Origin of the sequence: Aeromonas enteropelogenes, assembly GCF_000819845.1 — a bacterium.
Taxonomy (GTDB): Bacteria; Pseudomonadota; Gammaproteobacteria; order Enterobacterales; family Aeromonadaceae; genus Aeromonas; species Aeromonas enteropelogenes.
This window is the reverse complement of record NZ_CDCG01000037.1, coordinates 621,544-677,312: the sequence shown is the minus strand read 5'-3', so window position 1 is coordinate 677,312 and position 55,769 is coordinate 621,544. Positions and strand designations below refer to the sequence as shown.

The window sequence follows — 55,769 nt, the reverse complement described above, 5'->3', positions numbered from 1 at the left end:
CGCCATGCGAGAGTAGGACATTGCCAGGCACCCAACATGAAAACCCCGCTCACTGAGCGGGGTTTTTTATTGCCTGAAATTCAACGTTTTGTTTGTATTTTGGCCAGTTCTAACCTCTGTTACTCCCTTCTTCCCCCCCTCTCCACCTGAACCTTGCCATTTTGTTCATACAGCCCTATCTGGAGCGTACAATAGGGTTTTATCCAAATGGAGACGTTCCATGTTTTGCCCCCAATGCGGTAAAGAGAGCCTGCTTGCCAAGAGCAACAAGGAGTTCCGTTGTGACTGTGGCTTCCACTTCTTTCAGAATGTGGCTGCGGCCGTGATGGTCGCCCTGTGTTGGCAAGATGAAGTGCTGGTTGCAGTGAGGGCTCGCAACCCTGGCAAGGGGCTGCTGGATCTGCCGGGCGGATTTGTCGATCCCGGCGAGTCGCTGGAAGCTGCCCTCGTTCGCGAGTTGCAGGAGGAGCTGGGCCTGGATGTTTCAGCTTGCCCCGTTCGTTATCTGGGCTCGTTTGCCAATACCTATCCCTATGACGGCATCACCTATCACACCTGCGATACCGCATTTGCCATCAATCTGACCGAGAAGCCCGATCTTAGTGCTGCGGACGACGTGGCCGATTGTCAGTGGGTGAAACTCGGCGCGCTTACCCCTTCCTGTTTTGCATTCGCGTCAACTCGCATCGCCATTACCCTGCTGACACAGCAATTATCTTCATAATTCAGAATTGCTTGTGTCGGGTGCGACTATCCCTGTCCCCTGATTTGGCTGTTTTGGGAGACTGTCCCCATCTGCGGGGTTTCGGGTGATATAGTCTCACTCAAGATCCGTATTCAAGGAGTTTGTCGTGAAGAAGATCATCTACATCCTGTTGGGGTTGGTGCTGGCCGCAGTGATCGCGATTACTGCGCTGATCAGCCTGATCGATCCCAACCAGTTCAAACCCCAGCTGACGGAGCAGGTAAGAAAGGTCACTGGTCGTGAGTTGGTGATGGCGGGGAATATCGACTGGCGCTTCTGGCCGAGTCTTGGCCTGTCACTCGAAAAAGTGGCTCTGCGCAATCCGGCAGGCTTTGCCGAGCCTGATCTGATCCGCTTCGAGCAGGGGAGTGCATCAGTTGCCCTGTTGCCGCTGCTTTCCCATCGGTTGGAGATAGGCGAGGTGACGCTGGCTGGTGCCCATCTGTTTATCCAGACGAAAGCGGATGGCAGTTCCAACCTGAGCGGCCTGCTCTCGGACAAGTCATCTGCCGAGCCTGCAACGGCGGAAGATGCCAAGGCGCCGGCCCGTGAACCTCAGGGGGCGCCAGCAGAGAGCAAGCCTTGGCAGATCAAGCTGAAAGGGGTGGTACTTGAACAGGCCAGTGCCCTGGTGCAGGACGATCGCAACGGTATTGTTTCTCGCCTCGACAGGCTCGATCTCGATCTCGGCCAGCTGGCCATGGGTCAGTGGGTGCCGGTCACCTTCGCCGCCAAAGGGGCTCAAGGCCAGCTGGCCTTTGATCTGAAGGGACAGGGGGAGGTCAAGCTGGCACAAAATGCGTTGGCCAGCGAATTGAAAGGGGTGGTTGTGGGCGGATCGCTCAAACAGCCCTCCCGGCAGCTGGATAATTTCACCCTGAAGGCCGATCGCCTGGCGCTGGGGGAGTGGAGCAGCCTTGCTCTGAGCCTGCAAGGTGCCCAGGGTGAAGGCGAGCAACCGGCGCTGACCGGTTCGCTCGAGGGAACGCTCAAGGCCAGGGTTGACCAGGATCTTAAACTGGCTGAGCTCTCCGATGTGGTGCTCAGTGTCACATTGAATGGCGATACGCTGCCGCACCCACAGATGAACCTCAAGTTGGCCGGGTTTGCCCGTGCTGAACTGGAGGCTAAGAAAGTCACCCTGAGCAAGCTGGTGATGAGTGCCGATGATACCCTGCTGACTGGCGAAGGTGCGGTGCAGCTTGGGGCTGTGCCCAAAGTGGAATTCGATCTCAAGGGGGAGAAGCTGGATCTCGACAGCTGGCTTGGCACATCGGCAAGCGCTGCGGCGCCGGCTCCTACCACACCGGCGAGTGCCGGCAACAAGGCGGCAGAACCAACCAAGGTGACTCGCGCTCTTTCGGCAGTTGAACCTAATCTGGATGTCCTCAAGGCAATCGATGCCATTGGACGGTTGCAGCTGGGCAGCTTGCGGGTGAGAGGGCTGGATCTGAGCCAGCTCGATATGCAGTTGGCGCTGGCGAACGGTCAGCTTACCCTCAAGCAGTTCAGCGCCGGCGTAGCTGGCGGCAAGGTGACGGCGAGTGGCGTGCTCGATGCGCGTCAGCAGCCAGCCCGTTACCAGGTGAGCAAACGGGTGCAGGGAGTAAATGTGCACTCGCTATTGCAGACCCTGGCGCAGAATGACTTGCTGGAAGGGCGGGGCGATCTCGATGTGCAGGTGCAGGGACAAGGCCTGTCAGAGCAGGCACTACGCAGTCGGATGCAGGGCAAGATAACCCTGGCGTTGCACGATGGGGCCCTGCATGGCATCAACCTGGCAGAGATGATCCGCGAGGCGCGGGCTACCTTGACCGGCAAGGGGACGGATCAGGTCAAAGAGGTACGCAAGACCGACTTCAGTGCCCTGACAGCCAGCTTCCAACTGGCAAACGGGGTGGCGCGCAGCGACGATATCCAGCTATTTGCCCCCGCACTACGGGTTCATGGCCAGGGGCAAACGGCACTGGTGCCCGAGACACTCGACTTCCTGTTCCTGACCTCCATCGTCGAGAGCAGCAAGGGGCAGGGCGGCAAGGGAGTCGATGAGCTGAAGGACATCACCATACCGGTGCGCATCGGTGGCCAGTGGCAGGCACCGACCTATCGGCTGGACGTGAAGGCGCTGCTCAGCAACAACAAGATCCTCGAGGAGAAGGCACGCAAGGAAGCCGAGCGCGGCCTCAAGAAGCTGCTGGGTGACAAGGCCGACAACGAAGGGGTTAAGGGAGTGGCCGATCAACTGCTCAAAGGGTTGTTCAAATAACCCGTCGCTTCTCGTCCCTCTAATACAAAGAGCCCGCATTGTGCGGGCTCTTTTACTATATGCAAGTTGGGAAGAGTCGTGGGCTAGCCTCGAGACCGATGATCCTTTCTTATTCTTTTTCACTGAGCAGCTGTTGCCAGACCGCCAGCACATGGCTGCGTTCGGGTAGCAGTTGGTCGTCGCTTACCTTGCGGGAGACCTCCGAGAGGTTGAGGCGATGGCCGAGGTTGCGGATCTCCAGATAGGCCTGTTTCAGTTCCTCGGCTTGCTCCAGGGGCAGAACTCCCACCATCACGCACTCGTCGAAGATGCGCACGTTATCGGACCAGCGGGTGAGCGCCTCGGGCTCGCCACAGGCGTGGGCCAGCACCAGATACTGGGCGATGAACTCGATGTCCACCATGCCGCCGGGGGACTGCTTGAGGTCGAACTCGCCGGCGCCCGCCTTGAGCAGGTGGTCCCGCATCTTCTGGCGCATCTCGCGCACCTCGCGGGCCAGGGTCGGCAGCTCCCGCTCTTTGGCCAGCACGGCGCGGCGGATACGGGCAAACTCGGCGATCACCGCCTCGTCGCCATAGATGGGACGGGCGCGCACCAGCGCCTGATGCTCCCAGGTCCAAGCTTCGTTTTGTTGGTATTGCTCATAGGCGGAGAGTGACGAAACCAGCAGCCCGGAGTCGCCGGAAGGGCGCAGCCGCATGTCGATCTCATACAGGATGCCGGAAGGGGTGCGGGTGCTGAACAGGTGCAGAATTCGCTGAGCCAGACGCAGGTAGAACTGGCGGCTGTCGATGGGCTTGCGTCCATCTGTATAGCTGTTGGGGTCGCCGCCGTGCAGGAACACCAGATCGAGATCCGAACCGTAGCCGAGCTCGATGCCGCCTAGCTTGCCGTAGGCCACCACGGCAAAGCCGCGCTGGCCGCTAGTGGCTACCTCGGGCGGCACGCCGTAGCGCTCGCTCATCTGGGCCCAGGCCTGATTGACCACTTCTTCGGTGATCGCCTCTGCCAGCCAAGTGAGGTGGTCGCTCACCTTCATCAGCGGCAGGGCGCCGGCGATGTCGGCCGCCACGATACGCAGCAGCTGCACCTGCTTGAACTGGCGCAGCGCCTCCATCTGCTGCTCCACGTCCTCTTCGGGGATGCGCAGCAGGAACTGGCGCAGCTGGGGCTTGTACTGATCGAGCGGGGTGGGGTGGTAGAGGTGCTGGGGGTCGAGCAGCTCGTCCAGCAAAATCGGGTAGCGGGCCAGCTGCTCGCTCACCAGATGGCTGGCGTCGCACAGTCGTACCAGCTGGCGCAGGGCGCCCGGGTTTTCCGCCAGCAGCTGCAGATAGGCGCTACGGGTGAAGATGCGGGTCAGCAGCTCGCACACCCGCTCGAACAGACGGGCGGGTTGCTCGCTGGCCACCACCAGTCGCAGCAGCTCCGGCATCAGCCAGTCCAGCGCGATACGCCCCTGCGGGCCGACCTGACGGCGCTTGTACTCCTCCTTGAAGCGCAGCAGGGCGGCGCAGAGCGGGGCGGGCTCGGCCACCCCCTGGGCGGTCAGCAGTTGCTCCAGCTCGGCGGCGTCGAGCTCGGTGCGCCACAGATCGAGCCAGAGCTGCTCCAGATGGGCGGGGGCCTCTTTTTCTTCCCCCACCACGGCGGCGAACTGCTGATGGACGGCTGCCATCTCCTCATCGAGATGAGCCATGAAGGCGCCCCAGTCAGCAAAGCCGAGGGCGGCGACGAGCCGCTGGCGATCCCGCTCCTCGGTGGGCAGGGTCTGGGTCTGCTGATCGCCGATCTCCTGCAGGATATTTTCGACCCGGCGCAGGAAGCGGTAAGCGACCAGCAAGCGATCGCAATGGGCCGCTTCGAGGGCGCCGCATTGGGCGATGGCGGCGAGCGCCTCGGGCAGGTGGCGTACCCGCAGGGCGGGCTCGCGGCCGCCGCGAATGAGCTGCAACGCCTGGGCGATAAACTCCACTTCGCGAATGCCGCCGGCCCCCAGCTTGATGTTGCCCTCCAGCCCCTTGCGGCGCACCTCGGCGGCGATCATCGCCTTCATCTGACGCAGGCCGTCGATGACGCCAAAGTCGATATAGCGGCGAAACACGAAGGGGCGCAGCATCTCGGCCAGCTCGATTGCGTGCTCACACTGGGGCCCCAGTACCCGCGCCTTGACCATGGCGTAGCGTTCCCAGTTGCGGCCGTGGTGCTGGTAGTAATCCTCCATGGCGGCAAAGGAGATGGCGAGCGGCCCGGCGTCGCCAAAGGGACGCAGCCGCATGTCGACCCGGAACACCTGGCCATCCTGGGTCGGTTGATGCAGGGCGTTGATGATGCGCTGGCCCAGCTTGATAAAGAACTGCTGGTTGGCGAGCTCCCGCCGCCCGCCGACCGTGTAGCCGTTCTCGGGGAAGGTGAAGATAAGGTCGATATCCGAGGAAAAATTGAGCTCGCCGCCCCCCAGCTTGCCCATGCCGAGGATCAGCAGCGGCTGCGGGTTGCCATCCCCATCCGTCGGGGTGCCCAGTTCGCTGCACTGCTTGGCGTAGAGCCAGTCGCGGGCTGCGCAGATCAGGGCATCGGCCAGTTTGGTCAGGTGGACGAAGCTCTCTTCGACCTCGGCATGACCCAGCAGTTCGCGCCAGGCGATGACCAGCATGCGACTGCGCCGGAACTGACGCAGGGTGCGCTTGAGCGCCTCCTCGTCAACGACTTCAGCCAGCAGAGCAGTCAGATCGCGCTGATAGGCCGGCCAGCGCTCGGTCTGCTCCAGCTCCCCCGAGGCGAGGATCTGCGCCAGCAGCTCGGGTTGTTTGATCAGTGAGTCGGCGACAAAATCGGAGAGACCGAGCAGGGTGAGCAGGACCTGCCGGGTTGCCTCGGGCAGGTCGCCGTAGTCTGGCGCCAGTTCGAGCAGTCGCTGCCATTGGCGCTGGGCCTGCGCTTGTAGCAAGGGGGAAAGAGCGGAGAAAGAGGGAGAGTGCTGGGCCACGGTTGCCATCCTTGTGGTTGACGAAGCTGCTGGGTGAAAACGCTGGCTGCCAATCTAGCACTGTCGCGCCCCCACGTCACAGCGCAGGGGCGAGAAGCATGATCCGGCGAAAATAATCGGCCGCCAGCAGAGGGAGCCCGAGATTCAGGTACGCAGGTAGATCTCGGGGTCGTAGATCTCCATCAGGCTGGCTGGTGCACTGGCGGGCACGAAGCCAAAGCTGCCATAGAGGCCGTGGGCATCCAGGGTCGACAGGCTCAGACGCCGTAGCCCCTGCAGCTCGGGGTGGGCGAGGATGGCCGCCACCAGCGTCTTGCTGTAGCCCTGACCGCGATGCTCGGGCAGCACGAACACATCGGAGAGATAGCCGAAGGTGGCCTTGTCGGTGATGACCCGGGCGAAGGCCACCTGCTGGCCGCCGAGGTAGCCACCAAAACAGAGGGAGTGATTGATGGCGCGCAGCACAGTGGTCAGCGGAATGCCGGGGCTCCAGTAGGCCTCTTCTGACAAAAAACGGTGGATCAGCGGCACGTCAAGGCGTCCCTTGTCGTCGCTGACTTCGAAGGTGGATCGGGGGGATGAGTGATGCATCCTGGCTCCTTGCTGGATGGTGAACATGTTCCGTATGGAGCAACCATGTTAACAACTTTGCGCCGACGGCACAGCGTCTCCATGAGTGGCTGTGCGGTGGTAATAAAAATGGGCTCCCTGTCGGGAGCCCATTTGGTTAACCGGTTCGGTCGTTATCAGTGGCTGTCGACCCAGACGAACTTGAGCACAAACAGCAGGGCGACCACCAGCACGCAGGGGTTGATCTCGCGCCAGCGGCCGGTGCCCGCCTTCATCACGCAGTAGGAGATAAAGCCCACGGCGATCCCTTCGGTGATGGAGAAACTGAACGGCATCATGACGGCGGTCATGAAGGCCGGGACCGCCTCTGTCAAGTCTTCCCACTTTACCCGGGTCAACTCGGAGCACATCAGCACGCCCACATAGATAAGGGCCCCCGCAGCAGCGTACGCTGGCACCATGGCGGCGATGGGTGAGAAGAAGATAGCCAGCAGGAACAGGATGCCGACCACGATGGCGGTCAGGCCGGTACGGCCACCGACGGCAACGCCGGAGCTGCTCTCGATATACGCCGTCACGGAAGAGGTGCCCATAAAAGCGCCGCCGACCGAGCTCACGCTGTCGACCATCAGGGCCTGCTTCATGCGCGGGAAGTGACCCTTGTCATCGGCCAGCTTGGCGCGGTTGGTGACGCCAATCAGGGTACCGGAGGAGTCGAACAGGTTGACCAGCATAAAGGAGAAGATGACGCCGGCCAGACCGATATCCAGCGAGCCCATCAGATCGAGCTGGCCGAACACGGGATCAATGCTGGGGGGCATGGCGATGAAGCCCTTGAAGGTCACGTCGCCAAACAGCCAACCCAGGGTGGTGGTGACCACGATGGCGATCAGCACGGCGGAGTGCACGCCGCGGGCGGAGAAGATGCAGATGAGGAAGAAACCCAGCAGCCCCAGCAGGCAGGGCAGGGAGGTGAGGTTACCCACAGTCACCATGGTGGCGGGGCTGGCGACCACAATACCTGCGTTGTGCAGGCCGAGCAGAGCGATCAAGAGGCCAATACCGGCGGTGATACCGACCCGCAGAGTGAGCGGAATGTTGGCGATAAGCCAGTAGCGCACCCGCAGCAGGGTGAGGATCAACAGCCCCATGGCGCCCCAGAAGATGGTGCCCATGCCGACCTGCCAGGAGTAACCCATACCTGCCACCACCACGAAGGCGAAGAAGGCGTTGAGGCCCATGGCCGGTGCCAGGGCGATGGGCAGGTTGGCCAGCAGGCCCATCAGGATGCTGCCGATACCGGCGATAAGGCAGGTGGTAACGAACACCGCTTGGGTGTCCATGCCGGCCGCGGAGAGGATCTGCGGGTTGACGAACACGATATAGACCATGGTCAGGAAGGTGGTGATCCCGGCGATGACCTCGGTGCGGGCTGTGGTGCCATGGCCTTGCAGGGCAAACAGGCGCTCAAGCAATCCTTGCCCGGCGACCTGATTGGTAGCCTGCCCTGTGGCGTTGTGTGGTTGGTTCATGTGAATTCCAATAGGTGACGTGAAATAAGCAGCAAGAGAGCCGGTGGACCCATTCATGCGAGGTAAATGGCCCCAGCAGATGGTGGCTAAATGACCAGACTCGACTTGATACCGTGACAGCGCGCACATTTTTACACAGGAGGTGGCGTTTACAAACCCCGGATCTGCGAGGCGGATCAATGAATAGAGTAAAAATTCAAACGTTTGCTATTTGAGCAATAAAAAAGGTCCTCGATAGAGAACCTTTCTTTGTCAAAACCGAGGTTCAGAGAGTCTTGAAGTAGCGTTCCACCAGTTGGGCCAGCACGGAGTCGAGCCGCTCCTGCACTTCCCCCAGCTCCCGATCGAAACGGCGCAGAAACAGGCTGGCCTGCTCCTCGCTCAGCTTGCGACCGGCGATGAAGAACTCCTGTTCCGGCAACTGCTTGTCATAACGGGGAAGCAGTACCCAGCTCACCAGTTCGGGCTCTACGGCCTCGAAGATCTTGGCGGCGGCGGCACAGAAGGTTTCGATGTGCGCCTTGCCATCCGGCCCGAGGCAGCCGGGTTCGACCCGGATCTGAATGGTGAGCTTCTTCTCTGTGGTGGGCTGGGTCGTCATTTCGCAAAATCCATGCAAGGTCGTTCGTTCTGGATTGTAAGCCATAAGGCACAAGAAAGGGGAGCCGAGGCTCCCCTTGTCGCATTTGCCGGTTTACTTGGCGATACGCTTGTATTTCGCACGGTGCGGCTGGATGGCCTCGGCGCCGTAGGTCTTCTTCTTCCACTCTTCGTATTCGGTGAAGTTGCCCTCGAAGAATTCGATCTTGCCCTCGTCCTGGTAGTCCAGGATGTGGGTGGCGATCCGGTCGAGGAACCAGCGGTCGTGGGAGATGACCATGGCACAACCCGGGAACTCCAGCAGGGCGTTCTCGAGGGCGCGCAGGGTTTCGATGTCCAGATCGTTGGTCGGTTCATCGAGCAGCAGCACGTTGCCGCCGGTCTGCAGCAGCTTGGCCAGGTGCAGACGACCGCGTTCACCACCGGAGAGCTCGCCGACGCGCTTCTGCTGATCGGAGCCCTTGAAGTTGAAGCGGCCGATGTAGGCGCGGCTCGGAAACTCGTAGCTACCGATGCGCAGGATGTCCTGACCGTCGGCGACCTCTTCGAACACCGTCTTCTTGTCATCCATGCTGTCACGGAACTGATCGACCGAGGCCAGCACCACGGTATCGCCCAGGGTGATGGAGCCGGAATCCGGCTGCTCCTGGCCTGACATCATGCGGAACAGGGTCGACTTACCGGCACCGTTGGGGCCGATGATGCCGACGATGGCGCCCTTGGGAATGGCAAACGACAGATCGTCGATCAGTACGCGATCCCCGTAGGATTTGCGCAGGTTGGCCACTTCCACCACCTTGTCGCCGAGGCGCGGTCCGGGCGGAATGAACAGCTCGTTGGTCTCGTTGCGCTTCTGGTAGTCGTTGGTGTTGAGCTCCTCGAAGCGAGCCATACGGGCCTTGGATTTGGCCTGACGACCTTTCGGGTTCTGGCGAACCCACTCCAGTTCCTTCTCGATGGACTTGCGACGAGCGGCTTCGGCACTCGCTTCCTGGGCCAGACGGGCATCTTTCTGCTCCAGCCAGGAGGAGTAGTTGCCTTCCCACGGGATACCCTCGCCACGGTCCAGCTCCAGGATCCAGCCAGCTACATTGTCGAGGAAGTAACGGTCGTGAGTGATGGCGACGACGGTGCCCTCGTAGTCGTGCAGGAAGCGCTCCAGCCAGGCCACGGATTCGGCGTCCAGGTGGTTGGTCGGTTCGTCCAGCAGCAGCATGTCCGGCTTTTCCAGCAGCAGGCGGCACAGGGCCACACGGCGACGCTCACCACCGGAGAGGTGCTTGATCTGGGCATCCCATGCCGGCAGACGCAGGGCATCGGCCGCGCGCTCCAGCTGGTTTTCCAGGTTGTGGCCACCCTGGGCCTGGATGATGGCTTCCAGTTCGCCCTGCTCGCGGGCCAGCTTGTCAAAGTCGGCGTCCGGATCGGCGTAGGCCGCATAGACCTCGTCGAGGCGGGCCATGGCGCGTTTCACTTCGCCGACGGCCTCTTCTACCGCTTCGCGCACGGTTTGCTCCGGCTCCAGCTTCGGTTCCTGGGGCAGGTAGCCGATCTTGATGCCGGGTTGCGGGCGGGCTTCCCCTTCGATCTCGGTATCCAGCCCGGCCATGATGCGCAGCAGGGTGGATTTACCGGCGCCGTTCAGACCCAAGACGCCGATCTTGGCGCCCGGGAAGAAGCTCAAGGAGATGTTCTTGAGGATATGACGCTTGGGCGGCACTACCTTGCCGACCCGGTTCATGGTGTAAATAAATTGAGCCATTGGCTAATTCTCTTCTTTTTCAGCGAGTTAATGTTTTTCATCAACAGACTGAGGTCGTGGTGGGGCCAGGTCGGCACAGGCCAACCGGGTTCCAAAAAACCCGTCGATTGTAAACCAACGAACAAGGGGGGGCAAAGCGGGCGGCCGGTTGCTCATCCTCCGTCAAGAAGAGGTGGGCGAGGTGAGATAGAGGGGAGGGCAGAATGGGGCTGTGACCGGCAAAATCCCCGGAAAATTCGTCTTAATTTTTCCTTAAGTTAGTGACGATAGGGTGGGACCGGGCTGGTTTTTTGATGTGTTGCCGACCCCTTGTCAGCGTAGGGATGGCTTGGTTTCAGCCGTTTGCTTGTGCCCTGAATAGTAGAGCACCCGCTGCACGTAATCCTGGGTCTCCTGATAGGGGGGGATGCCGCCGTAGCGGGCCACCGCCTTCTCGCCGGCATTGTAGGCCGCACTGATCCTGATCCAGTCCGGGCCGAACTGTTTCTCCAGCCATTTCAGGTACACCATGGCGCCACGGATGTTTTGTTCCGCATCGAACGGGCGGGTGACACCGAAACGCTGCTGGGTGGCGGGGATGAGTTGCATGACCCCTTGCGCCTGTTTGGGCGAGACGGCAAAGCGGTCGAGGTTGGATTCGGCGATGGCGATGGCCAGGGCCAGCTTGGGATCGACCTGATGGCGCTCGGCGGCCTGCCGGACCATATTGGCCAGTTTCTGCTTGCTCGCAGATTGTCGGGCCAGATATTTGTCCTGATCGAAGGGGGTGGCGGGCTGTACCCAGGGAACACCGGCAGGGCCGCTGCCCACACCGCAGTTGCCCAGGGGGGCATTGCCTACACGAGTGTTGTAATAACGAGCGGCTTGCTGGTTGCCAAGGCGCATGGCCATGGCGAGATAGGCGTTGGCTTGCCGGGCACTGCGGATACCTTGTGGCCCGCGGGCCAGCAGGCGGCCGATGCGAAAATAGGCCTCCGGATTGCCCAGTCTGGCGGCATTGCAATAGTAGGCAATGGCTTGTCTCGGGTTGCTGCGCTCGATGGCTGCGCCCTGGCGGATGGCACTCATCGCCTTGGGCGCCTGGCGAAATGATTCGGCCTGGGCCGATGCCGTGATCAGCAAGAGCAGGAGACTCCACCCCCAGGTGCCGAATCTCTGCATGACGAGTTCCTCATATTCTTCGTATTCGGAAGATATAGGTTCTACACAGGAAGGTTGCCAGCCAGATGATGGAACATGTGGTTATGTGTTCGCCCGTTAGAGATGAAAACGGTATGGAACTTTATGTCAGGAAGCCAACCCCCTTCCTGCCGACATGAGCAGACACAGAGAGTTTATCCTCGGGGTATGACGGATGGTTTTGTCTACGTTAGTTGATGCATAAATCAATTCCAGGATGATAGACTGGCTTCACATTAACGTAACATCCTGTATTTATTTAGGATAATTACCATCCCCATTTTTTCATGATGCGATCAAGCGGACTGATTGCGTCTCTCTATAGTCGGGAAGCTCATATGGGTTATTCAATCGATGTATCAGTCGTCGTGCCAGCCAAAGATGAACGGGACAATCTGGCTCCCCTTATCGGCGAAATCGATGCCGCGCTTGGCGGGAAGTACGATTACGAATTGGTCTACGTGGATGACGGGAGCGAAGACGACAGCTACGCCATCCTGTGCGAGCTGAAGACGCGTTTTCCCCGGTTGCGGGTGGTGCGTCACGAGCGGGCCGTCGGCCAGAGCATGGCGGTGCTCAGTGGCGTGCGTCATGGCCGTGGCGAGTGGCTGGTGGTGCTCGATGGGGATGGCCAGAATGATCCCGCCGACATTCCCGCCATGCTGGAAGAGGCCAAGCGCCGTTTTGCCGCAGACCGGAAGGAGGTGGGGCTCATCGGCCATCGCGTCAATCGCCGCGATGACTGGGTGAAGCGGATCTCTTCCAAACTGGCCAACGGCTTTCGCGACCTCTTGCTGCGCGACGGTATCCCGGATACCGGCTGTGGACTCAAGGTGGTGCGGCGCGACTGGTATCTGCGTCTGCCCGGCTTCAACCATATGCACCGCTATATTCCGGCCCTGATCCAGGCGCAGGGCGGTCGCATGTCCCCCTGGCCGGTCAATCACAGGCCCAGACAGGCGGGGGTCTCCAAATACGGGGTCTGGAATCGCCTCTGGGTCGGGCTGGTGGACGTGGTCGGTGTCTGGTGGCTGCAGCGGCGATCCAAGGTCGTCGAGGTAAGGGAGATGCTCGATTGATGGACGCCTTGCTCTCGCTCCCCCTGCACTGGCTCGATTGGACCGGCCTGCATGTGACCGGCTGGAAGCTCATCGGCTACACGGGGGCACTCATGTTCGGGGGGCGCTGGCTGGTGCAATTCATTGCCTCCAGGCGGGCCGGTCGGCCTGTGATCCCCCGCCTGTTCTGGTACATGAGTGTGCTCGGCAGCCTGATGACGCTGAGCTACTTCCTCTTCTCCCCCAAGCAGGACTCCGTCGGCGTACTGCAAAATCTCTTCCCCACCTTTACTGCCCTCTACAGCCTCTATCTGGATATTCAGCATCGCGGCTGGAAGCGGGACAAACTCATCCATGACAGCGAGATCCGCCATGGTAAATGATCGAACCCTGCTCAATCAGAGCTCCCTTGGCTGGCTGCTGCTGATAGCCCTGGTCGTGCTTGGCACCGGACTTGGGCTGCGCGATCCCTGGCCGGCCGACGAACCCCGCTTCGCCCTGGTGGCCAAGGAGATGGTGGAGAGCGGCCAGTGGCTGTTCCCGATGCGCGGCGGCGAGATTTATCCGGACAAGCCTCCCATGTTCATGTGGGGGATCGCCATCGCCTATCTGCTGACCGGCTCCATCAAGGTGGCCTTTCTGCTGCCCTCATTGCTGGCGGGTCTGCTGACCCTGGTGCTGGTATGGGATCTGGGCCGCCGGCTGTGGACGCCCCAGGTCGGTTTTCTGGCCGGCTTGCTGCTGCTCTTTACCGTCCAGTTCACCCTGCAGGCCAAGACGGCCCAGATCGATGCGCTGGTCACCTTCTTCATCACCCTGGGCCTCTACAGCTTCATTCGTTTCCTGTTGTGTAACGGGGGCTGGCGATGGTACTGGCTCGGCTGGTTTGCCGCCGGCCTTGGCATCATCACCAAGGGGGTGGGTCTGTTGGCACTGCTGGTGCTGATCCCGGCGATCTGGACCCATTGGGATAAAATTCGCACGGCATCCCGCAGTGACTGGCTCAAGGGACTGGCGGGGCCGCTGTGCATGCTGCTGGCCATCGGCCTGTGGCTGGTGCCCATGCTGATTGCCGTGGCCCAGAGCGGCGACCCCATACTGCAGGCGTATCGGGACAACATCATGCTGCGCCAGACGGTGACCCGCTATGCCAACTCCTGGCATCACGTCAAACCCTTCTGGTACTACCTCACCTCGGTGATCCCGCCGTTCTGGCTGCCGCTCACCCTGCTGCTGCCCTGGCTGGTGGTGGAGTGGCGCAGAGCCATCCAGGGGGGGGACAAACGCATCATATTGCTGCTCGGTTACCTGGTGCTGGTGGTGATCTTCTTCTCGGTTTCGCCCGGCAAGCGCGGCGTCTATGTGACGCCTGGCACGCCGGCTTTGGCACTGTTGAGCGCGCCCTTCATCGCCGCCCTGCTGGCCAGGCGCTGGCCAGGCCGCCTGCTGTCAGGGCTTGGCTGGTTGCTGGGCATCGTCTGCCTCGGTGGGGCGGTTGCGCTGGAGTTCAGTGCCAAGCTGGCCAGCCGGGTGAGCGAATTGGGGCCAGCCCCCTGGCTCCCCCTGCTGGTGATGGGGGGCGTGTTGTTGCTCGTCAACGCCTTGCTGCGCCGGGCACCGCTTACCGCCATTCTGGCCACCCTTGCCTGTGGCTGGCTCATCTACTCCACCTGGATCTGTACGCGCCTCAACGACATGCGCACGCCGCAAACCGTGATGGCGCTGGCAGCGGAGCGGGTACCGGCGGGCAACGAGTTGCTGCTGACCGGTTTCAAGGAGCAGCACCTGCTGTTTACCCGCCAGCCGCTGCGACACTACAGCTACCAGATGCCGGATGATGCGCAGGCCCGCGAGGCGGCGGCCTGGGTGGCTGCCGCGCCAGGACGCTGGGTGCTGGGGGCGGCCGATCTGCTGGAGCGCTGTTTTGACCCCGCGCGCATGGAGAATCTCGGCAATCGTCACCGCACTGACTGGCTGCTGACCAATGCCGAGGCCATCAAGCCCGCCTGTCAGGGGCTCAGGCCAGAGATAGAACCATTTAGCTATGTACCAGGCCCCAAGGAGGGGAACCTGAACTAAACAAAAGGGGCTGCCATTGGCAGCCCCTTTTTCGTTGTCAGGCCAGATCGCGGCTTGCTCAGACCCCGTAGTACTCTTTGTACCACTCGACGAAACGGGTGACCCCTTGCGTCAGCTCCACTTTCGGCCGGTAGCCGGTCGCTTCGAACAGCGCCTCGGTATCGGCCCAGGTGGCGAGCACATCCCCGGGCTGCATGGGGCAGAGGTTGCGGATGGCCTGCTTGCCGAGGGCTGTTTCGATGGCCTCCACGAAGTCGGCCAGACGTACCGGGCTGCCGTTGCCGATGTTGAACAGCCGATAGGGGGCCGAGCTCGACTCGGTCTGCCCGTGCCAGGCGGGGTTCGCCACCGGGGGACGATCCGCGATGCGTATTACCCCCTCGACGATGTCGTCGATATAGGTGAAGTCCCGGCTGAGCTGGCCCTGGTTGTAGATGTCGATGGGTTCATCGTTCAGGATTGCGCGCACGAACTTGAACAGGGCCATGTCGGGGCGTCCCCAGGGGCCGTAGACGGTGAAGAAACGTAGCCCTGTGGTCGGTAAACCGTAGAGGTGGGAGTAGGAGTGGGCCATCAGCTCATTGGCTTTCTTGCTCGCCGCATAGAGGGAGACGGGGTGATCCACCCCATCCGAGGTTTTGAACGGCATCTGTTCGTTGAGGCCGTAAACCGAGCTGGAGGAGGCATAGATCAGGTGCCCGACACCATGATGGCGGCACCCCTCGAGGATGGTGAGGGTTCCGTTGAGATTGCTGTCGGCATAGGCGAAGGGGTTGTCCAGGGAGTAGCGTACTCCGGCCTGGGCGCCAAGATGGATCACCCGATCGAACTGCTCCCGGACGAACAGGGCCGCGATGGCTTGCCTGTCCGCCAGATCGCCGCGCTCGAAGCGAAAACTGGACAGCGGCAGGAGCTGCGCCAGCCGCGCCTCTTTCAGGCTCACCTCGTAGTAGTCATTGAGATTGTCGAGGCCGACGACCTGATGCCCTTCGTGACAGAGCCTTTGCGCCACATGAAAACCGATAAAGCCGGCGGCGCCGGTGACCAGGTACTTCATTGTGCTTTCTCCAGCGCGTGCGTTTTTTCCAGGCTGTCGCCGCGGCCGATGGCGTAATAGATGAAGCCACGCTGGTGCAGGCGGGCCGGATCATAGAGGTTGCGGCCATCGAGGATGACGGGTTGTTTCAGTGTGCGCTTGATAAGCTCGAAGTCGGGGGCACGGAACTGTTGCCACTCGGTGCAGATGAGCAGGGCATCGGCGCCCTTGAGAGCCGCCTCCTGGGTGCCGCACAGGGTCAGATCGTCGCGCAGGCCGTAGAGGTGCTGGGCCTCTTTCATCGCCTCGGGGTCAAACGCCTGCACCTTGCCGCCGGCGGCCCAGATGGCCTCCATCAACACCCGGCTCGGCGCTTCGCGCATGTCATCGGTATTGGGTTTAAAGGCCAGCCCCCAGAGGGCGAAGGTGTGCCCCGTCAGGTCGTTGCCAAAGTGCTTAAGCAGGCGCTCGATGAGCTTGTGTTTCTGCCTGTCATTGACCTTCTCCACCGAGCGCAGCAGGGGCACGTCGCAGCCACTTTCGCTGGCGGTATGGATCAGCGCTTTCACATCCTTGGGGAAGCAGGATCCGCCGTAGCCGCAGCCCGGGTAGATGAAGTGGTAGCCGATGCGCGGGTCGGCGCCGATCCCCTTGCGCACCTCCTCGATGTCGGCACCGAGGCGCTCTGCCAGCCCGGCCATCTCGTTCATGAAGGAGATCTTGGTGGCCAGCATGGCGTTGGCGGCGTACTTGGTGAGCTCGGCGCTGCGGGCATCCATCTGGATGATGCGATCATGGTTGCGGTTGAAGGGGGCGTAGAGCTCCTCCAGCAGGGACATGGCGTGATCCGAGTCGGTGCCGATGATGATGCGATCCGGGCGCAGGCAGTCGGCCACCGCCGCCCCCTCCTTGAGAAACTCGGGGTTGGAAACCACCTCGATGGGCAGAACAACGCCCCGCTCCTTGAGGATGCCGTCGATATGCTGACGTACCCTGGCGGCCGTGCCGACCGGCACCGTGCTCTTGTTGATCACCACCTTGCCCGCCTGCATCAGACGGCCTATGGTGCCGGCCACCGCCAGCACGTGCTGAAGATCGGCAGAGCCGTCTTCGTCCGGCGGGGTGCCGACCGCGATGAAGATGAGCTCGGCAAAGGCCACCCCTTCGGCCACATCCGTGGTGAAATGCAGGCGGCCAGCCTGATGGTTGGCCTGCACCATGGGCGCCAGCGCGGGTTCGAAGATGGGGATGATCCCCTCCTTGAGGCGTGCGACCTTGCTGTCGTCCACATCCACACAGGTGACCTGATGGCCCATCTCGGCGAGCACGGCGGCCTGAACCAGTCCCACATAACCAATCCCGAATACGACGACTCTCATCTGCGCTTTGCTCCTCGATGCAGGCAGTGACAAGCCATCCATTCTAAAGGGATCCGTTTTTTTGGGCAGTGAGTTTAGTCGGTTTTTTCAGGCTCGATTCAGTTTGGACTTACCACTGCTTTGTCTTGTTTTGGTGCAAAGATTGTAACGCTGTGCTGACGAACACCATTTTGGTGCGTTCAGGCCGCGTCTTGTGATCCGGGTCACTGAAGCCGGACACTGTCGCCCATAACGAAGCCTTGCCAACAAGGCTCGCAGCCGGTCAGCCGGCGACAGACTCTCTTTACATTACTTCGCTTGGATACACAGGTTATGGACAACACCTCGATTCGCAACGCGCATCCCGTCTATGAGGATGTGCTGGCCCTGCTGACTGCGGTGGGCTTCGTCTCCCTCGGCATCTTTCTGTTCCATCAGGTTGGTCTGCTCACCGGCGGCACCGCCGGGCTGGCGCTGCTGCTGCAACAGGTGACTGGCGTCAGCTTCGGTCTGCTGTTCTTCTGCATCAACCTCCCTTTCTACGTCCTGGCCTGGCTGCGCATGGGGCCGCGCTTTACCCTCAACACCTTCGCCTCGGTGGCGGCGGTCTCCTTCATGACCGATCACCTCAACGGCGTGCTGCAGATCGGCAAGATAGAGCCCCTCTATGCGGCGCTCATCGGTGGCACCCTGATCGGCATGGGGCTGCTCATCATGTTTCGCCACAAGTCGAGCCTGGGCGGCTTCAACATACTGGCGTTGTTTGTTCAGGATCGCTTCGGCATCCGAGCTGGCAAGTTACAGATGGGGCTGGATTGCGCCATCGTCGTGACCTCCTTCTTCGTGGTGCAGCCCTGGATCCTGGCGCTCTCCATCGTCGCAGCCGTTATCTGTAATCTTGTGTTGACACTCAACCACAAGCCGGGGCGCTACCAGATCGCCTGATTGGGGATGGCATCAGCAATGAAATGAGGCGGCCACAGGGCCGCCTCGTTCATTTCTGCCTTGCCTGCGTCAGCTGGCCTGCTCCAGAGAAGGATCGCCGCCGGCGCAGAGCGGTGTATGGCACGCCACCTGGTGGGCGCCATCACCGCACAGTGCCAGTTTCGGTGCCGTGCTCCTGCACAGCTCGCTGGCATAAGGGCAGCGCTGGTGGAAGTGGCAGCCGCTCGGGGGCGAGATGGGCGAGGGGACGTCGCCGGTCAGCAGGATGCGCTGGTTGCGCCGACGGGGATCCGGTACCGGAATGGCCGAGATGAGCGCCCGGGTATAGGGGTGGCGCGGCGCCAGATAGAGCGACTGCGCCTCTGCCAGCTCGACGATCCTGCCCAAATACATGACGGCGACCCGATCCGAGATGTGTTTCACTACCGACAGGTCGTGGGCGATGAAGATGATGGTGAGGTTCATCTCCCGCTGCAGGGTGAGCAGCAGGTTGACGATCTGCGACTGCACCGAGACATCGAGGGCCGACACTGCCTCGTCACACACCAGCAGCTTGGGCTTGAGGGCGATGGCCCGAGCAATCCCGATGCGCTGGCGCTGGCCGCCGGAAAATTCGTGGGGGTAGCGATCCATTGCGCTGCCTGGCAAACCGACTTTCTCCAGCAGCTCCAGCACCCACTCGCGGCGCTGGGTAGTGTTGCCCTTGCCGTGGATGATGAAGGGCTCTTCCAGGATCTGGCCTACCGTGTGGCGGCTGTTGAGGGATTCTGCAGGATCCTGAAACACCATCTGCATCTCCTGGCGCAGGGATCGCATCTCCCTGGGGGAGAGGTGAGTGATATCCCGCCCTTCGAAGGTGATGGTTCCGGCGGTCGGCTCGAACAACTTGAGCAGGGTGCGTCCCAGGGTGGACTTGCCACAGCCGGATTCACCCACCAGCCCCAGCGTCTCCCCCTGTTTCAGGTCGAAGCTGATGCCATCCACCGCGTGGACCGTATATTGCTTGCGCAAAAATCCGCCCCCCAGCCGGAAGTGCTGTTTCAGATCCCGCACCGATAAAAGCGTGCTCATACGGTCAACTCCTTCCAGTAATGGCAGGCCACCCTGTGGTGGGGATTGAGCTGCTCGACCGCCGGAATGGCGCGGATGCAAAGATCGGTGGCGTGGGGGCAGCGATTGGAGAAACGACAGCCGGCCGGCATCTCGTCAAGGGCGGGCACCTGACCCCTGATGGTTTTGAGCAGGCTCTTGGGGGCATCTTCGAGACGGGGGATCGAGGCCATCAGGCCATGAGTATAGGGGTGGCGTGGCTGGTCAAACAGCTCGAACACGTTTGCCTGTTCCACCGCGCGGCCGGCGTACATCACCACCACTTCGTCGCACAGCTCCGCCACCACCCCGAGATCGTGGGTGATGAAGATGATGGCCATGCCGGTCTGGGCCTGCAACTCCTTCATCAGCTCCAGGATCTGGGCCTGGATGGTGACATCGAGCGCCGTAGTCGGCTCATCGCAGATAAGCAGGGAAGGCTCGCAGGCCAGCGCCATGGCGATCATCACCCGCTGGCGCATGCCGCCGGAGAGGTTGTGGGGATAGACGGCAAAACGCTGGGCCGGTTCCGGGATCCCCACCTTCTGCAGCATGGCGATGGCGGCCTCCCGGCGCTCGGCCTTGCTGTAGTCAGGGCGATGGAGGTGAAACACCTCCATCAGCTGATCCCCGACCGTCTGCACCGGGTTGAGCGCCGTCATCGGCTCTTGGAAGATCATCGAGATGCGGTTGCCGCGCACCTTGTACATCTGATCCGGCGCCAGCGTGAGCAGCTCCTCCCCCTGAAAGCGGATGGAGCCCGCCACCACCTGGCCGTGGGGTTTGGGCAGCAACCCCATGATGGCGAGCGAGGTGACGCTCTTGCCGCAGCCGGACTCGCCGACGATCCCCAGGGTCTGGCCCGGAGCGACCTGGAAGCTGACCCCGTCGAGCACCTTTATCTTGCCGTCGTCGACGGCGAACTCCACCTCGAGGTCACGCACCTCAAGAATCGGGGTCTTGTTCTGGCCGTTCTCAACGGCACCCTCTACCCCGTTATCCCGGACGTCAAGAATGGAGGCCTGTGTGTTGGGCATGACTGCTGCTCCCTTCTCTGCGGCATCAATGACGTGCATAGGTCTTGTCGGTCTGCGTGATAGGGGTCAGCGCCTCCCCTGCCTCCCTGGCTTTCTGGGTCTCTTCCTTCACCTTGGGATCGAGCCAGAGCAGGCCGCCACTGCTGTGGGGATAGCCATCCATGGGCCAGTAGAGCAGATCAGGTGTGTTCCGAGTGGCCGGCACCTCGGGCAGCATCACGTAGCGCCAGCTACTGGCCCGCACATAGTTGAGCTGTACCCCGGGCACGAAGATGGCCAAGTCATAGATGCGCTGCTGGATCTGTTGTGAGAGCTTGGCCCGTTTGGCCATGTCGAATTCGACGTTATAGGCGTCGATAAGGTTATCCAGCTCCTTGTCGGCCACGTTGAACAGGTTGTTGGTCTGCGGCTTGTTGGCGTTGGCCGAGTGGAACGACTCCCAGTATTGCGGATAGAGCCCCCCGCCAGCCCAACCCATCCAGGCCGCCTCGTGTTTCTTCTCCAGCATCACCTTGAAGCCGGTGGCACCATCCACCAGGTTGAGCTCCAGATCCAGGCCCGCCTTCTTGGCCTCTTCCTTCAGCACGGTCAGCCGCTTGGAGTGCTCCTGACTGGTGTAGGTGACGGCCAGGGTCAGCCGCTCCCCCTTGTCGTTTTGCAGGATACCGTCCGGCCCCGGCTTGCTATAGCCCCCCTTGGCGAAGTAGTCGCGTGCCTTGGCGATGTCATAGGCCCGCTCCGGCAGCTGCATGTCGGTAAACTCGCCAAAGCCCGAGCCGAAGGTGGTGGCCCGGTCGTAGTCGCCCCGCAGCACGGTTTCGATCATCTTGTCGATGTTGAAGGCGTGCTGGATGCCGAGCCGCACATTGATATCGGCCAGCTTGGGATGGGCGACATTGAGGTGAACCCCCTGTCCGCCCTGCTTGGTGTCGGTCATGGCCATCACCTTCTGCACATAGCCCTTCTTGTACTCGGGGGTGACGGCCTTCTCATGCCACCAGTTCGGCAGGATCATCTCGAAGGTGTCTATCTCCCCTTTCAGGAAGTGGCGAAAGGCGATATTGCGATCCCGGATCACCTGCACCTTGATTGTGTCGAGGTTGAACCTGTGCTGGTTGTAGCGATCGTCCTTTGCCCACCACTCCTTCTGCTTGCTGAAGGTGATGGATTTACCTTTCTTCACGTCGGTAATCACATAGGGGCCCGTGGTGGGCACCACGGCCCAGTTGTACAGCTTCACCCAATTGGGGCCGAGCTTGTAGTAGTGCTTGGGCTGGGGCCACAGCTCTGTGGTGTTGAGCAGATCCAGCCTGGCCTTGCGGCTGCCCGCCTTCACCAGGATGGTGTGGTCGTCGATCTTCTCCACCGCCACCACCTCGGTGGTGTAGTAGTTGTTGAACCAGGGGCCCTTGATGTCCTTGGATCGCATCATCTCGTAGCCGAAGGTGTAGTCATCGGCGGTGACGGGCTTGCCGTCCGACCATTTGGCGCGCGGGTCGAGCTTGAAGTAGACGGTTTGGCTGTCCGGCGCGATGGCCCAGGCGCTTGCGAGGGACGGGATGGGGTTGCCGGTATTGGGGTGGAAGCTGATGAGCCTCAGCTGGTTGTCCAAGATGAAGGAGCGAAACGCGCCGTTGGAGTCGGGCCCCACGGTGCGAAACGTCAGCGGAAAGCTGTCCACGAACATGGTGATGCTGCCTCCGGGCAGCGCTTTGGGGGAGGCGAACACGGGGTCCGTGTCGTTGGTTTCCCACTTGAGATCCGCAGGCAGGCTGGCCGTCCAACCCCAGGATCCGTTCACCAGCAGAAAAAGTGCACCTATCCATTTGATTTTATTGTTCATGTTTGACTTCCTGGTCATTCCCCACTGCGGGGGCTTGATTGATAACGGGTTAATCCATGTGACCCGTAGCCGCCCGTCGTGGCGGCTCGTCCTGTCACTGATAACGGGTAAATTTGCGCGGATCGAACGCCTCGCGAATGGCCTCGCCGATAAAGGAGACCATGATGAGCACCAGGCTCACCGCCGCTACCACCGAGCTCACGATCCAGATGGCGTCCAGGTTGTTGATGCCCTGAGAGAGCAGCTCCCCCCAGCTCGGGGTCGGTGGTGCCAGGCCAAAGCCCAGATAGTCCAGCGCTGTCAGGGTGGAGATGTTGCCCACTACGGCAAAGGGCGCCAGGGTCACCACCATCACCAGAGTGTTCGGCAGGATGTGGTGGAAGATGATCCGCCCCGTGCCCGCTCCCTGGGCCCGCGCCGCCATCACATAGTCCCTCGCCCGCTCCTTGTAGGTGAGGGTGCGCATGTACCAGGTGATCCCCATCCAGCCGAACAGCACGTTGATGCCCACAAACAGGCCGAAGTTCGGCTTGGCCAGGGAGACCAGGATCATGATGACGTAGAGGAAGGGCACCTGGGACCAGATCTCGATAAAGCGCTGCAGCACTAGGTCAAACCGCCCGCCGAGGAAGCCCATCATGCAGCCGATGGTGACCCCGATGACATAGCTCGCCACTAGGGCGATGAAGGCAAAGCCGATGGCGATGCGAAAGCCGTAGACCAGGCGCGCCAGCACGTCGCGACCGCTGGTGTCGGTGCCGAGGAAGTGACGATCGGCCGTGCTCGGGGCATAGGGCGGATAGGCCTCCTCCTTGAAGTCCTGCTCATAGGGATTCCAGGGCACCAGGGGCAGCAGCACCCAGTCCCCCTTTCCTTCCTGCTCAAGCTTGGCTTTCAGCTGGCGGTAGTTGGTCTCGTACTCGTAGTCGAGCCCGAACTGCTGGCCCGGGATCACGTCCCCATAGGTGGGGAAGTAGAGCTCCCCCTGATAGCTCACCGCCAGCGCCCGGCTGTTGACCAGCAGCTCCGCCAGCAGGGAGAGCACCACCAGGGTGGTGAAGATGATAAAGGAGTAGTAGCCGCGTTTTATCGATTTGAAACGCTTGAGTTTTTTCAGGGTGACAGGGTTCATGCTCACTCTCCAAACCGCACGCGAGGATCGACCAGGGCCACGCAGATATCGGAGACGATATTGCCCACCAGCATCAGCAGGGAGGTGATGGCCAGAATGCCCATGACGGTGGGGTAATCCCGCTCGACGATGGCCTCGTAGCCGAGCAGGCCGATGCCGTCGATGTTGAAGATGGTCTCGATGAGGAAGGATCCGCCGAAGAAAACGGTGAGCACTGACCCCAGGTGGCTCGCGATGGGGATCAGGCTGTTGCGCATGGCGTGATCGGTGACCGCCTTGCGAAACGGCAACCCTTTGGCCACGGCGGTGCGCACGTAATCCGCCGACAGGTTCTCCATCAAGCTGTTCTTCATGGTCATGGTGAGGATGGCGAAATCCCCGATGGCGTAGGCGATGAGCGGCAGCAGGGCGTGGGCGAAGACGGTGCGGATCTGATCCCAGCTGATCTCCATGTATTCAAAATCGTCCCCCGGGAAGCCCCCCATGGGCAGCCACTCAAGATGGAAGGCGAAGACGGTGATGAGAAAGATCCCCACCACGTAGGCAGGTAGCGCATAAGCCATGTAGATGAGCATGGAACTTAGCGAATCGAAGCGGCTGTTGTGCCTGAGCGCCTTGGCCACCCCGAGCGGGATGGAGACGGCGTAGCTCAGCAAGAAGGTCGCCAGCCCGAAGAAGGCGGTGACCGGTAGTCGCTCCTTGATGAGATCCCACACCGGCTCGTAGTAACGGGTCGACTCCCCCAGATCCAGTACCACCAGCTTCTGCAGCCACTCCCAATAGGCAACCAGCATGGGCTTGTCGAGCCCGTAGAACGCCTTGAGCTCCTCGATCTGTTCGTCAGAGAGCGCCTGGGCCCCCTTGCTGCCACTGGAGCGACCGCTCTCGTTCTGCGACACCTGTGCCTGCAGCAACATGCGTTCGACCGGGCCGCCCGGCACGAAACGGGTGATGGTGAAGACGAGCAGGGTGATACCGAGGAACGTCGGGATGATCAAAAGCATCCGGCGTAGAAAGTACGACAGCATGATGGAACCTCGTCCTTGTTGTTCTTTTTTGTGGCTAGTCACATCCGGTGACAGGCCTGTCTTTGTGGGCCTGCTCGGTTCAATCTTGCCCACCAGTGATCATTGGTAAATATAAACTCATGCCAGATCAATAAAATAATCGTCCAAAGGCCAGTCATCTGGATTTGGTATTGTCTGGTCCTGAAAGACGTTCCCTCTATTTGTTAGGTGGGACGCTCGGTAAACCTAGCCGCCAGATATGGGTTATCCCCCGTTTCGAGTCTGTTCATCAATTGATCATCTGAACCTTATTAAAGTCATGTTGATGATGTCGACAATGACTGGATTGCCGATAAGCACTTTTAGTAATAAAAGCAACATATCGAAGTTGAAATTTTGGCCGACACAGGAAAGAATGCGCGCTCGGTTATTGGCCTGTGGTGCAGGTTGACCCGCCACCGGCAGACCGAGGATGACAGGGCCGTCGGCCCATTGGTACAGGAAACCATACAGGAATTTTATGAATCCCCTTCGCACTGCCGCTTCGGCCCTTTTATGCACACTCGCACTGGTCAGCCAACAGGCCGCCGCCGTCGAGTACCGTCTGCCTGCGGCCAACAGCCGTCTGATCGGCGAGAATCAGGAATATGTGGTGCCCGCGGACAACCGTCCGCTGGAGCAGATCGCCTCTGACTTCCAGTTGGGTCTGACCAACATCATGGAAGCCAACCCCGGGGTCGATCCCTACCTGCCCAAGGCAGGCAGCACCCTGATCATTCCCCATCAGCTGATCCTGCCCAATGCGCCCCGCGAAGGGATCGTCATCAACGTGGCCGAGATGCGCCTCTATTACTACCCGAAAGGCAAGAACGTGGTGCAGGTGCTGCCCATCGGCATCGGCCAGCTGGGGGTAAACACCCCGGAGAACTGGATCACCAAGGTGGAGCGCAAGCGCGCCAACCCGACCTGGACCCCGACCGAGAACATCCGTCGCCGCTACGCCGCCCAGGGCAAGACCCTGCCTGCGGTCTGGCCGGCCGGTCCTGACAACCCCATGGGTCTGCACGCCCTCTATATCGGCAACCTCTATGCCATCCACGGCACCAATGCCACCTTCGGCATCGGTCTGCGGGTGAGCAGCGGCTGCGTCCGTCTGCGCGCCGACGACATCAAATACCTGTTCGACCACGTGCCGGTCGGTACCCGCGTCCAGTTCGTCAACCAGCCGGTCAAGACCACGGTCGAGCCGGATGGCGGTCGCTACATGGAAGTGCATGAGCCGCTGTCGCGTACCGAGGAGGAGTTCAACTCCACCGCCGCCGTGCCGCTGCCCATGACCCCGGCCACGACCCGCTTCATCGCCCACGCCGACTCTGACTCCAATGTGGTCAAGCAGGTGCTGGAGCAGCGCACCGGCATGCCGACCCGCCTCAATCCCTGATGAGGTCTGTGCCTTTGAAGAAGGCCCGGGCAGGCTAACGAAAACGGCGACCAGATGGTCGCCGTTTTTTATGGCTGGCGTTTGAGCGCCATCAATTGGGGTTACTGCACGCAAACCGGGCAGAAGGCGTAGGTGCCCTGCGGATCGTTGAAGCGCGTCAGCGGATCCAGGTTGCGCTTCACCTCCACCATGGCCTTGCCAAATCCGGCTGGCAGCCAGCTTTGCAGGTACGGTGCCAGCGCCTGGGCGCTGCTGTCGAACAACTGGCGCAGGAACTTGTCCCTGGCTGACTCTTCCTGCTCGATGGGGCTTACCTGCCACTCCTTGAGATTGGCGAGGTCGGCGGCGGTCTTGAGGGCATCGTTGAGGTTGCCGAACTCATCCACCAGACCCAGTGCCTTGGCATCCTCACCGGTCCAGACTCGCCCTTCGGCGGCTTTTTCCGCCTCTTCCGGGCTCAGACCTCGGCCCTTGCCCACCAGATCGACGAAGCGCTGGTAGGTATCCTCCACACTCAGCTGGATAGCCTGGCTGACGTGCTCGGGCAGGGCTCGGGTCAGACCGACGCCGACGTAATCCGTGGTGCCGACGCCATCGGTATGCACCCCGTACTGGGAGAGTGCCTTGTCGATGGTGGCGAACATGCCGAACACCCCGATGGAGCCGGTGAGGGTGGTGGGGGAGGCGAAGATCTTGTCTGCATCGGCGGAGATCCAGTAGCCACCGGAGGCGGCGTAGCTGCCCATGGAGATCACGACCGGCTTGCCAGCCTGTTTCAGGGCCAGCAATTCGGCGCGGATCTGCTCGGCGGCGAAGGCGCTGCCGCCGGGGCTGTCGACCCGCAATACCACGGCTTTTACCTTGTCATCGCGACGAGCATCGGCCAGCAGCTCGGAGAGGCTGTCCCCGCCTATGGTGCCGGCGGGTTGCATGCCGTCCATGATGGCGCCGCTGGCGACGATGAGGCCCACTTCGTCCTTGCCGCTCTGGGGATATTGCTCGGGAATGGCGGCCAGATACTCCTTGAGGCCGACCCCTTTCCAGCCGTGATCCTCATCTTCTCCCACCTCCTTGATCACCGCCTGGGTCATCTCGTCACGGGTGGCGAGCTGATCCACCAGGCCGTTGTCGAGGGCGTAGTTGGCGGCATTGCCACCGGCCTTGCGCAGCAGTTCGAGGAAGCGCTCCTTGCCCGGAGCCACGATCTCCGGATCTATCTCCCGCTGGTTGGCCACGTCGGCAACATAGGATTGCCACAGCTGATCCAGCCAGCGCTGGTTCGCCTCCTTGCTCTCGGGGGACATGTCATCCCGGGTGTAGGGTTCGACGAAGGATTTGTAGGTACCGACCTTGAACACATGGGGGGTGATGTTGAGTTTCTCCAGCGCCGACTTGAAGTAGGTCTGGTAGACGCCCAGGCCCTCGATCACCACGGCGCCGCTCTGGTTGAGCAGCACGTGGTCGGCGTGAGCCGCCAGCAGGTATTGCCCCTGGGTATAGAAGTCGGCCATGGCGATGACCGGCTTGCCGCTCTCCTTGAAGGCATCAATGGCGCTTGCCACCTCCTGCAATTTGGAGAAGCTGGCGCCCTGCAGTCCCTGTGGCTTGATCACCAGCGCCTTGATGCGATCGTCATCCTTGGCGTTGTGAATGGCCCACAGCAGATCGGAGAGCACGATCTCGCTCGGCTGCTCGTCGCTGCTGTCCATCTGGCGCAGCAGCTGCACAGTGGGGTCTGTCTGGGAACGCTGCTCGACCAGCACGCCGTTGAGGTTGAGAGTGAGCGCCCCTTCGATGGGGGCCACCGGAGCCTCTTTCTGGCCGAAGCTGACGACGATGACCAGCACGACCAGCAGAAACAGCAGATTGACCAGCATCAGGCGGGTGAAGTTGAGCAGACGCCACAGGCTGCGGAACAACCAGCCCAGGCCTTTGAAAATAGACATAGTCGCGTTATCGCCCTGTTAATGGGGGAGGAGGGGCCATTATTAACCAGTTGGGGGCGAAATTGCCATTTCCGGCTGGTGGATCCGGCGCCCGGGATTCAGGACACGGCTGTGCGCTGAAAAATTGTCCAAACATTTGTTTGAAAAAGAATTTTCGATTCTTTACTCTAGCTCCACATTGATAACAAAAAATTAACTGGAGGCCCTGTGAGTCGTTATCCAACCCTGCTGACCCCGCTCGATCTCGGCTTTACCCAATTGCGCAACAGGGTATTGATGGGTTCGATGCACACCGGCCTCGAAGAGGAGAAAGGGGGCTTTGACAAGCTGGCCGCCTTCTATGGCGAACGCGCCCGTGGCGGGGTCGGCCTCATCGTGACCGGCGGTATCGCCCCCAACCTGCGTGGGCGCCTGGTGCCTCACGGTTCCCAGCTGAGCTTTCCCTGGCAGGTTGCCAAACACAAGAAGGTGACCCGGGCGGTCCATCAGGAGGGGGGCAAGATAGCGCTGCAGATCCTCCATGCCGGCCGTTACGCCTATCACCCCTTCAGCCTGGCACCGAGTGCCCTCAAGGCTCCCATCTCACCGTTCAAGCCGCGCGCCATGAGCGAGCGGCAGATCCGCGGCACCATCCGCGACTTCGCCGCCACCGCAGCGCTCGCCAGGGCGGCAGGTTATGACGGGGTCGAGGTGATGGGATCGGAAGGCTATCTCATCAACCAGTTCATTTGCGAGCGCACCAACAAGCGTACCGATGGCTGGGGCGGCAGCAGCGAAAACCGGATGCGTTTCCCGGTGGAGATAGTGCGTGCCATCCGCGAGCGGGTCGGCCCGGATTTCATCATTATCTTCCGTCTCTCCATGCTGGATCTGGTGGAGCAGGGCTCGACCCTGGAAGAGGTTATAGCCCTCGGTCAGGCGCTGGAGCAGGTGGGGGTGACCCTCATCAACACCGGCATCGGCTGGCACGAGGCGCGGGTGCCCACCATCGCCACCAGCGTGCCGCGCGGCGCCTTCAGCTGGGTGACGGCGGAGCTGAAAAAACACCTCAAGGTGCCGCTTATCACCACCAACCGCATCAACACCCCCGAGGTGGCCGAACGTATCCTTGCGCAGGGAGACGCGGATATGGTCTCCATGGCGCGCCCCTTCCTGGCCGACCCCGAGTTCGTGATCAAGGCCGCCGAAGACAGAGCAGACGAGATCAACACCTGCATCGCCTGCAACCAGGCCTGCCTGGACCACATCTTCAAGCAGAAGCGCGCCTCCTGCCTGGTCAATCCGCGCGCCTGTTTCGAGACCGAGCTCACCTTCGGCCGGGTGCCCCAACCCAAGAAGCTGGCGGTGGTGGGGGCCGGTCCGGCCGGACTCGCGTTTGCCTGCTATGCCGCCGAGCGCGGCCATCAGGTGAGCCTGTTTGATCAGGCGAGCGAGATAGGCGGCCAGTTCAACTTTGCCAAGCAGATCCCGGGCAAGGAAGAGTTTCACGAGACCCTGCGTTATTTTGCCAAACGGCTGGAGAAGTGCGGCGTCGAGCTTTATCTCGGCCAGCGCCAGAGCGCCGAGAGCCTCTTGGGCGGCGGCTTTGACGAGGTGATCCTCGCCACCGGTATCCGTCCGCGCACCCCCAATATTCCTGGCATCGAGCATCCCAAGGTGCTGAGCTACCTGGACGTGCTGCGCGATCACAAGCCGGTGGGCGAGAAGGTGGCGGTGATCGGTGCCGGCGGCATCGGCTTCGATGTGGCCGAATACCTGGTGGAGAAAAGGGTGGCGCAGTCATCCCACGGGGACGGGGATCTTCGTCGTGACCACTGGCTCAAGGAGTGGGGCATCGACAAGCAGCTTGCCGAGCGCGGTGGCTTGACGACCCCGGAAGTCGACGCCCCCGAGCGCCAGATCTGGCTGCTCCAGCGCAAGGAGAGCAAGGTGGGTGACGGCCTTGGCAAGACCACCGGCTGGATCCACCGTACCGTCTTGAAGAACCGCAAGGTGCAGATGCTCTCCGGGGTGCAGTACCTGCGTATCGACGACGAGGGTCTCCATATCCAGGTGGGCGACCAGCAGCAGTGCCTGCCGGTGGATCAGGTGATCATCTGTGCCGGGCAGGAGCCGCTCAAGGAGCTGCAAGTCGGCCTGCAGGCCGCCGGCAAACCGGTACACATCATAGGCGGCGCCGATGTGGCGGCGGAGCTCGATGCCAAGCGGGCGATCCGTCAGGGGGCGGAGCTGGCTGCCGTCATCTAGGTAGCAGGCACTTTGGTCACGTCATAAACCCCTGAGCATCAGGGGTTTTCTTCATTCTGCGCTGTGCTAAGGTAGCGCCATCATAGCCCCAGACAAGGAACTGCCCATGGATGCCCTTACCCTGTTGCTCAATCGCCACTCCTGTGGCCGTCTGGCCGAGCCGGCGCCCGCCGGCGAGGTGCTCGACAATATTCTCAAGGCCGGGCTGCGGGCGCCGGATCACGGTACCCTGACCCCCTGGCAGTTCATCCTGTTTGAAGGGGAAGGGCGCGAGCGGCTCGGTACCCTGCTGGGAGAGGCTGCCCGCCGCCGGGGTGAAGATGAAGAGAGCATCAGGAAGTGTCAGGAGGCGCCGCTGAGGGCCCCGCTGGTGGTTGCCGTCGCGACCCGTTATCAGGAACACCCCAAGGTGCCGAAACTGGAGCAGGAGCTCTCCGCCGGTTGCGCCCTGATGGCGATGCAGATGGCGGCTCAGGCGCAGGGATTCAACGGCATCTGGCGCTCCGGCTGGTTCATCTTCGATGAGCAGATCAACCAGGGATTGGGGCTGGGGGCAGAGGATCAGCTGGTGGGCTTCCTCTATCTCGGCACTCCCATGCTGGAGGCGCGCAAGCTGCGTGAATTACCCCTAGGCGAGTATGTCCGCCGTTTCTGAGTCGCTGACTCTGCTTCGATAGTCTCGGACAAAGCCCTGATCCATCAGGGCTTTTTTGGGCAAACTCCGGATAGTAACCAGAGTGGCCACTGAAAATAAATGGGGGCAGATCGGGATGACGGGCCGTAGCAGGGAATTTTTTAAATAGTGAGATACGCCTCTCAATCCTGGTGTATTTAGCTATGTAAAACGTTTGCGCATCCATTAATATCCCCCTGCCAGTTTAGAAGGGCATCCCTTCTAATTTTTCTGCGATGAGAGTCGCAATTCCGTAGCACCTTTTTAAACAGCCCAACGTCCTCGTGACATTGGGCTTTATTTTTATGGTGTTTTCAGCCGTGTTCTGGCAATTCTCATGGCCTGATATCCGCCACTCTCCACGCCATCTGCGCGATGAAGTTTTTCCCTGGTCCTGGTGTGTGAAGCAGCATTGCGAGTGGATAAACGGGGGCGAGCAGGCGAGCAAATAGAACAAGGGCACCCGAAGGTGCCCTTGTCGTCGTCATGCTGCCTTTTCGCTATCAGCCGTGTTTGCGGCCGGATAGGCGGCACCACTCCTCTTTCACTGCGGTCGGATCCATCTCGAACCACTGACCGTAGATAGTCTCCAGCTCGGGGGCCTGGCTCTCCAGCACGCCGGAGAGGGCCATCAGGCTGCCCGGCTTGCCCAGACCGGCGATCAGCGGCGCCAGCTCACGTAGCGGGCCGGCCAGGATGTTGGCGACCACCACGTCGGCCAGCAGCCCTTCCGGTTGCTCGGCGGGCAGATAGAGCTCGATCTGGTCGGCGACGCCGTTGCGCATCGCGTTGTCACGGCTGGCCTGGATGGCCTGCGGATCGATGTCGATGCCGATCACCCGGGCGGCGCCGAGTTTCAGGGCGGCGATGCCGAGAATGCCGGAGCCACAACCGAAATCGACCACGGTTTTGCCGGCCAGATCCAGCCCGTCCAGCCACTGCAGGCAGAGGGCCGTGGTGGGGTGGGTACCGGTACCGAACGCCAGACCCGGATCCAGCATGACATTGACCGCCTCGGGGTCCGGCACATCGCGCCAGCTCGGGCAGATCCACAGCCTCTCGCCAAACTGCATGGGGTGGAAGTGATCCATCCACTCGCGTACCCAGTCCTTGTCTTCCAGCTGCTCGACCTTGTAGCCGACGTTCTCGCCGAAGATCTGCTGGAAGAAGGCGATGGTGGGGGCCGGATCGGTTTCGGCGTCGAACAGACCCATCACCTCGGTCTCGCCCCACAGCGGGGTTTCGCCGGGCATGGGTTCATAGACGGGCACATCCTTGGCATCCATAAAGGTCACCGCCTGGGCACCACGCCCCAGCAGCATGTTGCTCACCTTGTCTGCGGTCTTGGCAGTGGCGTTGATTCGAATTTGTATCCAGGGCATGGCGTCGACTCTTCATAAATGTGAAACCGCGGGATTCTACCATCATGGGGCTTTGCTGTCGTGGTTTGCCCATGGGGTGTGGTGGAGCAAGGCAACTTTGCCAAGTTGGCATGGTTAATGTATTCCCCAATGGGTGACGGGAAGCAACCTGTTCCCGCTGAATGCTTTGCTCTAGGAAAGTTCCGTCATTGCTTGGCCACCTTCGGGTGGCTTTTTTTGTTTCAAACCGATGGCGTGAGAGTGGCATGGGACTTTGAATAGTCGGAGAGAGGGGAAAGTCTGCAATAAACGGCGTATTGGCACACAAGCTGCAAAAGCCAATCTGTCCTGCAAAGGATGTGTGTGTGATTGTTACCCCAATGTTCAGGTATTTAGGGCCATTCCGACGGAATGGCCCCTTTTTTATGTCATCTCTTCAATCATGTCGCGCCTGATTGCCGGACAACCGACCGGCCCTGTGCCTTGATGGGGCTTGCCGTTGGTGAAAATACCCCAGCTTGGTGCGTTTTTTACCTCCAAGGGACTAGAAGCCGCTCATATCGATCACCAGCTTGCCCATCATGCGGCCGGCTTCCAGCTCTGCATGGGCCCGGGCCAGGGTGGCCGGTGTCAGTTCGGGCAGCGTGTGGGTCAGGGTGCTCTTCAGCACGCCCTGATCCACCAGGGTGGCAACCTGTTGCAGCAGCCTGTGCTGCTCGATCATGTCCGGGGTCTGGAACAGGGAGCGGGTAAACATGAACTCCTGGCTGAAGGTGGCGCTCTTGCTCTTGAGCAGGGAGAGATCCCAGGGATCTTTCGATTCGGCGATGGTACAGATGTGACCGAACGGGCGAATGAGATCTGCCATGGCTTGCCAGTGCTGCTCGGTGGCATTGGTGCAGAAGATGGCGTCCACCTGTTCGATGCCAAGGGCGGCCAGATCCGATGACAGGCTGTGATGACTCACTACCTGATGGGCCCCCATCTGCTGGCACCAGTCGCGAGTCTCGGGGCGAGAGGCGGTGGCGATCACTTCCATGCCGGTGAGCTGGCGGGCCAGCTGAATGGCGATGGAACCCACTCCGCCAGCGCCGCCGATGATGAGCAGCCGGCCAGTGCTCTTGCGAGTGAGGCCAAGGCGCTCGAACAGGGCCTCCCAGGCGGTGATGGCGGTCAGCGGCAGGGCGGCGGCCTCCACGTCGCTCAGAGTTGTGGGGGCGAGGGCAGCGATGCGTTCATCCACCAGTTGCAGAGCGCTGTTGCTGCCGGGGCGGCTGATGTCACCGGCGTACCAGACTCTGTCGCCCGCCTTGAACAGGGTCACCTCGCTGCCGACGGCGACAACCTCGCCCACGGCATCCCAACCGAGCACGCGGGGACTGCTCTCGACCTTCTCCTTGGGGGCGCGCACCTTGGTGTCGACTGGGTTGACGGAGGTGGCATTGACCCGTACCAGCAAATCCCGCGGGCCCGGCGTCGGCTCGGGCAGGCTGGCTTCGATGAAGCAGTGGGGATGATCGCTCGGCAGATAGTGGGTCAGGGCGATGGCTTTCATGGCTGTTCCTTTCAAATCGGTTGGAGGGGGGATTGCCAGCCACTCTAGTCTGTCTGATTATTCGGATTAAGATGGGTAATTGGTAAAGACTGTTTGAATATATGAACAATGTCGAACTGGAATTGATGGGGTTGTTTGCCACCGTGGTGGAGCAGGGCAGCTTTACCCGGGCGGCCGAGCTGCTCGGCATGCCAAAATCCTCGGTGAGCCAGAAGATCTCGCGGCTTGAGTCACAGCTCGGAGTGCGGTTGCTTCAGCGCACCACCCGCAGGCTCAGCCTGACCCCTCAGGGTGAGATTTATGTAGAACACTGCCGCGGATTGCTGACCCTGGCCCGCAGCGCCAATCTGGCGATGGCGCGGCTTCGCAGCGCTCCCGCCGGCCGGGTGCGGATCACTGCGCCCGAGGCGACCGGCACCTTGCTGCTTGGTCCTATCTTGGCCGAGTTTCGCGCCCTCTATCCCGAGGTGGTGCTGGAGCTGACCCTGAGTGACGAGCAGCTGGATCTGGTGAGGGAGGGGTACGATCTGGCGCTGCGGGCTGCGCCGCTAAAGGATTCCAGCCTCATCTGCTGGCGCATCGGCGAGGTGGCCCGTTATCTGGTGGCCTCTCCCGGTTATCTGGCGCGCCACGGCATGCCGCAGCTGCTGGCCGAGCTGGCGCACCATGTCTGTCTGGTTCACACCGCTCTTCCGGTGTGGCCGTTGCAGGAGGGGGGCTGGCGACCGCAGGGAGCTTGTGTCAGCAACAGCCTGCTGGCGCTGCGGGAGCTGGCGCTTCATGACGGGGGAATTGCCCTGTTGCCGCAGCATGTCTGCGAGAGCGGGCTGGCCAGCGGGAAATTGCAGAAGATCCTGCCCATGATCCCCATCCCGACCAATCCGTTTTACCTCATCTACCCGAGCCGGGAACACCTGGCGCCCGCCCTGCGCAGCTTGATGGATTTCGTGGCCGAGCGTCTGCCGTTCGCCTGAGTTACCAGCCGCTCTGGCTGGCAGACTCCTGATTGGGCTTGAGGCCGATGGGCACGGACTGGCGTTCGGCCATCATGCGGATCTGCCCCTCTATCAGGTTGGCGCTGGGGCCCAGTACCAGCACCAGTTGATGATCGTTGAGCTGGATCCAGGAGAGGCAACCGAGCTCGAGAAAGCGGGATTGATCCACCAGCTCGATGTCGCGCACCCGCAGGCTGAGGCGGGTCAGGCAGACGCTCATGGCCTGCAGGTTGTCCATGCCCCCCAGCACCTTGAGGTACTGGATCGCCAGCATCTGGGGATCGGAGGGGGCCACGCTCGCCAGCCGTGAGTGTTCCCTGGCGATGGGCTTGCTCGGCATGCTGAGGGGCGAGCGTTCCAGCAACTGGTAAAACAACAGGGTGTAGGCGACGAAGAACAGAATGCCGACCGGGATCAGCCAGAAGCTGTGTTCGCCCGTCTGATAGCTCAGCACCAGATCCAGCAGGCCGGCGGAGAAGTAACTGCCCACCTTGATACCGAGGCTGCTGCACACCGCCAGCGACAGCCCGGTCATCAGGGCGTGGGCCAGAAACAGCCAGGGGGCGGTGAAGGCAAACAGAAACTCGATGGGTTCGGTGATCCCCACCAGCGCCGAGGTTAGCGCCAGGGTGAGCAGCAGCCCACCCTGCGGCAGCCGCCGCATCCGCTGGCGATGGAGCCAGATGGCGAAACAGGCACCCGGTAGACCGAACATGATGATGGGATAGAGCCCCGCCACATACCCTTCGTGCAGCGGCTGGGCACTGGCCAGTGCCTGCAGGTTGCTTTCGCCAAGGCCGATGACGCTGCCCAGCACCTGATGCAGGCCGAGGGGGATCAGCAGCCGGTTGAGGGTGCCGTAACAGAAGGCCCCGAGTGGCGTGGTGAGCAGCTCGGAGGTGAGCAGGGTGAGGCCACGTTCCAGCGGTGGCCACAAGAGTGACAATGGCAGGGCGATAAGCAGGCAGGCCAGCGCCGAGCAGAGCAGGCTGGGGAATTCACCCCGGGCGAAGCGTAGCCAGCCAGGCCGTGTTTGTTGCTGACGGACCCAGGGATAGATGATGGCGGTGGTCAGCCCCGCCAGCAGGCCGCAGATCATGTCCGCATGAAGATTCGGGGCCAGGGTGTTGAAGGCGGTGCTGAGCAGCAGGAAGTTTACCGCCCCGGCCAGTGCCTGGGTGCCTTCCCCCTGCCGGCTCAGGCCAAAGGCGATGGCCACTGCGTAGATGAGCGGCATCTGGCTGAAGATCGCCTGACCGGTGAGAGAGAGCACGGCCATGTCCAGCGCATCGGGTTGCCCGAGTCGATAGACCAGGGCCGCCACCGGCAAGATGGAGACGGGCAGCAGCAGGGCATAGCCAAGCCGCTGCAGGGCTTGGGTAACGACTTGTCGGGTGTCTTTTACGGGCATACGACGCCATTATTTTGTGACTCGGCGCACAGTTTACCCGTAAAACACCCATTTGGGGATAGTTTCGGAACCCCTAATTCATCTTTTACTCAATTTTTACTCGAACAACTCCCGCACTTCCCGCGAAGGCGGAGCACTGAGCAGGCTCACCACCACGAAGGCGAACAAACCGAGAGTCAGGCTGGGCACGATGGCGTGCAGGCCAGCCAGCTTGATCCCCCACTGACTCAGGATGCAGTAGCACAGAATGCCGCACACCATGCTGGCCAGGGCGCCGCGACCGTTGGCCCGCGGCCAGTAGAGGCCGAGCACCAGGGGCCAGAGGAATACCGCCTGCAGGCCGCCGAAGGCGAGCAGGTTGAGCCAGATGATCATCTCCGGGGGCTGCAGCGCCGCCAGCAGTACCAGAGTGCCGAGGATCAGGGTACAGAGCAGGGAGAGGCGGGGGATGCGCACCTCCAGCTTCTCCTGCTTCGGATTGAGGTAGTTGAGGTAGAGATCTTTCACCAGGGTGGCCGAGGCCTGGATCAGCTGGGAGTCGATGGTCGACATGATGGCCGCCATGGGCGCCGCCAGGAAGACCCCGGCGAGCCAGGGGGGCAGCACCTCCATCATAAGAGAGGGCATGATCTTGTCCGGACTGTCCATGCCGGGCAGGATGGCGCGGCCGAGGGCCCCGGCCAGGTGCATGCCGAACATCAAGAGGGCGCTGACGATGGTGCCGATCAGGATGCCGCGATGAAGCGCCTTGCTGTCGCGATAGCCAAAGCAGCGCAGGGCCGAGTGGGGCAGCCCCACCACCCCGATGCAGACCAGGATCCAGAAGCTCAGCATGAAGGGCTGGGTCAGCATGTCGCCGGCCCCCTGCGGGCTTACCAGCTTGGGATCTATCTCCTTGAGCTGGTGGATGAGGTTGGGCAAGCCATCCCCCGCGATCAGGATCCCCGCCAGCAGGGCACCGGTGCCGATCAGCATGATGATCCCCTGCAGGGCATCGGTCATCACCACGGCGCGAAAGCCGCCGATGATGGTGTAGAGCAGCACGCAGCCGGCAAACAGCAGCAGCCCCTGCTGGTAGGAGAGGCCGGTGGCGGTCTCCAGCAGGCGGGCCCCGCCGATGAACTGCACCACCATGGTGGCGATAAAGGCGAGGATGATGGTCACCGAGCCCAGGATCACCACGGCCCGGCTCTGGTAGCGAGCCCACAGCATGTCGTTGATGGTCACCGCATTGACCCGGCGGGCTATGATGGCGAATTTCTTGCCAAGTACCCCCAGGGTGAGCCAGACGGTGGGCAGCTGGATCATCGCCAACAGCACCCAGCCAAGACCAATCTTGTAGGCAGCGCCGGGGCCGCCGATAAAGGACGAGGCCGACGTATAGGTGGCCACCAGCGTCATGGCCAGCACCAGGCCGCCCATGCTGCGGTTACCGATGAAGTACTCCTGAACGAAGTTGCCGGCGGCGCGATGGCGGCTGGCCCAGAAGCCAACCCCCAGCACCAGCACCAGATAGATGAAGAGCGGCAGCATCAACTCAAGATTCATGGGAGGGCTCCTTGGGCTGAAGCGGCTCGGGATCGAGAGGGATCTCCACGAACAAGCGGTTCACCATCAGGGCGCAGAGCAGGATGAACAGCAGCGGCATCACCATGCAGCTGAGCAGGAACCAGAGCGGCAGCCCCCACAGCTCAAGCTGCGGCGGAATAAAGTAGGCGGTGCCATACCAGGCAAAGAAGTAGAGCAGGGTCAGCAGCAGGCAGAAGACTGCTTCCCGGCGGGCGAGAGCGAAACGGTTCACCTTGGCCTCCGACAATTTCGAGGGGCGCAAGGATAACAAAAAAGGGCCATGTCGCCATGGCCCTTTTTCAGCAGAGGATCTGCGGACGCGAATCTTACAGACCCAGCTTCTTGTGCAGGTAGTGGATGTTGGTTCCACCGTGCTGGAAGTTTTCGTCCTTCATGATCTCTTTTTGCAGCGGCACGTTGGTCTTGATCCCCTCGACCACCAGCTCGTCCAGCGCGTGGCGCATACGGGCGATGGCGATGTCACGATTCTCGCCGTAGCAGATCAGCTTGCCGATCATCGAATCGTAGTGGGGCGGTACCTTGTAGCCCGCATAGATGTGGGAATCCCAGCGTACGCCCAGGCCACCCGGCGCGTGGAAACGCTGCACCAGACCCGGCGAGGGCATGAAGGTGGCCGGATCCTCGGCATTGATCCGGCACTCGATGGCATGGCCACGGATGCGGATGTCCTGCTGGGTGATCGACAGGGGCTGGCCGGCGGCGATGCGCAGCTGCTCCTTGATGAGATCCACGCCGGTGACCATTTCGGTAACCGGGTGCTCAACCTGGATACGGGTGTTCATCTCGATGAAATAGAACTCGCCGTTTTCATACAGGAACTCGAAAGTACCCGCACCGCGGTAGCCGATCTCGATACAGGCGCGCACGCAGCGCTCGCCGATGAACTTGCGCATCTCGGAAGTGATGCCCGGTGCCGGGGCCTCTTCCACCACTTTCTGGTGGCGACGCTGCATGGAGCAGTCACGCTCGCCCAGATAGATGGCGTTGCCCTGGCCGTCAGCCAGCACCTGGATCTCGATGTGACGCGGGTTCTCCAGGTACTTCTCCATGTAGACCATGTCGTTTTTGAAGAACTGGCCCGCTTCGGATTTGGTCAGCGCAATGGCGGAAGCCAGCTCGGCCTCGTTGCGCACTACGCGCATGCCGCGACCACCACCGCCACCGGCGGCCTTGATGATCACCGGATAGCCGATGCGCTTGGCGATGGCGGCGTTGTGCTTGGCGTCGTTGTCGACCGGACCGTCGGAGCCCGGTACACAGGGGACGCCCGCCTTCTTCATCGCCTCGATGGCGGAGACCTTGTCACCCATCAGGCGGATGGTCTCGGCGCGCGGGCCGATGAAGATGAAGCCGGACTTTTCGACCACTTCGGCAAAATCGGCGTTCTCGGAGAGGAAGCCGTAACCCGGGTGGATGGCCACGGCACCGGTTACCTCTGCGGCGGCAATGATGGCCGGCACGTTGAGGTAGGAGTCGGTACTGGCCGGCTTGCCGATACAGATGGATTCGTCGGCCAGCAGCACATGCTTGAGCTCCCGGTCGGCGGTGGAGTGAACGGCCACTGTCTTGATCCCGAGCTCTTTGCAAGCGCGCAGGATCCGCAGGGCAATTTCACCGCGGTTGGCGATGACTACTTTGTCCAACATGGGTGGCGATTTCCCTTATTCGATGATGAACAGCGGCTCGTCGAATTCGACGGCCTGACCATTTTCAACCAGGATCGCTTTGATCACACCGGCCTTGTCAGATTCGATTTGGTTCATCATTTTCATGGCTTCGACGATGCACAGGGTATCGCCGACATTGACGTGCTGGCCCACTTCCACGAACGGCTTGGCTTCCGGGCTGGAGGAGCGGTAGAAGGAGCCGACCATGGGGGAGCGCATCAGGTGACCGCTCGGGGCGGCATCGGCGGCGGCCGGCGCAGCAGTCGGTGCAGCGGCAACAGGCGCAGCAACCGGAGCAGCTTGCGGCATGATCATCTGCGGGGCGGCAGTCACCTGACCGGAGAAGTTGCGGCTGATGCGAACGGATTCTTCACCTTCGGAGATCTCCAGTTCGGCGATGCCGGACTCTTCAACCAGTTCAATCAGCTTCTTGATTTTGCGGATATCCATTAGCATTCTCTTTCTTCTTTATCAGATAAGTGATTATCAAGCCGCGCGCAGGTGGTGCACGGCCGCGGTTAAAGCGAATTGATAGCCATCGGCTCCCAGCCCGCAGATGACGCCCTTGGCGACATCGGAGAGGTAGGAGTGATGACGGAAGGGCTCCCTGGCATGAACATTTGACAGGTGCACCTCGATAAAGGGGATGGCCACACCCAGCAGGGCATCGCGGATGGCGACACTGGTGTGGGTGAAGGCGGCCGGGTTGATGATGATAAAATCCACCTGGCCCATGGCCTGATGAATGCGGCCGACCAGCTCGTGTTCGGCGTTGGATTGCAGGTGTTCCAGGCTGACGCCGAGTTCACTGGCGCTGTGCGCCAGATCGGCGACGATCTCATCGAGCGTCTTGCTGCCGTAGATACCCGGCTCCCGTTTGCCCAGCAGATTCAGGTTTGGTCCGTTAAGCAGAAGGATTCGGTGATTTTGCGACATATTGAGTACATCCTCGATGATATTGCTGCTATCTGTCAGCTATCTTGCGGACTACCAGAAATCTAGCCATTTTCTGCGCAAATGGGTGTGCCCTGGCACACAGATTTCGCAATTATATTGATTTCGTGAAAATTAACAGCATTTTACTGGTCTAATCTCTACATCTGCCTATTTTTTGCTCGTTTATCTGCCCCGTCCACCATCTGCGCAGGGTGCCGATTCCGGCTCCGCAGAAACAACAAAGCCGACCCAGGGTCGGCTTTGTTCATCGGTAAAACGGGGCTCGATCAGGCGGCTTCCGACTTCTCGCGGATCAGCTTGTCTACCACACCCGGATCCGCCAGGGTGGAGATGTCTCCCAGGCTGTCGGTCTCGCCGGTGGCAATCTTGCGAAGGATGCGGCGCATGATCTTGCCGGAGCGGGTCTTGGGTAGCCCCTCGGCCCAGTGGATGACGTCCGGAGTGGCGATGGCGCCGATCTCTTTACGTACCCACTCCTTGACCTCTTTGTGCAGCTCGCGGCTCGGTTCTTCCCCGGCGATCAGGGTGACGTAGGCATAGATACCCTGACCCTTGATCTCGTGGGGCACGCCGACCACGGCCGCCTCGGCAATCTTGGGATGGGCCACCAGGGCCGATTCGATCTCGGCGGTACCCATGCGGTGGCCGGAGACGTTCAGTACATCATCCACCCGACCGGTGATCCAGTAGTAGCCGTCGGCGTCGCGACGAGCTCCGTCGCCGGTGAAGTAGCGACCCGGGAAGGTGGAGAAGTAGGTCTGCTCGAAGCGCTCGTGATCGCCAAACACGGTGCGCATCTGACCCGGCCAGGAGTCGGTGATCACCAGGTTGCCCTCGGTGGCCCCCTCCAGCGGTTCGCCCATGTTATCGACCAGCGCCGGTTGTACCCCGAAGAAGGGACGGGTGGCGGAGCCGGGTTTCAGGTCGGTGACGCCGGGAAGCGGAGTGATCAGGATGCCGCCGGTCTCGGTCTGCCACCAAGTGTCGACGATGGGGCAGCGCTCGTCGCCTATGGTGCGGTAGTACCACTCCCAGGCTTCCGGGTTGATGGGTTCACCCACGGATCCCATGATGCGCAGGCTCGAACGGGAAGTACCCTCGACTGCCTCGTTGCCCTTGGCCATCAGGGCGCGGATGGCGGTGGGGGCTGTGTAGAGGATGGTGACCTGATGCTTGTCCACCACCTGACTCATGCGGTTGCTGGCCGGGTAGTTGGGCACCCCTTCGAACATGATGGTGGTGGCGCCGTTGGCGAGCGGGCCATAGACCAGATAGGAGTGACCGGTGACCCAGCCCACGTCGGCGGTACACCAGTAGATGTCTTCTTCGTGGTAATCGAACACGTACTTGAAAGTGAGGGTGGCATAGACCAGGTAGCCGCCAGTGGTGTGCAACACCCCCTTGGGCTTGCCGGTGGAGCCGGAGGTGTAGAGGATGAACAGCGGATCTTCGGCGTTCATCGCTTCGGGCGGGCAGTCGCTGCTGACGGTGGCGGTGGCTTCGTGCCACCACACATCGCGATGGCTGTGCCAGGCGACATCGCCGCCGGTACGCTTGAGCACGATCACCTTGTTGACCTGGGTTTCCGGGTTGGTGAGCGCTTCGTCCACATTCTTCTTGAGCGGCACGGCACGCCCGCCACGCAGCCCCTCGTCGGCGGTGATGACGATGTGCGAACCCGAATCTATGATGCGACCGGCCAGCGCTTCCGGCGAGAAACCACCGAAGACGATGCTGTGCACGGCCCCGATGCGAGTACAGGCCAGCATGGCGATGGCCGCTTCCGGCACCATGGGCATGTAGAGGCAGACTACGTCACCCCTGCGCACCCCTTGTGCCTTGAGCACGTTGGCAAACTTGCACACTTCGCCGTGGAGCTCGCGATAGGTCAGCTTGCGATCCTCGGCCGGGTTGTCCCCTTCCCAGATGATGGCGACCTTGTCGCCTCGATCGCGCAGGTGGCGGTCCAGGCAGTTGGCCGAGACGTTGAGCTGGCCATCCTCGAACCACTTGATGGAGACGTGGCCCGGGTCGTAGGAGGTGTTCTTGACCTTGGTATAGGGCTTCATCCAGTCGAGGATTTTGCCCTGCTCGCCCCAGAAGGCGTCCGGGTTTTCAACGGAGGCCTGGTACATGGCCTCATAGCCTGCCTTGTCCAGCAGGGCACCGTTGCTGATATGGGATTTGACCGGGTAGACCTTGCTCTCGCTCATCTGTCACTCCTGTGAAAACATCCTTTTAATAATTGAGTAACAACTTATACCTTTGGCATGAGGGGGCAATTAGACTTTTGGATAGGCGGTGCTCCGCTCCCGTACACAGGGGATGACAGAGGGGAAAGTCTTTGCAGCGAAACGCCCATGGAGGGCGTTTTTTTATCCGATTGTCAGTTATGAGGTAGGAAAAATCGGCCCCCGGCATTTGCTGCACCGAGGGCCTGTTTCAATGGTGTGACCTAGGATTGGGGGGGCGGAGCCAGCCGGTGGCTCATATGCTCTACCTGTAGCGGCTTGCTGAACAGATAGCCCTGACCTTCACCGCAGTTGAGCGACTGCAAGAAGGCATACTGGGCCTGGGTCTCGATCCCTTCCGCCGTGACCTCCATATCCAGACTATCCGCCAGATTGATGATGGTGCGGCACAACTCACGGCTGTTCTTGTCATCGGGTAGCGCCTGGACGAAGGCGCGATCTATCTTGATGCGATCGATGGGCAGGCTTTTTAGCAGGCTCAGGGATGAGAAGCCGGTGCCAAAGTCGTCGATGGCGATCTGCACCCCGAGATTTTTCAGGCGGGTGAAGAGTTCAAGACTCTGATCGACCCGCTGAATGATGCTCTCGGTGACTTCGATTTCCAGCCGCTCTGGCGGGAATCCGGTCTCCTTCAGGATGGCGGCGACCCGCTCCACATAACCGGGGGAGCGCATCTCCCGTACCGATACATTGACCGAGAGGCGGGGCACGTCAAGACCTGCCGCCAGCCAGCTCTGTCCTTGGCGGCAAGCGCTGCGCATCACCCACTCCCCGATTTTTTCGATCAGCCCGCACTCTTCGGCTACCGGGATAAAGCGGGTCGGAGCGATCATCCCCTCATGGGGGTGTTGCCAGCGTATCAGGGCCTCCAGTCCACTCAGGTGGCCAGTGGTGAGGTCGGTCATGGGTTGGTAGAAGATGCAGAGTTGATCCTGCTCCAGCGCCTTGAGCAGCCCTTGCTCCATCTGCATTCTTTCCCGGGCACGGGCGGCCATGCTGGGGGTATAGAACTGGTAGCCGTTGCGCCCCTGGCTCTTGGCTTCGTACATGGCGCTGTCTGCTGCGCTGATCAGGCTCTCGGGCGTATCGGCATGGTCCGGGTAGAGGGCGATCCCGATACTGGCGGAGATGGCGACCTGCTCATGGGCCAGTTCTACAGGCTCACGCAGCACATCCAACAGGGTACTGGCCAGCATCTCCAGCTCTTCGGATTGATCCAGATAGGGGATTAACACCAGAAATTCGTCGCCACCGAGCCGGGTGGCGAGATCGTGTGCTTGCAGGCAGCCGTGGATCCGCTCGGCCAAGCGCTTGAGCAACTGATCGCCGACCCCGTGGCCCAGGCTGTCGTTGATCAGCTTGAAGCCGTCCAGGTCGATAAACAACAGCCCCAGTCGCTTTCGGTTGAGTTTGGCTGTCTTCAGCTCAAGGGTCAGCCGCTCCTGCAACAGATGGCGGTTGCCAAGCTCCGTCAGGGGATCGTGGTAGGCCAAATGGTTGAGCTCGGCCTCGACCTTGCGGATGGCGCTGATGTCGGAGAGGGCTATCACGAAGTGAGTGGTGTTGTTGAAACTGTCGTAGACGGCGCTGATCTGCTGCCAGGAGGAGAAGTAGCTGCCATCCTTGCGCAGGCACAGTCGCTCGCCATGCCAGGTATTGTTGCCCGGTTGCAACTGGTACCAGGGATAGTCGCGCGCACCGTGAGTTTGCGGATGCATGACCATATCCATAGTGTGCCCCATCACCTCGCCAGAGTCGTACTGGGTCAGCATGGTGAATGCCGGGTTGACCGAGATGATGCGGTGGTCGTGATCGAGAATGATGATCCCTTCGGCCGTGGTATCGAACACCACGTTGGCTTGGTGCAGCCGCTCCTCCTGGCGGCGGCGGGCGGTGGCATTGTGGATCACCCCCATCACACGGCGCCCGACGGATTCGGTGGCAGGGACGTGATCGGCATGGATGTCGACCCAGTGACGCTCATCGAGGTGGTTGATGTAACTCAAGGTGAGGTGGATTGGCTGATCCCCCAGCAGGGCGGTCTTGAGCTGGTTGCCGGATTCGGGCTCGAAACAGTCGACGAACGACTGCAGCCCCCCGAGGAAGCGGTTGTTTCGAGGGCCCAGCAGGGAGCCAATCTGCCCCTCAAACAGCAGACGGTCTTCTGTAACATGCCATTCCCAGACCCCGATCTGGGCCGCGCGCATCGCCAGTTGCAGCCGCTGCTCGGTTTCGTACTGCTCCGTGATGTCCCGCACGATGGCGAGGATCCCGTTAAGCTCCCCCCTTTCATTGCGCATCGGGCTGTAGGTGGCTTGCCAGCGTCGGTAGCTGCAGCCGTGAGCGGCGGTTTGACCCGAGATGGCGATATCCACATAGGGCACACCGCTGCGCATGATCTGCTGAAACATGGGCTCCAGGGTAGGGGCCAGCTGGGGCACCACCTCCCGCAATAACTTGCCATGGTGCTCCGCGATGCTCTTGCCGTTGATGTCGGCCAGTACCTGGTTGACCTTGCGATAACGAAATTCGCGATCGAATACGCCTATGCCCAGCGGCGCCGTATCCATCAGCTGTTCCAGAACGGTGTGATCAGACAGCTGGGTCAGGAGTGCCTCGGCATCGGCATTGAAAAGCTTCCCGTCCATGAAGACCTCGGCATTGACTGATTTGTTACTTAAGTGGATTTCAGTATGGCACGAACTCTCGGGTAGGGAGTCAGCTGGGGTTAGGTGATCGTTTTCAGAGGGCGGCAAAAACCTTGCTAAGACCAGGCAGCAAGGGCATCTACGGAGAGATCTGCCCTCTGATAAAGGAATTAATAGCGACCTTGCTCTTTCCTCGAGCATAAGATGCGGCAAAAATATGGAAAACAAGGCGTATGAGAGACGATAAAGAGGAGTTTGTTTGATGATTGGATTGATGTTGCTGGCCGCAGCCTGGCAGTTTGAGGCCCCCGCGTTCGAATCGGATTTTGCCGGCCAGGGCTATGTGGAACAGGGGGCTGGACTGGCGCCATCGGTGCGTGAACAGGTAGCCGATTCATTGAACCAGTCGCTGGTCGATGAGCCGTTCCCGCTCCAGTTCAAGAAAACTCCCCGCTATCAGGGCGACTCTCCGCTGACCCGCTATCTCAACGAACGGGATGACAGCTGGCAGCTGGAAATCGGCGGCCAGTAGGCCGTCACCCCTTCTCGCGGCCGAAGGCCTGAATGCCCCGCACGAAGACCAGCCAGCCGATCAGGTGGAAAGGCAGCGCCATGGCGTAGAGCAGCAACCAGTGGGCCTCGGTGCCGCTGCTATTGATGAAATCGATCCAGGAGGCCAGCAGGGCCAGCATGCCCGCTATCTGGAAGCGGCGGCGCAGCACCACCTCGACGCCCAGATTGGCAAGATAGAGCGTCAGCAGTATGCCGGCAAAGCCGGTGAGCTGGGCGGTGCCGTAGAGTTCTCTGTCCGGGTTGAACAGCAGCACGGCGAGGGGAGTAATGCCCTGATCCAGCGGGATCAGGGCCAGCAGCCAGCATGCGATCAGGAGCAGGGCTGTCTTCATCGGCTTAGCCGGCGCTTTGGGCCGGTTTGATCAGGCTCAGGTAGTTGGCATCCATCTTGAGGAATACCCCCAGCAGCCGGGCACTCGCTCCGTAGAAGCCGAATTCGTCGGCAGCGCGACAGGCGCTCTCGAACTGCTCGAACCACCCCAGCAGGTGATGGTGCAGCAGCGCTTCCTGCTCCTTGAGCCACTCCTCGCGCTGAGCGGCGGTGGTCGCCTCGGCGGCGCGGATGATGAGGTTGCCCATCAGATCCAGCTCGATGGCCAGGTGATCGGCGGGCTCCTTGTACTTCTCGCTGATGTTGATGCCGAGGCGATCGAGGCGAGCCTGCATCTCGGCCATGGGGGCCTGCATCAACAGCTTGCCATCACCGCGGTAGAGCGACTCATAGGGCAGGGCTCCCTGCTTGGGATCGACCAGAAACAGGCCAGCGAAGTCGGCAGCGAGTTCCAGCTGGCGATCGGGACGTACCAGCAGGCGGGCGATGGCATCGTTCAGTTCGGCCACTGCCTCGCGCATGGGGTCGAGGGTTGAGAGGCTCTTCAAGAAGCTGCGCACGTCGTAGGTGTCGTATTCAGCGATCTGTGCATCACTGAGTTCGGCAGCGAACAGGGTGGAGAACCACCAGTAAAGCTCGGCCCTGCGTTCGCTGGTAGCCATAAATTCCTGCATTTTTCCTCCGTGGATGACAATCGGGAGCCATAGAGGCTCCCGATTCTAACGACTTTAAAAATAAAGGAAACTCAAGGGGGAACTTTCGTCCCCCTGGTTCACAGTGCCGGGAACATGGGATCGATACCCTTGGCGGATTCCGGTGCCCCGAAGGCGGTGACGGCTGGCGCCTGCCCTTGGAACTTCTCGATCTCCACCAGCGCGGTGTGGGCCGTGGTGGCCTGCGCCAGGCTGGAGGAGCCGATGTCCGCGGTCAGCACGTTGGGATCGCCATAGGTACAGAGAGTCCCCACCTTGCCGCCTTCCTGCGGGCCGTACCAGGCACCTTCCTGGATGCGCACCACGCCGGGGGCGTAGTCTTCGCTCACCACCAGACCGGCCAGAACCTGACCGCGGCCGTTGAAGACCCGCACCAGATCCCCGTCCTTGAGCCCGCGCGCCTTGGCGTCCTGCGGGTTCATATAGACAGGCTCGCGACCCTGTACCGTGTAGGTGGCACGGTAGTTGTCGGAGGAGCAGAGCTGGCTGTGCAGGCGCTTGTCCGGGTGACAGGATTGCAGGTGCAGCGGGAACTGCTTGCTGCCATGGCCGCCGTGGGAGCGCTCGTAAGGCTCGATCCAGACCGGGTGGCCCGGGCAATCCGCGTAACCGTAGTCGGCGATGGTCTTGGAGTAGATCTCGATGAGACCGGACGGGGTGCCTAGCGGCTCCAAATCCGGTTCCTGACGGAACGACTCGTGACGCACCCAGGGCTTGCCCGCCGGGAAGGTGACGAAGCCTTCACCGTGCCAGAACTGGCTGAAGCGGGGCAGGCGGATGCCGATGCCGCGGCCCTGCAGGCGGGCATCGTCATAGATGCTCTGGATCCACTCCAGCTTGGTCTTGCCACCGGTGAACTCTGCCTCGCGATCGAAGCGACGGCACAGATCGGCGAAGATGTCGTAGTCGTCGCGCGCCTCGAACAGCGGCTCGACCACCTTGTGCATGGCCAGGATGCCGGCGTTGGAGTGGGAACCCCACTGCTCGATGTCATCCCGCTCATAGGTGGTGGTGGCCGGCAGCACGATATCGGCGAAGCGGCAGCTGGCGGTCCACTGGTGATCCACGCTCACCACGGTTTCCAGCTTGCGCCAGGCGGCGATCATCTTGTTGCGATCCTGCTGGTGGTGGAACGGGTTGTTGCCGCAGAACACCGCCATTTTCATCTCCGGGTAGGTGATGGTCTGACCGTTGAAGGCGATGGTCTTGCCCGGGTTCAGGATGCAGTCGACGAAACGGGCCACCGGGATGAACTTGGAGTAGCCCTTCCAGTCGCCGTTGTGCAGCGGCTTGACCCCGGGAATGACGGAGCTGAAGCCGGACATGATGGGACCGGTAGAAGTGATGGTACCGGCGCCGTTGTAGTGCCAGCCAAAACCGTAGCCGCCGCCCGGCAGGCCAATTTGGCCCAGCATGGAGGCCAGTACCACCAGCATCCAGGCGTACTGTTCGCCGTGGTGCATGCGCTGCACGCACCAGCCGCCGATGAGCTGGGTGCGGCCGCTGGCCATGGTGCGCGCCAGCTCGCGAATGGTCTCGGCAGGCACGCCACAGATGGCGGAGGCCCACTCGGCATCCTTCACCTGGCCATCCTTGGTGCCCAGCAGATAGGGCAGGAACTTGTCAAAGCCGGTGGTGTAGTTCTTGAGGAAGTCCTCGTTGTGACGCTTTTCGCTGTAGAGGGTATGGGCGATACCCAGCATCAGGGGCACGTCGGTCTGCGGGTTCAGGGTAACCTGATCGCAATTGAGGTACTTCTGGGTTTTGGACTTGACCGGGTCGACGCTGATGACCCTGATCTCGCCCTTGGCCACTTTCTCTTTCAGCTGTGCCCAGTATTCGTAGACGCTGTGATCCGGCACCAGCCAGCCCACCTGCAGGTTCTTGATGGGATCGGAACCCCAGATGACGATGGTCTTGCTGTGCTCCAGCACCAGGGGCCAGGAAGTCTGCTGCTCGTACACCTCCATGGCGCCCGCCACGTGGGGCAGGATCACCTGGGCGGCGCCGGTGGAGTAGTCACCGGCCTTGGCCAGATAGGTACCGTGCAGGTTCATGGCGCGGCCCAGCATGGCGCCGGCGGAGTGCAGCTTGCCGACCGACTGCCAGCCTGAGTGACCGGCGTAGAGGGCGCTCGGGCCATAGGTCTTCTGCACCCGCTCCAGCTCGTGATAGAAGAAGTCCAGCGCTTGGGACCAGGTTACCCGCACGAAGCGGTTCTGGCCGCGCTCGCTGGTGTCGGACTGGTGGCCCTTGCGCAGCCAGTCCAGACGCACCATGGGGTAGCGGATGCGGGAGGGGTTGTAGACCACTTCACTCAGGGCCTTGAGCATCTCGGTCGGATGCTTGTCATGCTCGAACGGCAGGGTCTCGACCCAGCGGCCGTTGACCACACGGGCGCGGAAGGCGCCCCAGTGGGAGCCGGACTGCACCAGTTTTTCGCCGGACTCGGCGGCCATCACGGCGCGACCGAGCAGGGAGGGACCGATCAGGGCGCTGGCACCGCTGGCCAGCAAGCCACCCAGAAAACCACGACGGGAAATATTGATCATCTTGTTATTCCTCTTTCGAATCCGGAATTAGTGGCTGCCCTGACCACCGGTATCGGCGGCATGGTTTTGCAGGTACTTGAGCAGGGTGCGCTCCTCTTCCTTGCTCAGGCGGTAGTAGGCGGACATGGCCTTGAGACCCGAGATCCAGCCGTTGGCGGTGAAGTGAGCCGGATCCGGCGCCGCGTGGCAGGAGTTGCAGGTGGACTTGTACATCTCGCCGGCATAATCCCAGATCGGTTTGAGGGAGGATTCGAGGCCCTTGCCATCGACCCAGGCCTGAACCTGCACCTGTTCCCACTTGATATGGGTGGCGCTGTCAGTTTCCTGTTTCAGGATCTTCTCGTTTGCCTTGAGCTCGTCACGGATGGTGGCCACGAAGACTCGCTTGCCCATGTACTCGCTCAGCACGCGGCCCTTGCCTTCGGTTTCGCGCCAGCCTTCGATGGTCACCTTGAGGCGATCGCCGCTGCGGGCCACGACTTCGATGCGGGAAGCGGGCAGCAGCTTGCCGACCGGATCGGTGCTCTCTTCGCTTTCGTAGAGATCCTTCTCACCCAAGGTGTAGAGGGTCTCGGCAGCCGGTGCCTGCTGGGCTTCGCTTGCCAGGGTGGCGTAGGTGGCACGGAAGCCGCCCGCCATGTTCGGCAGTTCGTGAGCGATGCCCTTGTGGCATTCGATGCAGTTCATGTTCTTCGCTGCGGCCTCGGTCATCGCCTTGGCGGCGGCAGGAGACTGCTTGGCGTGGTCCATGTTGTCGTAGCTGTGGCAGGACTTGCAGGTCTTGGAGTTCTGGCTGCTCATGCGCGCCCAGACCTTCTCGGCCAGGTGCAGACGCCTGTCTTCAAACTTCTCCTGGGTGTCGATGCTGTGACCGATGTACTGCTGATAGAGGTCGTTGGCCGCCTCCATCTTGCGGGCTACCTTGCCGACGAAGTCCTTCGGCTGGTGGCAGTCGGTACAGACGGCCTGGACGCCGGAGGCGTTCTTGAAGTGAATGGACTCCTTGTACTCGGGGTAGACGGTGTCCTTCATGGTATGGCAGGAGATACAGAACTCGAGGGTACTGGTCTTCTCGAAGCCGTAGTGCAAGCCAACGGTACCGGCCAGGGTGACCCCGACGCCGGCCAGAACCAGCGCCAGCACCGACCAGCGACGGCTGGGTGTGCGCAGGAAATGCCACAGTTTTTTCATAATGGTCTCTCACATCACTTTTTTGATGGAGGCCATGATAGGGAGGCGTTGTGAACAGGGCTGCCGTCGGAAATTAATGAAATAGGGGTATTTATGACAAAATATGAATAGAATAACCCTCCCTTGTTGAACGCCGCGGACCTTGCCCATGAGCCACCACATTCTGGTTGTTGAAGATGATGCCGTTACCCGCGAGAAGCTGACCGGCTATTTCGAACGGGAAGGCTATCGGGTGACCGCAGTCGAAAACGGCCAGGAGATGCGGGCCGTGCTGGCAGAGCAGGAGGTGGCCCTGGTGATGCTGGACATCAACCTGCCGGGGGAGGATGGCTTGCTGCTGACCCGTGAACTGCGCGCCCGCAGCACAGTGGGGATCATCCTGGTGACCGGTCGCAGCGATGCGGTGGACAGGATCGTTGGCCTCGAAATGGGAGCCGACGACTATGTCACCAAACCATTCGAGCTCAGGGAATTGCTGGTGCGGGTCAAGAACCTGCTATGGCGCATCTCCCTGGTCGCGGCAACGCCGTGCGAGCCGGCCCCGGCCGACGATGCGGTGCGCTTCGGCCCCTGGCGCTTCGATATTCCCCGTCGCCAGCTCAGCAAGGACGGGGTGCCGGTGCGCCTGACCAAGGCGGAGTACGAGGTGCTGGTGGCCTTTATCGCCAATGCCGGGCGGGTGCTGAGTCGGGAGCGGATCCTGGCCCTCACCAGCCACCGCGGCGATGGCCCGAGCGATCGCACCATAGACGTGCTGATCCGGCGGCTGCGGGGCAAGATGGAGCAGGATCCCAGGGATCCCCAGCTGTTTGTCACCGTACACGGGGAAGGCTACCTGTTCGCCGGCGAGATAGCCTCTTAAAAGCAAGGGCGCCATATCAGGGCCTGGTGCTTTTCCTCGCGCAGGCCGCTATATCAAGAGGGGCTCAGGCCGGTGGCCGGGTGTCGAACTGCGGGCAGTCGTCGCCTATCTCGTGCCAGGGCGCCTTGGAGCCGACGAAGATGTGAAAGGCGGGGCGCTGGCTCGGCGTTTCGTCCAGCACGCCCAATCTCAAATTGATCTTGCCGCTGCTGCGTTTCTGACTGAACAGGCTGGAGCCGCAGTGGCGGCAGAAGGCGAGGGTTGTCTCGTCCGATTTCTGATAGCGGCTGATGGCTTCAGCCCCCTTCGCGATGGTTACCTTGTCGCCATCCAGCCCGCCGACGGAGGCGTAATCCGCCCCTGAAAACTTGCGGCACTCAGAGCAATGGCAGTTGCCCATGTAGTCGAATTGATCCGGCAGGGTCAGGGCGACGGCGCCGCACAGGCAGCTTGCATGCAATGTTCTCATCTCTTCTTCCTTGAGTTTGGTGGCGTTACTTGCCGCTGGCGTCGGTGCCGACCCGGTAGACGGGGCGAAAGGCGCCATCAGACAAGGAGTTGCCCGGGTCGGCCAGAGGGGCCTCCAGGGTCAGGATGGGGGGGCCCATCACTCGCGGGCACTGGCGTTCGCCAGCATCGGGCTTTTGCAACAGGCAGACCGCCTGGGCCACCGCAAGGCGTCCCTGCAGGCGCATCTGATCGCTGTTGGCGGCCAGGATCTTGCCCCGGCGCAGGCCGCGCTGGACCCCGTGGCTGAAGTAGGTGCTCAGTACTTTGGGACGATCGAGCTGGCGCTGCGCCAGCTCGTTGACCGCCACTTCGGCGGCGATGGCGCCCCCCACCAGATAGTCGAGGTCAGGATGGCGAGCCAGGGTCTGCTGCACCAGGGTACGTTGGATCTCGCGGCTGTTGTCACCGCGCGCCGTGGTCACCAGCCTGATGGCGCTTCCCTTGATGCCGTCGGCAAAACCCGGCTCGACGAAGTTGTTGCCGCCGCTCGCCTGCGGGCCGGGGAAGAGGGCCACCGAGACCGGCGGGCTGCCGGCAGGGTGGCGCTGTGCCAGCCAGTGGCCAATCTGCCAGCCCATCTGGTACCAGGAGACCCCCACCTTGGCCCGCACCAGCCCGGCGGGCAGATCATTGACCAGGCCGAATACCGGCAGCGGGCTGGCGGTGATCGCCTCGTTCAGGCCGTCGTAGCTCACCGCGCCGAGCAGGATGGCGTCGCTCCCCTCGCTCACGCACTGCTGCAACTGCTGGCGCTGCTCGGTGATGGCGCCGTAACCGCCCGCCTCATGAATGCGCAGTTTCACGCCGAGCCGCTTTGCCTCCTCCACCATGCCCTGATTGACCGACAGCCAGTAGGCGTCGCGCAGATGGGGATAGAGGGCGCACAGGGTCAGGGGGCGAGCAAGGGGGGCTGGCGCTGGCCAGTCGAGGCTGATCGGTTTGCCGCTGAAGGTGCCGCCGGGCCAGTGATCTACCTCGAAGGCGAGAACGGAGGCCGGGAGCAAGATGAGCAACAGGGAGAGATAGACGCTTCGCATGGCCAGGGGTTTTGTTAAAGTGTGGAGCCATATTATCCGGTCAAAGTCGACCACAACCAAGGTACTTCCCGTGAGAATCTTTTCCGGCCTGGGCGGCAAGCTGTTGCTGGCCTTCTCCCTGATGGCGCTGTTGACCCTGAGCGCCTCCCTGCTGGGGTGGATCGGGCTCACTCATCTGCGTCAGCTGGAGCAGGGGGTACAGCAGACCCTGGCGGATCAGGAGCTGGCCCGCACCCTGGCGCGGCTGAGCGGCGAGATCCAGAGCTCCTCCCACCTGCTGGCCTCCGCGACCAGCGAAGGGGAGCGGGAGCATCAGGGGCGGCTGCTCACCCTGCAGGGGCAGCAGATGCAGCGCGTGCTGGAGCAACTGGGCCATGGGGGTGGCAAGCAGACGCCCGATGAGTTGCACCAGCTCAGCCAGACCATCATCGGCAACCTGGGCCAGCAGGGCTGGCTGGTAGGGGAGCGGCTCACGTTAATGGCTGAAGGTAGTGCCCTGCGATCCCGCCTGGTGGCGGCCGCCGGTCAGGTGGCGGAGCTGGCCCGCAGCCAGATGGAGAACGCTGAAACCGTGATGGTGGCGGGGCTTGGCTCCCTCTATTCACTGCAAGGGCGGTCTGCAGATCGGGCTATCGATCGGCTGCTGGAGCAGGATCTCGACTGGCTGGAGCAGATGACGGAGTTGCGCCATCGCACCCTGATGCAGCAGCAGCGCATCGAGGAGATCTGGCGCAGCGAGCAGCAGGAGGGGCTGCAAACCCTGCTGCAGGACGTGCGCCGTGAGCTGGCCATCCTGCGGCTGCGTTCCGGGGCTGTGACTGACCCCGCGCGCCGCCAGGCGGTGGAGCAGGCGCTGACTGTGCTGGAGCAGAGCGATCGGCTGGTGCAGCTGCGCAGCGACTGGCTCGGCAAGGGGGAGGCGCTGCGCGTGTTGGCCGCCGCCAACGAGGCCCTGATGGAGAGTCTCAACCGTCAGGTCGGTAGCCTGGTGAACAAGGCCCGTGACTCCCTGGGGGAGAGCCAGCAGGCCCTGAGTGCCCGGTTGCAACTGCTGGAACAGGCCCTAATGGTGATCGGCCTATTCACCCTGGTGCTGCTCATCCTGCTGATGTGGCGCATGGTTTATGGCCGCATCGTCTGGCCGCTGCAGCATGCGGTGGAGGGAATGAGTCGCCTGGCCAAGGGGGATCTGACGCCGTTGACGCCGGTCGGGGAAGCGGGGCGCGACGAGCTGGCGGAGCTTGCGCGAGCACTGCAGGTGTTTCGTGACAATGCCATCGAACTTGGCCGCTACCAGCGGGAGCTGGAGTCGCGGGTCGAGGAGCGCACGGAGCAGCTCAGCCATGCCAATGCGCGCCTCAACGAAGAGGTGGAGAAGCAGCGGCTGGCCCGCGCCGAGGCGGAGCAGGCCAACCGTGCCAAGTCGGTGTTCCTCGCCACCATGAGCCACGAAATCCGCACCCCCATGAACGGCATCCTCGGTGGCCTCACCCTGCTGGAGGACACCCATCTCAGCGAGACCCAGCAGCGCTATCTGGCCGCCATCGAGCACAGCGGCGAATCCCTGCTGGAGATCCTCAACGACATCCTCGACTACTCCAAGATAGAGGCGGGCCATGTGGAGGCGCGCCGCGAGCCCTTCCCCCTCCATCAGCTCGCCGATGAGCTTATTGCCTTGTTCAGACCGAGGGCCGAGGGAAAAGGGGTGGCGCTGGCGCTGGAGTATGCCCCCTCGCTCCCCCCCGTGGTGGAGGGGGATGTGGGCAAGCTACGCCAGGTGCTCGCGAACCTTCTGGGCAATGCGGTCAAGTTTACCGGCGAGGGGCGCATCACCCTGGTGGTGGCCCCTCTGGCTTGTGCGGGCCCCTGTGCCGAGCCTTGCATCCGCTTCGTGGTGAAAGACACGGGCCCCGGCATTCCGGTTGGGGAGCAGGAGGCGGTGTTCGAGGCCTTCCGCCAGCGCAAGCGGGACATGGGCCATCAGGGGGGCACTGGGCTCGGGCTTGCCATCAGCCGCCGGCTGGTGGCGGCCATGGGCGGAGAGCTCAATCTCTCCAGCGAACCGGGTCAGGGCTGTGAATTCAGCTTCAGCCTGCCACTGCAGCGCTCGGCTGCCCGGTTGCCGACGAGCTCACAGCCGGTGCGCCTCGGCCAGCCGCGGGAGATCCTGCTGGTGGAGGACAACGAGATCAACCGGCTGGTAGCCGAGGGCATGCTGGCACGCCTCGGCCACCGGGTTACTCTGGCCGAAGACGGGCGCACCGCGCTGGCGCGGGTGACCGAGCGCCCCTTCGAGCTGGCCCTGCTCGATATCAATCTGCCGGACATGGATGGCATGACGTTGCGCGAGGATCTGGTGGCCATCAGCGAGGAGGAGCATGGCTGCGGCCTGCCTGCCATCGCCATCTCGGCTCAGATGTACCCGGAGGATATCCGCCACTGTCTCGCCGCCGGGTTTGCCGATTTCGTCGGCAAGCCGGTGCGACTGGCGGCCCTGGCCAGCGCCATCGAACGCCAGTTTCAGGAAGAGGGCGAGCCTGCCGCACCACTGTCTGTAGAGCAGAGTTTGCCACCCGTCCCGGCTGAGCCGACGCGGATCGCCAACCCGGTGCTGGAAGCTGACCTGCACCTGCTGGGCGGGCCGCGCATCCGCCAGCTGGCCGAGTTGTTCGCCAGCCAGGGGGGCGAGCTGGTCGCCAGGCTGGAGCAAAGCGATGACGAAGAGCAGAGGCGATCTCTGGCCCACAAGCTCAAGGGGAGCGCCTTGGCCCTGGGGCTCGGAGAATTTGCCGATTACTGCGCCGCGCTGGAGGCAGGAGAGGGGGATCCTGGCACATTGAGGGGGCGTTTCGAGGCGGCGCAGCAAGCGTTGGAAGCGTGGCTTTCACACCATGTTCCCCCGGCATCCTGATCGAGGAAGGGGGCCTTCAGATCTGAAGACGTGATCGCACTCGTTTTTTACAACATAAATTCAACATTTTTTTGGGTGGTTGGACTGTCTCTTTGATCCAGCTCACGTTACAATGCGCT

General features: G+C 61.6%; 43 protein-coding genes. 13 read left to right on the top strand and 30 right to left on the bottom strand.

Annotation, left to right across the window (positions count from 1 at the left end; all coding sequences use genetic code 11):
• Nucleotides 1-220: 220 nt before the first annotated feature.
• Both BN1123_RS15875 and BN1123_RS15870 read left to right on the top strand, forming a co-directional pair.
• Nucleotides 221-724 (top strand): NUDIX hydrolase, encoded by a 504-nt coding sequence (locus BN1123_RS15875; protein ID WP_042028168.1) that lies wholly within the window; start codon nt 221-223, stop codon nt 722-724.
• Nucleotides 725-851: 127 nt separating this feature from the next.
• Nucleotides 852-3,011, top strand: a complete 2,160-nt coding sequence (locus tag BN1123_RS15870) for an AsmA family protein (protein ID WP_042028167.1) — start codon at nt 852-854, stop codon at nt 3,009-3,011.
• Nucleotides 3,012-3,120: 109 nt separating this feature from the next.
• Here the strand turns inward: BN1123_RS15870 and glnE are convergent, their stop codons facing one another.
• From glnE to BN1123_RS15840, 6 genes are all read right to left on the bottom strand, one after another.
• Complete coding sequence (gene glnE / locus BN1123_RS15865; protein ID WP_042028166.1) at nt 3,121-6,000, bottom strand: bifunctional [glutamate--ammonia ligase]-adenylyl-L-tyrosine phosphorylase/[glutamate--ammonia-ligase] adenylyltransferase; 2,880 nt, start codon at nt 5,998-6,000, stop codon at nt 3,121-3,123.
• 144 nt (nt 6,001-6,144) lie between these two features.
• Entirely contained in the window at nt 6,145-6,591 is a 447-nt protein-coding gene (locus tag BN1123_RS15860; protein ID WP_042028165.1) for a GNAT family N-acetyltransferase, read from the bottom strand.
• Nucleotides 6,592-6,746: 155 nt separating this feature from the next.
• Nucleotides 6,747-8,102, bottom strand: coding sequence for an NCS2 family permease (locus BN1123_RS15855; RefSeq protein ID WP_026456973.1), 1,356 nt, complete (start codon nt 8,100-8,102; stop codon nt 6,747-6,749).
• Nucleotides 8,103-8,367: 265 nt separating this feature from the next.
• On the bottom strand, nt 8,368-8,703 hold the full coding sequence (locus tag BN1123_RS15850) for a hypothetical protein (protein ID WP_026456972.1): 336 nt from the start codon (nt 8,701-8,703) through the stop codon (nt 8,368-8,370).
• 93 nt (nt 8,704-8,796) lie between these two features.
• Complete coding sequence (gene ettA, locus BN1123_RS15845; protein WP_026456971.1) at nt 8,797-10,464, bottom strand: energy-dependent translational throttle protein EttA; 1,668 nt, start codon at nt 10,462-10,464, stop codon at nt 8,797-8,799.
• A gap of 312 nt (nt 10,465-10,776) precedes the next feature.
• Nucleotides 10,777-11,625: a lytic transglycosylase domain-containing protein gene (locus tag BN1123_RS15840; RefSeq protein ID WP_042028164.1), complete on the bottom strand. Its 849-nt coding sequence runs from the start codon at nt 11,623-11,625 to the stop codon at nt 10,777-10,779.
• A gap of 356 nt (nt 11,626-11,981) precedes the next feature.
• On the opposite strand from BN1123_RS15840, the gene BN1123_RS15835 reads away from it, so the two are divergent.
• The 3 genes from BN1123_RS15835 to BN1123_RS15825 are packed head-to-tail and all read left to right on the top strand — an operon-like array spanning nt 11,982 to nt 14,780.
• On the top strand, nt 11,982-12,722 hold the full coding sequence (locus BN1123_RS15835; RefSeq protein ID WP_026456644.1) for a glycosyltransferase family 2 protein: 741 nt from the start codon (nt 11,982-11,984) through the stop codon (nt 12,720-12,722).
• Nucleotides 12,722-13,084, top strand: coding sequence for a lipid-A-disaccharide synthase N-terminal domain-containing protein (locus tag BN1123_RS15830; RefSeq protein WP_042028163.1), 363 nt, complete (start codon nt 12,722-12,724; stop codon nt 13,082-13,084). The genes BN1123_RS15835 and BN1123_RS15830 overlap by 1 nt, the downstream gene beginning before the upstream one ends.
• The gene (locus BN1123_RS15825; RefSeq protein WP_042028162.1) at nt 13,074-14,780 is read left to right on the top strand and encodes an ArnT family glycosyltransferase; all 1,707 of its coding nucleotides are present in this window, start codon (nt 13,074-13,076) and stop codon (nt 14,778-14,780) included. The genes BN1123_RS15830 and BN1123_RS15825 overlap by 11 nt, the downstream gene beginning before the upstream one ends.
• Nucleotides 14,781-14,838: 58 nt before the next feature.
• On the opposite strand, the gene BN1123_RS15820 is transcribed toward BN1123_RS15825, so the two are convergent.
• Together BN1123_RS15820 and BN1123_RS15815 are read right to left on the bottom strand one after the other, a co-directional pair.
• A complete protein-coding gene (locus BN1123_RS15820; protein ID WP_042028161.1) occupies nt 14,839-15,837 on the bottom strand; it encodes an NAD-dependent epimerase in 999 nt (332 codons plus the stop codon).
• Complete coding sequence (locus BN1123_RS15815; protein ID WP_042028160.1) at nt 15,834-17,195, bottom strand: UDP-glucose dehydrogenase family protein; 1,362 nt, start codon at nt 17,193-17,195, stop codon at nt 15,834-15,836. Before BN1123_RS15815 ends, BN1123_RS15820 begins: the two co-directional genes overlap by 4 nt.
• Before the next feature lie 312 nt (nt 17,196-17,507).
• Between BN1123_RS15815 and BN1123_RS15810 the strand changes: the two genes are divergently transcribed.
• A complete protein-coding gene (locus BN1123_RS15810; protein WP_042028159.1) occupies nt 17,508-18,119 on the top strand; it encodes a YitT family protein in 612 nt (203 codons plus the stop codon).
• A gap of 69 nt (nt 18,120-18,188) precedes the next feature.
• On the opposite strand, the gene BN1123_RS15805 is transcribed toward BN1123_RS15810, so the two are convergent.
• The 5 genes from BN1123_RS15805 to BN1123_RS15785 form a co-directional block, all read right to left on the bottom strand.
• Nucleotides 18,189-19,190, bottom strand: coding sequence for an ABC transporter ATP-binding protein (locus BN1123_RS15805; RefSeq protein WP_042028158.1), 1,002 nt, complete (start codon nt 19,188-19,190; stop codon nt 18,189-18,191).
• Nucleotides 19,187-20,245 (bottom strand): ABC transporter ATP-binding protein, encoded by a 1,059-nt coding sequence (locus BN1123_RS15800; RefSeq protein ID WP_042028157.1) that lies wholly within the window; start codon nt 20,243-20,245, stop codon nt 19,187-19,189. Before BN1123_RS15800 ends, BN1123_RS15805 begins: the two co-directional genes overlap by 4 nt.
• Nucleotides 20,246-20,270: 25 nt before the next feature.
• Complete coding sequence (locus tag BN1123_RS15795) at nt 20,271-22,088, bottom strand: extracellular solute-binding protein (RefSeq protein ID WP_042028156.1); 1,818 nt, start codon at nt 22,086-22,088, stop codon at nt 20,271-20,273.
• A gap of 94 nt (nt 22,089-22,182) precedes the next feature.
• Nucleotides 22,183-23,226, bottom strand: coding sequence for an ABC transporter permease (locus BN1123_RS15790; protein ID WP_082037555.1), 1,044 nt, complete (start codon nt 23,224-23,226; stop codon nt 22,183-22,185).
• Nucleotides 23,223-24,248, bottom strand: coding sequence for an ABC transporter permease subunit (locus BN1123_RS15785; protein WP_042028153.1), 1,026 nt, complete (start codon nt 24,246-24,248; stop codon nt 23,223-23,225). Before BN1123_RS15785 ends, BN1123_RS15790 begins: the two co-directional genes overlap by 4 nt.
• Nucleotides 24,249-24,747: 499 nt before the next feature.
• Here BN1123_RS15785 and BN1123_RS15780 point away from each other — a divergent pair, with 499 nt between their 5' ends.
• Entirely contained in the window at nt 24,748-25,668 is a 921-nt protein-coding gene (locus BN1123_RS15780) for a L,D-transpeptidase family protein (RefSeq protein WP_042028152.1), read from the top strand.
• Between the two features lie 101 nt (nt 25,669-25,769).
• Here the strand turns inward: BN1123_RS15780 and sppA are convergent, their stop codons facing one another.
• A complete protein-coding gene (sppA, locus tag BN1123_RS15775) occupies nt 25,770-27,614 on the bottom strand; it encodes a signal peptide peptidase SppA (RefSeq protein ID WP_042028151.1) in 1,845 nt (614 codons plus the stop codon).
• A gap of 207 nt (nt 27,615-27,821) precedes the next feature.
• On the opposite strand from sppA, the gene BN1123_RS15770 reads away from it, so the two are divergent.
• Nucleotides 27,822-29,861: an NADPH-dependent 2,4-dienoyl-CoA reductase gene (locus BN1123_RS15770; protein ID WP_042028150.1), complete on the top strand. Its 2,040-nt coding sequence runs from the start codon at nt 27,822-27,824 to the stop codon at nt 29,859-29,861.
• A gap of 106 nt (nt 29,862-29,967) precedes the next feature.
• Nucleotides 29,968-30,516 (top strand): NAD(P)H nitroreductase, encoded by a 549-nt coding sequence (locus BN1123_RS15765; RefSeq protein ID WP_026457242.1) that lies wholly within the window; start codon nt 29,968-29,970, stop codon nt 30,514-30,516.
• Nucleotides 30,517-31,037: 521 nt separating this feature from the next.
• On the opposite strand, the gene prmA is transcribed toward BN1123_RS15765, so the two are convergent.
• On the bottom strand, nt 31,038-31,916 hold the full coding sequence (prmA, locus tag BN1123_RS15760; RefSeq protein ID WP_042028149.1) for a 50S ribosomal protein L11 methyltransferase: 879 nt from the start codon (nt 31,914-31,916) through the stop codon (nt 31,038-31,040).
• A gap of 523 nt (nt 31,917-32,439) precedes the next feature.
• Nucleotides 32,440-33,450 carry a zinc-binding alcohol dehydrogenase family protein gene (locus BN1123_RS15755; RefSeq protein WP_042028147.1) on the bottom strand — a complete coding sequence of 337 codons (1,011 nt, stop codon included), beginning with the start codon at nt 33,448-33,450 and terminating at the stop codon, nt 32,440-32,442.
• Between the two features lie 101 nt (nt 33,451-33,551).
• Between BN1123_RS15755 and BN1123_RS15750 the strand changes: the two genes are divergently transcribed.
• A complete protein-coding gene (locus tag BN1123_RS15750; protein ID WP_042028145.1) occupies nt 33,552-34,424 on the top strand; it encodes a LysR family transcriptional regulator in 873 nt (290 codons plus the stop codon).
• Nucleotide 34,425: 1 nt separating this feature from the next.
• Here the strand turns inward: BN1123_RS15750 and BN1123_RS15745 are convergent, their stop codons facing one another.
• The 8 genes from BN1123_RS15745 to BN1123_RS15710 all read right to left on the bottom strand — a co-directional run bounded on the left by BN1123_RS15745 (nt 34,426) and on the right by BN1123_RS15710 (nt 44,970).
• The gene (locus BN1123_RS15745) at nt 34,426-35,856 is read right to left on the bottom strand and encodes a PTS transporter subunit EIIC (RefSeq protein WP_042028143.1); all 1,431 of its coding nucleotides are present in this window, start codon (nt 35,854-35,856) and stop codon (nt 34,426-34,428) included.
• 96 nt (nt 35,857-35,952) lie between these two features.
• Nucleotides 35,953-37,404, bottom strand: coding sequence for a sodium/pantothenate symporter (panF, locus tag BN1123_RS15740; RefSeq protein ID WP_042028142.1), 1,452 nt, complete (start codon nt 37,402-37,404; stop codon nt 35,953-35,955).
• Nucleotides 37,394-37,657 (bottom strand): YhdT family protein, encoded by a 264-nt coding sequence (locus BN1123_RS15735; RefSeq protein WP_042028224.1) that lies wholly within the window; start codon nt 37,655-37,657, stop codon nt 37,394-37,396. The genes panF and BN1123_RS15735 overlap by 11 nt, the downstream gene beginning before the upstream one ends.
• Nucleotides 37,658-37,751: 94 nt before the next feature.
• Nucleotides 37,752-39,092, bottom strand: a complete 1,341-nt coding sequence (accC, locus tag BN1123_RS15730) for an acetyl-CoA carboxylase biotin carboxylase subunit (RefSeq protein WP_042028140.1) — start codon at nt 39,090-39,092, stop codon at nt 37,752-37,754.
• Nucleotides 39,093-39,107: 15 nt separating this feature from the next.
• Entirely contained in the window at nt 39,108-39,563 is a 456-nt protein-coding gene (gene accB, locus BN1123_RS15725; RefSeq protein WP_042028139.1) for an acetyl-CoA carboxylase biotin carboxyl carrier protein, read from the bottom strand.
• 36 nt (nt 39,564-39,599) lie between these two features.
• Nucleotides 39,600-40,049 (bottom strand): type II 3-dehydroquinate dehydratase, encoded by a 450-nt coding sequence (aroQ, locus tag BN1123_RS15720; protein ID WP_026457432.1) that lies wholly within the window; start codon nt 40,047-40,049, stop codon nt 39,600-39,602.
• Between the two features lie 287 nt (nt 40,050-40,336).
• Nucleotides 40,337-42,283 (bottom strand): acetate--CoA ligase, encoded by a 1,947-nt coding sequence (gene acs, locus BN1123_RS15715; RefSeq protein WP_042028138.1) that lies wholly within the window; start codon nt 42,281-42,283, stop codon nt 40,337-40,339.
• Nucleotides 42,284-42,525: 242 nt separating this feature from the next.
• Nucleotides 42,526-44,970: a sensor domain-containing protein gene (locus BN1123_RS15710; RefSeq protein ID WP_082037554.1), complete on the bottom strand. Its 2,445-nt coding sequence runs from the start codon at nt 44,968-44,970 to the stop codon at nt 42,526-42,528.
• A gap of 262 nt (nt 44,971-45,232) precedes the next feature.
• Here BN1123_RS15710 and BN1123_RS15705 point away from each other — a divergent pair, with 262 nt between their 5' ends.
• On the top strand, nt 45,233-45,502 hold the full coding sequence (locus tag BN1123_RS15705; RefSeq protein WP_042028137.1) for a hypothetical protein: 270 nt from the start codon (nt 45,233-45,235) through the stop codon (nt 45,500-45,502).
• A gap of 4 nt (nt 45,503-45,506) precedes the next feature.
• On the opposite strand, the gene BN1123_RS15700 is transcribed toward BN1123_RS15705, so the two are convergent.
• The 4 genes from BN1123_RS15700 to torC form a co-directional block, all read right to left on the bottom strand.
• Nucleotides 45,507-45,875, bottom strand: a complete 369-nt coding sequence (locus tag BN1123_RS15700; protein WP_042028136.1) for a hypothetical protein — start codon at nt 45,873-45,875, stop codon at nt 45,507-45,509.
• 4 nt (nt 45,876-45,879) lie between these two features.
• Nucleotides 45,880-46,548, bottom strand: a complete 669-nt coding sequence (gene torD / locus BN1123_RS15695) for a molecular chaperone TorD (protein WP_042028135.1) — start codon at nt 46,546-46,548, stop codon at nt 45,880-45,882.
• Between the two features lie 98 nt (nt 46,549-46,646).
• Nucleotides 46,647-49,139, bottom strand: a complete 2,493-nt coding sequence (gene torA / locus BN1123_RS15690) for a trimethylamine-N-oxide reductase TorA (RefSeq protein WP_042028134.1) — start codon at nt 49,137-49,139, stop codon at nt 46,647-46,649.
• 27 nt (nt 49,140-49,166) lie between these two features.
• Complete coding sequence (torC, locus tag BN1123_RS15685; RefSeq protein WP_042028133.1) at nt 49,167-50,330, bottom strand: pentaheme c-type cytochrome TorC; 1,164 nt, start codon at nt 50,328-50,330, stop codon at nt 49,167-49,169.
• Between the two features lie 148 nt (nt 50,331-50,478).
• On the opposite strand from torC, the gene torR reads away from it, so the two are divergent.
• Complete coding sequence (gene torR / locus BN1123_RS15680) at nt 50,479-51,192, top strand: two-component system response regulator TorR (protein WP_042028132.1); 714 nt, start codon at nt 50,479-50,481, stop codon at nt 51,190-51,192.
• Nucleotides 51,193-51,256: 64 nt separating this feature from the next.
• Here the strand turns inward: torR and BN1123_RS15675 are convergent, their stop codons facing one another.
• Nucleotides 51,257-51,661, bottom strand: a complete 405-nt coding sequence (locus BN1123_RS15675; protein ID WP_042028130.1) for a GFA family protein — start codon at nt 51,659-51,661, stop codon at nt 51,257-51,259.
• Nucleotides 51,662-51,686: 25 nt separating this feature from the next.
• Nucleotides 51,687-52,739, bottom strand: coding sequence for a TMAO reductase system periplasmic protein TorT (gene torT / locus BN1123_RS15670; protein WP_042028128.1), 1,053 nt, complete (start codon nt 52,737-52,739; stop codon nt 51,687-51,689).
• A gap of 70 nt (nt 52,740-52,809) precedes the next feature.
• Here torT and torS point away from each other — a divergent pair, with 70 nt between their 5' ends.
• Nucleotides 52,810-55,650 carry a TMAO reductase system sensor histidine kinase/response regulator TorS gene (gene torS / locus BN1123_RS15665; protein WP_042028127.1) on the top strand — a complete coding sequence of 947 codons (2,841 nt, stop codon included), beginning with the start codon at nt 52,810-52,812 and terminating at the stop codon, nt 55,648-55,650.
• Nucleotides 55,651-55,769 lie beyond the last annotated feature (119 nt).

What these genes read in the sequence shown, in the direction of transcription:
- BN1123_RS15875 (WP_042028168.1), top strand. Translation starts at nt 221, where the DNA reads ATGTTTTGCCCCCAATGCGGTAAAGAGAGCCTGCTTGCCAAGAGCAAC.
- BN1123_RS15860 (WP_042028165.1), bottom strand. Translation starts at nt 6,591, where the DNA reads ATGCATCACTCATCCCCCCGATCCACCTTCGAAGTCAGCGACGACAAG.
- BN1123_RS15855 (WP_026456973.1), bottom strand. Translation starts at nt 8,102, where the DNA reads ATGAACCAACCACACAACGCCACAGGGCAGGCTACCAATCAGGTCGCC.
- BN1123_RS15850 (WP_026456972.1), bottom strand. Translation starts at nt 8,703, where the DNA reads ATGACGACCCAGCCCACCACAGAGAAGAAGCTCACCATTCAGATCCGG.
- ettA (WP_026456971.1), bottom strand. Translation starts at nt 10,464, where the DNA reads ATGGCTCAATTTATTTACACCATGAACCGGGTCGGCAAGGTAGTGCCG.
- BN1123_RS15840 (WP_042028164.1), bottom strand. Translation starts at nt 11,625, where the DNA reads ATGCAGAGATTCGGCACCTGGGGGTGGAGTCTCCTGCTCTTGCTGATC.
- BN1123_RS15835 (WP_026456644.1), top strand. Translation starts at nt 11,982, where the DNA reads ATGGGTTATTCAATCGATGTATCAGTCGTCGTGCCAGCCAAAGATGAA.
- BN1123_RS15830 (WP_042028163.1), top strand. Translation starts at nt 12,722, where the DNA reads ATGGACGCCTTGCTCTCGCTCCCCCTGCACTGGCTCGATTGGACCGGC.
- BN1123_RS15825 (WP_042028162.1), top strand. Translation starts at nt 13,074, where the DNA reads ATGGTAAATGATCGAACCCTGCTCAATCAGAGCTCCCTTGGCTGGCTG.
- BN1123_RS15820 (WP_042028161.1), bottom strand. Translation starts at nt 15,837, where the DNA reads ATGAAGTACCTGGTCACCGGCGCCGCCGGCTTTATCGGTTTTCATGTG.
- BN1123_RS15815 (WP_042028160.1), bottom strand. Translation starts at nt 17,195, where the DNA reads ATGAGAGTCGTCGTATTCGGGATTGGTTATGTGGGACTGGTTCAGGCC.
- BN1123_RS15810 (WP_042028159.1), top strand. Translation starts at nt 17,508, where the DNA reads ATGGACAACACCTCGATTCGCAACGCGCATCCCGTCTATGAGGATGTG.
- BN1123_RS15805 (WP_042028158.1), bottom strand. Translation starts at nt 19,190, where the DNA reads ATGAGCACGCTTTTATCGGTGCGGGATCTGAAACAGCACTTCCGGCTG.
- BN1123_RS15800 (WP_042028157.1), bottom strand. Translation starts at nt 20,245, where the DNA reads ATGCCCAACACACAGGCCTCCATTCTTGACGTCCGGGATAACGGGGTA.
- BN1123_RS15795 (WP_042028156.1), bottom strand. Translation starts at nt 22,088, where the DNA reads ATGAACAATAAAATCAAATGGATAGGTGCACTTTTTCTGCTGGTGAAC.
- BN1123_RS15785 (WP_042028153.1), bottom strand. Translation starts at nt 24,248, where the DNA reads ATGCTGTCGTACTTTCTACGCCGGATGCTTTTGATCATCCCGACGTTC.
- BN1123_RS15780 (WP_042028152.1), top strand. Translation starts at nt 24,748, where the DNA reads ATGAATCCCCTTCGCACTGCCGCTTCGGCCCTTTTATGCACACTCGCA.
- sppA (WP_042028151.1), bottom strand. Translation starts at nt 27,614, where the DNA reads ATGTCTATTTTCAAAGGCCTGGGCTGGTTGTTCCGCAGCCTGTGGCGT.
- BN1123_RS15765 (WP_026457242.1), top strand. Translation starts at nt 29,968, where the DNA reads ATGGATGCCCTTACCCTGTTGCTCAATCGCCACTCCTGTGGCCGTCTG.
- prmA (WP_042028149.1), bottom strand. Translation starts at nt 31,916, where the DNA reads ATGCCCTGGATACAAATTCGAATCAACGCCACTGCCAAGACCGCAGAC.
- BN1123_RS15755 (WP_042028147.1), bottom strand. Translation starts at nt 33,450, where the DNA reads ATGAAAGCCATCGCCCTGACCCACTATCTGCCGAGCGATCATCCCCAC.
- BN1123_RS15750 (WP_042028145.1), top strand. Translation starts at nt 33,552, where the DNA reads ATGAACAATGTCGAACTGGAATTGATGGGGTTGTTTGCCACCGTGGTG.
- BN1123_RS15745 (WP_042028143.1), bottom strand. Translation starts at nt 35,856, where the DNA reads ATGCCCGTAAAAGACACCCGACAAGTCGTTACCCAAGCCCTGCAGCGG.
- panF (WP_042028142.1), bottom strand. Translation starts at nt 37,404, where the DNA reads ATGAATCTTGAGTTGATGCTGCCGCTCTTCATCTATCTGGTGCTGGTG.
- accC (WP_042028140.1), bottom strand. Translation starts at nt 39,092, where the DNA reads ATGTTGGACAAAGTAGTCATCGCCAACCGCGGTGAAATTGCCCTGCGG.
- accB (WP_042028139.1), bottom strand. Translation starts at nt 39,563, where the DNA reads ATGGATATCCGCAAAATCAAGAAGCTGATTGAACTGGTTGAAGAGTCC.
- aroQ (WP_026457432.1), bottom strand. Translation starts at nt 40,049, where the DNA reads ATGTCGCAAAATCACCGAATCCTTCTGCTTAACGGACCAAACCTGAAT.
- acs (WP_042028138.1), bottom strand. Translation starts at nt 42,283, where the DNA reads ATGAGCGAGAGCAAGGTCTACCCGGTCAAATCCCATATCAGCAACGGT.
- BN1123_RS15710 (WP_082037554.1), bottom strand. Translation starts at nt 44,970, where the DNA reads ATGGACGGGAAGCTTTTCAATGCCGATGCCGAGGCACTCCTGACCCAG.
- BN1123_RS15705 (WP_042028137.1), top strand. Translation starts at nt 45,233, where the DNA reads ATGATTGGATTGATGTTGCTGGCCGCAGCCTGGCAGTTTGAGGCCCCC.
- BN1123_RS15700 (WP_042028136.1), bottom strand. Translation starts at nt 45,875, where the DNA reads ATGAAGACAGCCCTGCTCCTGATCGCATGCTGGCTGCTGGCCCTGATC.
- torD (WP_042028135.1), bottom strand. Translation starts at nt 46,548, where the DNA reads ATGCAGGAATTTATGGCTACCAGCGAACGCAGGGCCGAGCTTTACTGG.
- torA (WP_042028134.1), bottom strand. Translation starts at nt 49,139, where the DNA reads ATGATCAATATTTCCCGTCGTGGTTTTCTGGGTGGCTTGCTGGCCAGC.
- torC (WP_042028133.1), bottom strand. Translation starts at nt 50,330, where the DNA reads ATGAAAAAACTGTGGCATTTCCTGCGCACACCCAGCCGTCGCTGGTCG.
- torR (WP_042028132.1), top strand. Translation starts at nt 50,479, where the DNA reads ATGAGCCACCACATTCTGGTTGTTGAAGATGATGCCGTTACCCGCGAG.
- BN1123_RS15675 (WP_042028130.1), bottom strand. Translation starts at nt 51,661, where the DNA reads ATGAGAACATTGCATGCAAGCTGCCTGTGCGGCGCCGTCGCCCTGACC.
- torT (WP_042028128.1), bottom strand. Translation starts at nt 52,739, where the DNA reads ATGCGAAGCGTCTATCTCTCCCTGTTGCTCATCTTGCTCCCGGCCTCC.